Annotated in this window: 49 protein-coding genes (2 of these 49 cut by a window edge); 8 read left to right on the top strand and 41 right to left on the bottom strand. The window is 43.6% G+C overall.

The genetic code is table 11. From position 1 onward, the window contains the following. The 12 genes from CEF13_RS08700 to CEF13_RS08645 form a co-directional block, all read right to left on the bottom strand. Nucleotides 1-260, bottom strand: partial view of an alpha-L-arabinofuranosidase C-terminal domain-containing protein gene (locus tag CEF13_RS08700; RefSeq protein ID WP_102710322.1) — the beginning only. The gene continues 2,134 nt to the left of window position 1, outside the view; the window shows 260 of its 2,394 coding nt (coding positions 1-260); the start codon lies at nucleotides 258-260; its stop codon lies off the left edge, out of view. A gap of 25 nt (nucleotides 261-285) precedes the next feature. Then, nucleotides 286-1,164, bottom strand: coding sequence for a family 43 glycosylhydrolase (locus CEF13_RS08695; RefSeq protein ID WP_166742806.1), 879 nt, complete (start codon nucleotides 1,162-1,164; stop codon nucleotides 286-288). Continuing rightward, nucleotides 1,157-2,101, bottom strand: coding sequence for a glycoside hydrolase family 43 protein (locus tag CEF13_RS08690; protein WP_102710320.1), 945 nt, complete (start codon nucleotides 2,099-2,101; stop codon nucleotides 1,157-1,159). Before CEF13_RS08690 ends, CEF13_RS08695 begins: the two co-directional genes overlap by 8 nt. 18 nt (nucleotides 2,102-2,119) lie before the next feature. Continuing rightward, nucleotides 2,120-3,040 carry a carbohydrate ABC transporter permease gene (locus CEF13_RS08685; protein WP_102710319.1) on the bottom strand — a complete coding sequence of 307 codons (921 nt, stop codon included), beginning with the start codon at nucleotides 3,038-3,040 and terminating at the stop codon, nucleotides 2,120-2,122. A 12-nt stretch (nucleotides 3,041-3,052) separates the two neighbouring features. Further along, on the bottom strand, nucleotides 3,053-3,991 hold the full coding sequence (locus CEF13_RS08680) for an ABC transporter permease (RefSeq protein WP_243864520.1): 939 nt from the start codon (nucleotides 3,989-3,991) through the stop codon (nucleotides 3,053-3,055). An 80-nt stretch (nucleotides 3,992-4,071) separates the two neighbouring features. Next, nucleotides 4,072-5,742, bottom strand: a complete 1,671-nt coding sequence (locus tag CEF13_RS08675) for an extracellular solute-binding protein (RefSeq protein WP_102710317.1) — start codon at nucleotides 5,740-5,742, stop codon at nucleotides 4,072-4,074. 120 nt (nucleotides 5,743-5,862) lie between these two features. Beyond that, nucleotides 5,863-7,317 (bottom strand): response regulator transcription factor, encoded by a 1,455-nt coding sequence (locus tag CEF13_RS08670; protein ID WP_102710316.1) that lies wholly within the window; start codon nucleotides 7,315-7,317, stop codon nucleotides 5,863-5,865. After that, nucleotides 7,310-9,058, bottom strand: coding sequence for a sensor histidine kinase (locus tag CEF13_RS08665; protein WP_166742805.1), 1,749 nt, complete (start codon nucleotides 9,056-9,058; stop codon nucleotides 7,310-7,312). Before CEF13_RS08665 ends, CEF13_RS08670 begins: the two co-directional genes overlap by 8 nt. A gap of 221 nt (nucleotides 9,059-9,279) precedes the next feature. Beyond that, the gene (locus CEF13_RS08660; protein ID WP_102710314.1) at nucleotides 9,280-9,432 is read right to left on the bottom strand and encodes a FeoB-associated Cys-rich membrane protein; all 153 of its coding nucleotides are present in this window, start codon (nucleotides 9,430-9,432) and stop codon (nucleotides 9,280-9,282) included. 21 nt (nucleotides 9,433-9,453) lie between these two features. After that, nucleotides 9,454-11,463 carry a ferrous iron transport protein B gene (gene feoB / locus CEF13_RS08655; protein WP_424991964.1) on the bottom strand — a complete coding sequence of 670 codons (2,010 nt, stop codon included), beginning with the start codon at nucleotides 11,461-11,463 and terminating at the stop codon, nucleotides 9,454-9,456. Then, the gene (locus CEF13_RS08650; RefSeq protein WP_102710312.1) at nucleotides 11,460-11,687 is read right to left on the bottom strand and encodes a FeoA family protein; all 228 of its coding nucleotides are present in this window, start codon (nucleotides 11,685-11,687) and stop codon (nucleotides 11,460-11,462) included. Before CEF13_RS08650 ends, feoB begins: the two co-directional genes overlap by 4 nt. Nucleotides 11,688-11,831: 144 nt before the next feature. Continuing rightward, the gene (locus tag CEF13_RS08645) at nucleotides 11,832-12,764 is read right to left on the bottom strand and encodes an NADP-dependent oxidoreductase (protein WP_243864519.1); all 933 of its coding nucleotides are present in this window, start codon (nucleotides 12,762-12,764) and stop codon (nucleotides 11,832-11,834) included. Between the two features lie 200 nt (nucleotides 12,765-12,964). On the opposite strand from CEF13_RS08645, the gene CEF13_RS08640 reads away from it, so the two are divergent. Continuing rightward, nucleotides 12,965-13,438, top strand: coding sequence for a MarR family winged helix-turn-helix transcriptional regulator (locus CEF13_RS08640; RefSeq protein ID WP_102710311.1), 474 nt, complete (start codon nucleotides 12,965-12,967; stop codon nucleotides 13,436-13,438). A gap of 60 nt (nucleotides 13,439-13,498) precedes the next feature. Here CEF13_RS08640 and CEF13_RS08635 read toward each other — a convergent pair whose 3' ends face one another. The 10 genes from CEF13_RS08635 to CEF13_RS08590 all read right to left on the bottom strand — a co-directional run bounded on the left by CEF13_RS08635 (nucleotide 13,499) and on the right by CEF13_RS08590 (nucleotide 24,157). Beyond that, entirely contained in the window at nucleotides 13,499-15,325 is a 1,827-nt protein-coding gene (locus CEF13_RS08635) for an APC family permease (protein ID WP_102710310.1), read from the bottom strand. 199 nt (nucleotides 15,326-15,524) lie between these two features. Further along, nucleotides 15,525-16,145 carry a response regulator transcription factor gene (locus CEF13_RS08630; protein ID WP_341806306.1) on the bottom strand — a complete coding sequence of 207 codons (621 nt, stop codon included), beginning with the start codon at nucleotides 16,143-16,145 and terminating at the stop codon, nucleotides 15,525-15,527. Continuing rightward, entirely contained in the window at nucleotides 16,129-17,235 is a 1,107-nt protein-coding gene (locus tag CEF13_RS08625) for a sensor histidine kinase (protein ID WP_102710308.1), read from the bottom strand. The genes CEF13_RS08630 and CEF13_RS08625 overlap by 17 nt, the downstream gene beginning before the upstream one ends. 71 nt (nucleotides 17,236-17,306) lie before the next feature. Then, on the bottom strand, nucleotides 17,307-18,398 hold the full coding sequence (locus CEF13_RS08620; protein ID WP_166742804.1) for an ABC transporter permease: 1,092 nt from the start codon (nucleotides 18,396-18,398) through the stop codon (nucleotides 17,307-17,309). Then, nucleotides 18,392-19,489 carry an ABC transporter permease gene (locus CEF13_RS08615; RefSeq protein WP_102710306.1) on the bottom strand — a complete coding sequence of 366 codons (1,098 nt, stop codon included), beginning with the start codon at nucleotides 19,487-19,489 and terminating at the stop codon, nucleotides 18,392-18,394. Before CEF13_RS08615 ends, CEF13_RS08620 begins: the two co-directional genes overlap by 7 nt. 32 nt (nucleotides 19,490-19,521) lie before the next feature. After that, nucleotides 19,522-20,454 (bottom strand): ABC transporter ATP-binding protein, encoded by a 933-nt coding sequence (locus tag CEF13_RS08610; RefSeq protein WP_102710305.1) that lies wholly within the window; start codon nucleotides 20,452-20,454, stop codon nucleotides 19,522-19,524. 281 nt (nucleotides 20,455-20,735) lie between these two features. Further along, nucleotides 20,736-21,593: a formylglycine-generating enzyme family protein gene (locus tag CEF13_RS08605; protein WP_102710304.1), complete on the bottom strand. Its 858-nt coding sequence runs from the start codon at nucleotides 21,591-21,593 to the stop codon at nucleotides 20,736-20,738. Between the two features lie 187 nt (nucleotides 21,594-21,780). Beyond that, nucleotides 21,781-22,416 carry a glycoside hydrolase family 11 protein gene (locus CEF13_RS08600; RefSeq protein ID WP_102710303.1) on the bottom strand — a complete coding sequence of 212 codons (636 nt, stop codon included), beginning with the start codon at nucleotides 22,414-22,416 and terminating at the stop codon, nucleotides 21,781-21,783. 556 nt (nucleotides 22,417-22,972) lie between these two features. Then, complete coding sequence (locus CEF13_RS08595) at nucleotides 22,973-23,542, bottom strand: SF0329 family protein (RefSeq protein ID WP_102710302.1); 570 nt, start codon at nucleotides 23,540-23,542, stop codon at nucleotides 22,973-22,975. 54 nt (nucleotides 23,543-23,596) lie between these two features. Further along, a complete protein-coding gene (locus CEF13_RS08590; protein ID WP_102710301.1) occupies nucleotides 23,597-24,157 on the bottom strand; it encodes a TetR/AcrR family transcriptional regulator in 561 nt (186 codons plus the stop codon). Nucleotides 24,158-24,306: 149 nt separating this feature from the next. Between CEF13_RS08590 and CEF13_RS08585 the strand changes: the two genes are divergently transcribed. Continuing rightward, nucleotides 24,307-25,236 (top strand): DsbA family protein, encoded by a 930-nt coding sequence (locus tag CEF13_RS08585; RefSeq protein WP_102710300.1) that lies wholly within the window; start codon nucleotides 24,307-24,309, stop codon nucleotides 25,234-25,236. A gap of 19 nt (nucleotides 25,237-25,255) precedes the next feature. Beyond that, a complete protein-coding gene (locus tag CEF13_RS08580) occupies nucleotides 25,256-25,594 on the top strand; it encodes a monooxygenase (protein ID WP_102710299.1) in 339 nt (112 codons plus the stop codon). Between the two features lie 115 nt (nucleotides 25,595-25,709). On the opposite strand, the gene CEF13_RS08575 is transcribed toward CEF13_RS08580, so the two are convergent. Together CEF13_RS08575 and CEF13_RS08570 are read right to left on the bottom strand one after the other, a co-directional pair. Further along, a complete protein-coding gene (locus CEF13_RS08575) occupies nucleotides 25,710-26,171 on the bottom strand; it encodes a phage tail protein (RefSeq protein WP_102710298.1) in 462 nt (153 codons plus the stop codon). A 322-nt stretch (nucleotides 26,172-26,493) separates the two neighbouring features. Continuing rightward, nucleotides 26,494-29,988 (bottom strand): S-layer homology domain-containing protein, encoded by a 3,495-nt coding sequence (locus CEF13_RS08570; protein WP_170067040.1) that lies wholly within the window; start codon nucleotides 29,986-29,988, stop codon nucleotides 26,494-26,496. Between the two features lie 421 nt (nucleotides 29,989-30,409). Between CEF13_RS08570 and CEF13_RS28735 the strand changes: the two genes are divergently transcribed. Beyond that, nucleotides 30,410-30,808, top strand: a complete 399-nt coding sequence (locus CEF13_RS28735) for a hypothetical protein (protein WP_166742802.1) — start codon at nucleotides 30,410-30,412, stop codon at nucleotides 30,806-30,808. Between the two features lie 773 nt (nucleotides 30,809-31,581). Here CEF13_RS28735 and CEF13_RS08565 read toward each other — a convergent pair. From CEF13_RS08565 to CEF13_RS08510, 12 genes are all read right to left on the bottom strand, one after another. Beyond that, entirely contained in the window at nucleotides 31,582-32,775 is a 1,194-nt protein-coding gene (locus CEF13_RS08565; protein ID WP_102710296.1) for a winged helix-turn-helix domain-containing protein, read from the bottom strand. Next, entirely contained in the window at nucleotides 32,772-32,969 is a 198-nt protein-coding gene (locus CEF13_RS08560; protein ID WP_102710295.1) for a hypothetical protein, read from the bottom strand. The genes CEF13_RS08565 and CEF13_RS08560 overlap by 4 nt, the downstream gene beginning before the upstream one ends. A 300-nt stretch (nucleotides 32,970-33,269) precedes the next feature. After that, the gene (locus CEF13_RS08555; RefSeq protein WP_102710294.1) at nucleotides 33,270-34,271 is read right to left on the bottom strand and encodes a hypothetical protein; all 1,002 of its coding nucleotides are present in this window, start codon (nucleotides 34,269-34,271) and stop codon (nucleotides 33,270-33,272) included. A gap of 48 nt (nucleotides 34,272-34,319) precedes the next feature. Then, entirely contained in the window at nucleotides 34,320-35,168 is an 849-nt protein-coding gene (locus CEF13_RS08550; RefSeq protein WP_243864518.1) for an RNA polymerase sigma factor, read from the bottom strand. A gap of 93 nt (nucleotides 35,169-35,261) precedes the next feature. Beyond that, complete coding sequence (gene uvrA / locus CEF13_RS08545) at nucleotides 35,262-38,156, bottom strand: excinuclease ABC subunit UvrA (RefSeq protein ID WP_102710293.1); 2,895 nt, start codon at nucleotides 38,154-38,156, stop codon at nucleotides 35,262-35,264. Continuing rightward, the gene (locus CEF13_RS08540) at nucleotides 38,153-39,109 is read right to left on the bottom strand and encodes a nucleotidyltransferase domain-containing protein (protein ID WP_102710292.1); all 957 of its coding nucleotides are present in this window, start codon (nucleotides 39,107-39,109) and stop codon (nucleotides 38,153-38,155) included. Before CEF13_RS08540 ends, uvrA begins: the two co-directional genes overlap by 4 nt. Before the next feature lie 239 nt (nucleotides 39,110-39,348). Beyond that, a complete protein-coding gene (locus CEF13_RS08535) occupies nucleotides 39,349-40,167 on the bottom strand; it encodes an inositol monophosphatase family protein (RefSeq protein ID WP_102710291.1) in 819 nt (272 codons plus the stop codon). 52 nt (nucleotides 40,168-40,219) lie between these two features. After that, nucleotides 40,220-41,164 (bottom strand): ComEC/Rec2 family competence protein, encoded by a 945-nt coding sequence (locus CEF13_RS08530; RefSeq protein WP_102710290.1) that lies wholly within the window; start codon nucleotides 41,162-41,164, stop codon nucleotides 40,220-40,222. Nucleotides 41,165-41,185: 21 nt separating this feature from the next. Beyond that, nucleotides 41,186-42,283 carry an ABC transporter ATP-binding protein gene (locus tag CEF13_RS08525; protein ID WP_208414496.1) on the bottom strand — a complete coding sequence of 366 codons (1,098 nt, stop codon included), beginning with the start codon at nucleotides 42,281-42,283 and terminating at the stop codon, nucleotides 41,186-41,188. A 12-nt stretch (nucleotides 42,284-42,295) separates the two neighbouring features. Beyond that, complete coding sequence (locus tag CEF13_RS08520; RefSeq protein WP_146022689.1) at nucleotides 42,296-43,906, bottom strand: ABC transporter permease; 1,611 nt, start codon at nucleotides 43,904-43,906, stop codon at nucleotides 42,296-42,298. Between the two features lie 122 nt (nucleotides 43,907-44,028). After that, nucleotides 44,029-45,150 carry an ABC transporter substrate-binding protein gene (locus CEF13_RS08515; protein WP_166742801.1) on the bottom strand — a complete coding sequence of 374 codons (1,122 nt, stop codon included), beginning with the start codon at nucleotides 45,148-45,150 and terminating at the stop codon, nucleotides 44,029-44,031. A gap of 47 nt (nucleotides 45,151-45,197) precedes the next feature. After that, nucleotides 45,198-46,532: a hypothetical protein gene (locus CEF13_RS08510; protein ID WP_102710287.1), complete on the bottom strand. Its 1,335-nt coding sequence runs from the start codon at nucleotides 46,530-46,532 to the stop codon at nucleotides 45,198-45,200. A gap of 345 nt (nucleotides 46,533-46,877) precedes the next feature. On the opposite strand from CEF13_RS08510, the gene CEF13_RS08505 reads away from it, so the two are divergent. Both CEF13_RS08505 and CEF13_RS08500 read left to right on the top strand, forming a co-directional pair. Beyond that, on the top strand, nucleotides 46,878-47,585 hold the full coding sequence (locus CEF13_RS08505; protein WP_102710286.1) for a GntR family transcriptional regulator: 708 nt from the start codon (nucleotides 46,878-46,880) through the stop codon (nucleotides 47,583-47,585). A 216-nt stretch (nucleotides 47,586-47,801) separates the two neighbouring features. Further along, nucleotides 47,802-49,262 (top strand): MFS transporter, encoded by a 1,461-nt coding sequence (locus CEF13_RS08500; RefSeq protein ID WP_102710285.1) that lies wholly within the window; start codon nucleotides 47,802-47,804, stop codon nucleotides 49,260-49,262. Between the two features lie 1,364 nt (nucleotides 49,263-50,626). Here CEF13_RS08500 and CEF13_RS08495 read toward each other — a convergent pair. Further along, on the bottom strand, nucleotides 50,627-51,328 hold the full coding sequence (locus CEF13_RS08495) for a hypothetical protein (RefSeq protein WP_102710284.1): 702 nt from the start codon (nucleotides 51,326-51,328) through the stop codon (nucleotides 50,627-50,629). Between the two features lie 531 nt (nucleotides 51,329-51,859). Here CEF13_RS08495 and CEF13_RS08490 point away from each other — a divergent pair. Continuing rightward, nucleotides 51,860-52,474 (top strand): TetR/AcrR family transcriptional regulator, encoded by a 615-nt coding sequence (locus CEF13_RS08490; protein ID WP_102716284.1) that lies wholly within the window; start codon nucleotides 51,860-51,862, stop codon nucleotides 52,472-52,474. A 49-nt stretch (nucleotides 52,475-52,523) separates the two neighbouring features. Beyond that, on the top strand, nucleotides 52,524-54,860 hold the full coding sequence (locus CEF13_RS08485) for an MMPL family transporter (RefSeq protein ID WP_102710283.1): 2,337 nt from the start codon (nucleotides 52,524-52,526) through the stop codon (nucleotides 54,858-54,860). A 239-nt stretch (nucleotides 54,861-55,099) separates the two neighbouring features. Here CEF13_RS08485 and CEF13_RS08480 read toward each other — a convergent pair whose 3' ends face one another. The 4 genes from CEF13_RS08480 to CEF13_RS08465 form a co-directional block, all read right to left on the bottom strand. Beyond that, the gene (locus tag CEF13_RS08480) at nucleotides 55,100-55,840 is read right to left on the bottom strand and encodes an IclR family transcriptional regulator (RefSeq protein ID WP_102710282.1); all 741 of its coding nucleotides are present in this window, start codon (nucleotides 55,838-55,840) and stop codon (nucleotides 55,100-55,102) included. 52 nt (nucleotides 55,841-55,892) lie between these two features. Continuing rightward, nucleotides 55,893-56,531 (bottom strand): ABC transporter permease, encoded by a 639-nt coding sequence (locus tag CEF13_RS08475; RefSeq protein ID WP_102710281.1) that lies wholly within the window; start codon nucleotides 56,529-56,531, stop codon nucleotides 55,893-55,895. A 5-nt stretch (nucleotides 56,532-56,536) separates the two neighbouring features. Continuing rightward, the gene (locus tag CEF13_RS08470; protein WP_102710280.1) at nucleotides 56,537-57,496 is read right to left on the bottom strand and encodes an ABC transporter ATP-binding protein; all 960 of its coding nucleotides are present in this window, start codon (nucleotides 57,494-57,496) and stop codon (nucleotides 56,537-56,539) included. 67 nt (nucleotides 57,497-57,563) lie between these two features. After that, nucleotides 57,564-57,671 carry the 3' end of an ABC transporter substrate-binding protein gene (locus tag CEF13_RS08465; RefSeq protein ID WP_102710279.1) on the bottom strand. 798 nt of this gene lie beyond the right edge of the window, so 108 of the gene's 906 nt are visible here — the last part of the coding sequence; the start codon falls outside the window, past its right edge; it ends in the stop codon at nucleotides 57,564-57,566.

Raw genomic sequence — 57,671 nt, 5'->3', positions numbered from 1 at the left:
CGTTCATTCATAGGCAGCTTGTCTTCAATCGTCAATTCGCCTTTCCCTTGGCCGCGTTCGACTTTCTCCCAAGCCGTCAAAGCGTGAAAGTCAGGATGGTCGATCGGATCGAATTCGAAGGAACGGTTGCGAATAAGCTCCGCATAGAGTCCGCCATCAGCCGCATGATTCAAATCCTCGAAAAATATGCCGAATAAGTCTCCCAAAGCTGCGCCTCTACGCTGTGTATGAATTCTAAGTGTTCCATGGAATTCATTCATAATGCTTGTCTCCTCCTGCCTCTGCTTATTTCCAGCGATCAACGTCTACGATCGGTTTATTCTCAATAAACTCGATTCTACTGATGCATGTTTCTCGCAGCACCGTTGTTGCTGGATCGATCAGACGATGATAACAAAGGTACCAATCCCCTTGATATTCCGCCATTGATGCATGGCCCGTCCCAAAATACGTTTCTGAGGCTTGCGTCACGCGGTTATCCTCAGGCATTTGATACGGCCCGTAGATATGATTACTAGTTGCAAAACAAATCTGGTATCTCGGGTCGCGCGTATCGTAGTTGCTCCACGTAAGCAGGTAAGTCCCGTTGATTTTCTGCATATGCGGTCCTTCATTATAAACACTGGTATCGAATATGTTAGAATCTTTGCCCCTGTTTGCATATAACTGCTCGGATAACTGTAAGGGCTTCGATTTGAAGGAAACCATATCATCATTGAGTGGTGCGATCCAGCATTTCCCTTGTCCCCATAGGAGGTATGGCTGACCATCCTCGTCCACGAACAAGTCCGCGTCAATGCTTTGGCAATCATATTCATTCTTGGTGAGTAACGGCTTACCAAGCAGATCCTTGAACGGTCCAAGCGGTGAATCGGAGACGGCGACTCCGATTTGAGCCTCCGCAGAAAAGTACATATAATACTTATTCTTATATTTATTAACTCCCGGAGCCCAGGCACATGTTTTCGCCCAGCCGACATCGTTCAGATCCAATGCCAAATAAGACCCGTCCCAATTCACCAAATCTTTGCTGTGAAACACATGAAATTTCTCATACTGCCATCCTTGGCTGTCTTTCGTTGGATACAGATAATAATCGTCCCCGTCCTTCAACAAATATGGGTCCGCCCATTCACCGATTATTGTTGGGCTTTGCTTATTCATTTGCATCAACCTCTCCTCCATATCGTTCGAGCAACCTTTCATATTCGGAAATGGTAACTGGTATGACCGAGCCGTGTCGTGGGCATGGCGGCAAGTCATACTGCGCTGGCAATGACCAGACACCGGAACTCAGATCCGTCGTTTCAAGAGGAATATAACCCCGGAGACCATATTCATCGATAAATAAATACCACTTCTCTTCCGTATTTGATTTGAATATGATCGGCCCTTCGCCTCGGACCATAAACGGCTGCTCTACGGTGCTATTAATTAAAGTGTAGCTCGGATCCAAGAAGGAAACACCCGCTTCCTGCATGACGTTATGGCCTTTGTTGATCCGATAAATGGTCCCGCGATCCTCAATCATGGTCGTATCGATAACCGAATAACCATAATCCATGTAGACGGCGGGCTTGCTGAACGAAATAAAATCCTGCGTTTGGGCGTACATCATCCGATGGTAACTTGTCGTATCTCCACCCGTATTTTCGCCTTCAAGCATAGAAGCCCAGAATATGTTGTATACCCCTTCATCATGATCGTAAAAAACTTCGGGAGCCCAAGCACAACCCGCTCCTGCTGGCGCGACTTCTACCATCGCCTGGTCGGACCAATGAATGAGGTCCTCCGACCTCCAAACCATAATCGAGCGGCTGCCCGCCGAAACAGCTCGACTCCAATCGCCGCTGCCATGTATCTTCAGATCCGTCGCAATTAAATAAAACGAATCTCCATGCGGTGAACGAACCAAATAGGGGTCACGCACACCACACTCACCTAGCTGGGAAGTAAGAATCGGACGTCCGCCGTTCAGTTCATGCCAAGCGAGCGCGTCATTGCCTCGGCTTAGTGCCATATACACCTGCTCACCATCCTCAAAGCCTTCTCCTTTGAAATAGGCAAATAAATATCCAGCGTATTGTTCTTGATTGCTCATAATTTCTCCTGCCCCTCCTTATCCTTTCACTGACCCTACTAATACACCTTTAACAAAGAAACGCTGCGCAAAAGGATACATGATAATCATAGGAAGCGAAGCGATGACCATTGCCGCCAGCTCAATCGTCTGGGCTGTTACAGCTCCTTGTCCCTTCGTATTATTCAATAACGATGCCACCGCAAGATTAGAGCCCTGCAAGCTCATCATATTTTCAACAGCCCGATTGGATTGAATCAGCCTCAGAATCATATACTGCAGTGTCTGCAAATGGTTCGATTGCGTAAAGTAAAGGGTCGTACCGTAATCATTCCAGATATTGACTGCTGTAAATACGGCCAGTGCAGCAAGCACCGGCTTCGAGAGAGGAACGACGATCTGCAGAAAAATTCTAAATTCGCTTGCTCCATCCATCTTGGCCGACTCGAACAGCGCATCGGGAATCGCCTTATAGTTTGCATTGAAAATAATGACATTCCAGAAGCCGCCGAAGAGTGAAGGAAGAATATATACAAGATAATGGTCATACAATCCCAGCCAATTCATGAGCATAAAGGAAGGTATGATACCTCCGCTGAAATACATGCTGGCGAATCCGATTACGATATAGAACTTCTTTCCCTTCAGATATGAACGAGAAAAAGCATAGGCGAACATCGCTGTATACAGGATGGAAACCGAGGTTACGATTAACGTTCGCGAAGCCGTAATCCAGAGTGCTTTGAGCATGCCTGCATCCGAAAGCACAGCGTTCCAGCTGCCCCAAGTAAATTCCCTCGGCCAAAGAAATATCGGACCTCTTGCCAAATCCGCCCCGCTGTTCAATGAACCGATCAATGAAAACCAAAAAGGATATAATGTCACAATCATCAGAATGATCATGATCGAGAAGGTTGATAGATTAAATACGCGTTCTCCTAGGCTTTTCCCTCCAACCATGTAGACCTCTCCTCAGAACAAACCTGTTTTTGTTATTTTTTTCGATAGCGCATTTGCGCCGATTAGAAGCATTAGCGCAAATACCGTTTTTAACAGTCCGATCGCCGTTGCGGATGCAAACTGGAATTGAAGCAATCCTGTTTGATACACGAACGTATCGATTACTTGGCTTGTCGGCAAATTCAATGAATTTTGCAATACGTAAATTTGCGTAAAATTATTATTCAGCATGCCGCTTACGGCAAATATGATCAACACCATCAGTGTCGGCATTATTCCCGGAATAGTAATATTGATCATGCGCTTGAAGCGCCCAGCCCCGTCAATCGCTGCCGCTTCATATAGGCTTTGATCTACGCCGGCCATCGCTGCTAAATAAAGAATGGCGCCCCAGCCTATATCCTTCAGCAATCCTGTACCTATTGCGACTCCCCAAAAATATTTGGGATCAGCCAAAAACTGAATCGGCTTGTCGATGAGGTGAAATTCCAAAAGCAGAAAGTTAACAATTCCAGTCGAATTGAGCAGCGTTATAAATAACCCGCCAAAAATAACCCATGAAAGAAAATGCGGGAGATAAGTCACGGTCTGGACTAGCGATTTGAATTTGGGATGCTTGATTTCGTTTAACAATAAAGCGAACACTATTGTAATCGGAATGGCTACCAACGCCCCTAAGAGGTTGATTCCAAGTGTATTTCTAACCATTGGCCAAAACTGAAAATTTTGAAATACTCGAATAAAGTGTTGAAAATCATTCCACCCGCTTGTAAATATTCCTTGAACCCCCATAATAGGCTCATAGTTTTTAAAGGCAATCAATAAACCGAATAAAGGCGTGAAATCAAATAAAAAAATAAGAAGCACAGCGGGCCAGAGCATCACCTTAAGCTCAAACTGTGTTCTGAAATCATATCCGAGCCTGAATCCTTTTTGTTTTCTCGGCGCCATCATTTTTCCTCCATTCTTACACTGCCAGTGCCAAAGGCGTTCTAGACGCACTTTGGCACCTTTTTCATTCTAGGATGCGATTAGGAATTAATTCCCTTGACGCTGATACCGTATTCTTTGTTTTTATCTTGAACGTATTTGTTTCTTTCCTTGTCGAGATTTTCGATACCCAGCTTTTTCAATTGTACGATCATATCGTCATACAGTTTGCTGAACTCACCATCATTTTTGGCCATGATAATTTTCGCAATTTGTGCTTCCTTATACGTTTTGATTTGAAGCTCGTCATTAGCCAGATTGCTGCTAGCAGGGAATAAATCAGCCGGCAGGTTAAAGGAAGCGCTGTCGAAAATTTTAGTTTCCTGCGACTTTCCGTAAGCAGCCTGCACTCGGTTTGCCGTAACCGCTTCTAAATCCGTATCCTCAGTTGGGGCTTGCTGTATACTATACGAGAAAGTTGTATGATGAAATGGCCAAAATGCACTTAAACCAGTTGTCATATATTCAGCAGCATCCTTAAGCCCCTGCTCAGTCTTAATCAGATGGCCTTCGCCGTCGAAGTTGTAATGAATGCCTTCAAACCCGTAAATATGAAGCAGCATGCCTTCCTTGCTCGTCATAAAGCTGATCCATTTGGCAAGCTTTTCAGGCTGTTTGGTCGTCTTCGAAATAAAGGTCTTCATCCAGCCGCCACCAGCCCTTTTATCTTTGGCTAATACGGGAGTTGTTCCTGTTTCCGACAAGACCGGTCCCGAGGAAGTCCAATAATCGTTCAGTTGGAAAGATGTATTTGCGGTATTACCAATGAAAGTAAATACTCGGCCGGATGCGATATCCGCCTTTACCGCAGCATTATCGACCGTCATTTGTCCCGGTTCGAAATATTCCCCTTGCTGTGCTTTATAGAGGAATTGCAGCGCTTCTTTCGTTTCAGGAGCTAATAGTTTATCTCGGAAATTTCCATCCTTGTCAACTGGCATTGCGCCAAACGTATCTTGAAGGAATCCTAATGTAGGATCTTGAAATCCTTTTCCATCCACTAAAAGAGGGATGACAGGAGCCCCATCTACCGTCAAATCCTTCATCTTCTTGTATGCCTCGAGGAGCCCAGACTCAGATTTAATATCATCTATCGTCAGACCAGCCTCTTTCAACAGATTTCCGTTGACCAGAATGCCGTTATTAGATCCGTAATCAACAAGATCAATGTAAAATTGTCCCGATGGAGGATACACAGCTCTTGCATCTTCTGAGTTGATATGGCTAGGATATGCGTAGAATCCGCCATCCCGGCTAATAATGGTTTCTTTCACGTCAGCTGGGAAGTCTGTCAACAGATGTGAATCCGGATCATATTTCTTCAGAAACTCTTCCAAATCCCAAACCTTGCCTGCTTCTATCAGCTTCTTGATGAGCACGTCATTCGTAACGGTCACAACATCAGGAAAGTTATCGCCGGATACGAGCATTAGATTCAGCTTCGTGTCGCCGTCTTGAGCAGGAATATTAAACTCGAACGTTAACCCTGTTTTTTCCGTTATCGCGCCTTGCACCGTATTCGGATCCGTACTCCACGTAGCAGGCGGATTCCAGAAATCTACCGTTGAGAACCAAACAGCCTTTGACTGAGTTTGAGTTCCACTGTTTTCACCAGTAACTTTGTTAACGTTTTCAGTATTTCCGTTGGAACTGCAGCCCGCGAATAGCAACGAGAACACCAACAATACTAGCGCTGTGTATTTCCCTTTCATGATTGAAAAAAACCTCCCTTTATTGAAATCTATTTGTCTGAACTTCTACATCATATCTTTCCCGCTTGATCCGGCACATGTTCCCATTTTTTTATTTTGGTGTTTCGTTCGTAACAACCGCTAAAGCTTACGATACTTGCTCGGCGTAATTCCGAAATGTTTTTTGAATAGCTTATTGAAATGAAAATAATCCTTATAACCGACTCGCTGAACAATATCATGGACGGATAGCGATGGATCGTTTAATAAATCTTTGGCCATGCCTAATCGTTTGTTCATGATATAGTCCGAATACGTTGCTCCCGTCTCTTTCTTGATCAATGTACTCAAATATCCGATACTCATATTGAAATTTTTGGCAATCGAGCTCAGTAAAATATCCTCAGTATAGCGGCTATTTATATAATCAATAATTTTCTCCACTTGAACATTGTGGATCTGCACCTCTTCCTCGGTTAACAGCTCAAAAAAAGATTTAAGCCGATGGAAGAGCTGTTCAATCGTACTGAAGTACCGAATAATCTGCTCATAATGAAGATGCTCGATTTCGAGGCTCCGATTAGAATTCCCGTAATATTTGTAAATAGCAGAAACAATCTGGTTGTAAATCATTGAAATTTGATCGATATTTAAGCTCTGCTCCTTGCAATACTCGCAAATCAAATCCAGCATGCTTTCAATTTGCTCGCGAGCCTGTTCTTTAATGGATAGCTCCAAATGAATGATCTTCTTTCGTAACGCAGGAGAAAGCTCCTGCAGCTTATACGACATCACCTTATCTCCTTGATGAAAGGCTGTGCTGCACATTGCAATATCGGATTCCTGATAAAGCTTAGCAATTGGAGTCGAAAATAAGCCGATGCTGCTAATACCCGTGTGCTGCGCATCGGATAAATAATCCGTGATGTAATTCAAAAATTGCAAAGGAGACTTGCTTTCGTCGTAGCTTAATATGATCGATACTTTATGCAGCCCTGTACGGAGCCTAATAACATCTATGCCTTTCGTCCGAATCATCCCTTCTTTGAATAGCGGAGCTATCGGAGAGGAATATAAACTACATAGAAACCGAAAATGTGGATATTCCGACTCAATCCCTTTATTGGACAAGTAATTGCCGACTGTAATAGTGTTATCCGGTTCCAGCCATTCGAACAAATCGTCAAGCATGACTTCAAATTCATTAGCTGCTAGCTGCTTGTTTTGCAAATCATCCTTTAACCGCAATACCGTTTCCGTAAGCTTGTTCTTGTCAACCTGCTTTAATAAATAATCGTAAGCGCCAAGCCTCAATGCTTTTTGCGCGTATTCAAATTCAGCATATCCGCTAATAAGAATAACCTTGGAATCCAGCTGCTTTTCTTTCATTTTTTCCAATAATTGAATACCGTCCAACCCGGGCATCCTAATATCAGAAATGATGAGTTCTGGTTGTTTGTCGATGATAATCTCCAAAGCGGTAAGACCGTCATGCACTTCTCCGATTATTTGGAAGCCAAGGCTCTCCCAGTTAATTAAATTCGCAATGCCATAAGCTACCCATGGCTCGTCGTCAACAATCAGTACGTTATACATGCAAATCCTCCGTTTCCAACAGTTGTTTATCAGACGAGAAGGTGATGCTCACCGTTGTCCCCACATTCAATGTGCTGTCAATCGTCATTTCTGCCTGATCCCCATAAAAAAGCTTGATTCTGCGGTATATATTAGCAAGTCCGATGCCTTTGTCTCCGATGTTCGTCATGAAACCCGGAGCCTCGTATTGGTGCAGGCATGCTTGCAGTACGCTCAATCGATGCTCATCCATTCCGCATCCGTTGTCCATAATGGAAAACCGAATTTGATTATGACCAATTTTTCTAATTTGTACGGTAACCATTCCTGGTTCGATCTTCTTCTCTAAACCGTGGAAAACCGCGTTTTCCACGATCGGCTGCAGCAGCATTTTTAACGTTTTTTCCGAATATAACGATTCATCCGCTTGCACAGCAATCTGTATTTTTCCTCTAAACCGGAAATCGATAATAGTCGCATATTCCTTGAGATGGACGATTTCATCGTAGACGGACACTATGTTTTCGCCCTTTACTGAATATCGAAACATATTCGATAACGAGGCCGATATATCGGCAATGTCCTCTGCCTTATAGTAGAAGGCCATAGCGCGTATGCATTCCAATGTGTTATACAAGAAATGCGGATTGATTTGGTTGCGATAAGCCGAAATCTCCATTTGCTTTTTCACGATTTCAGTCTCGTACATTTGCTTTTGGGCAATTTGAACATCGCTGCCTAATCTATCAATCTCATCTAGCATTTTGTTCAGGTTATCAGCGAGCACCCCGATTTCATTATGGTAGACAACATTGAAACGGCTTCGGCCCCCGTTTTTCGTATAAGTCCGAATAAAATCCATTAAAGCCTTTATCGGTTTTAGAATGCGTCCGTAAAATATTAATAAAAATACACAAAAAATCGAAAAAATGATTACATAGGTGGCAACATTCAATCGCTTTATTATATCCAAATCCTGAAGGAGCTCGTTTTTGGGTATTACGCTAATAATCTTCCAACCGGTACAGGATAATGTAATTTCTTGCACAATATATCGCTTATCATCGCGCAAATTATCTGCATTAAATTTCTCTAAACCGCTTTCAATATCAGAGTTTGCTATCACCTTATCGTTGTGATCGACAAGCATTAATCTGGAATGCGGCGTTATCTTGGATTTTTTCAACATGCTGTCGAAGTTAGAGACGTCCATAATAAATAAGCACATGCCGCGGTAGTCTCTTAACAAATAGTTGTTTTGCAGATTGTATACCGGTACGGCAATCGTATAATAGGACCCGTTCATCTTGTCTGAGAATATGCCCGAATACTCTATTTCTGAAACTTGACGTTTCACGGTCGGTTCAATCGCTTTCCCTACACTTGCAACCATTTTGCCTTCTGTATCATAAATTCGTATGCCTCTCATATTTTCTTTCAACGCAAGCGTACTTGAGAATTGAGCAGCTATTTCTTGGTTCATAAGAATCCGCGATAAAATCTCATTCGTGCCCAAATAGGATTGAATCGTGGGACTGTAGAGGAGAGAATACGAAATTCCGTCCATATCCTTATAGAAGCTCTCCATTGTTTCTTCCACTTGAAGTAAAATTTTCGTTGTCGATTCTGTTACCTTTTTCTCAACTATGCTCTTTGCAATCGAATTGGAAACGATAAAGGAAATTAAAAGTATAATCAGCATAATGTACAGCAAATATAAAATTTGCTTTATCAGACTTATCTTTCGAATACGCTTTAACACTATGATCCCCCTTATGGAATAAGCCATATTTTGTATTGTTGTTGCTGATTGAATTAATGGATATATTAACTATCGCTCACCCGCATTAATTCAATTCTAATATTAAAAGCGAATAATCAAAATCACAACCCGAATTTTACACCAACAGCAAATTATTTACTTCTAATACACAAAAAAAAGCAACCCTAGTGAAAAAGGTCGCTTTAATTTATTTTATGCTGCTACTTGGCTGAAGGCGTTGAACAGCCAGTGGAACATGTTTCACTGAGAGAACATCCTGCACATTTCCCCATTTTGCTTCTGTTGACAAATCGGTAGAGGGTGAAAACAGCATAACCAAAAATGAGTGTACCAAGAATGATACTCACGAGCATATCGATTTCCTTCTTTCTAAATTAATGGAATCCCAGAAGGAGACCACCTTGATAAATAAGGATAGAAACAATATAGGCAATGATAAGAGCATAAATAACTGAAAACCATGTCCATTTTGCTGAATTTGTTTCTTTTTTAATGGCTGCTACAGTTGCTAGGCATGGAACATACAGCAGGATGAAAGCTAGAAAGCTATAGGCAGATAGCGGTGTGAAAAAGTCAACCATTACACCCTGTAAGGTGTGCATGTCAGGAGCAACGTAAATAATATTCATGGTTGAAACAACGACTTCTTTTGCAAGAAAACCAGTTAACAAAGCTGCCCCTGCTTGCCAGTTGCCAAATCCAATCGGATTAAATATCGGAGCCAAGGCGCCGCCAATTAATGCTAGGAAGCTCTCATCCATCGGAACTTTTAATCCGCTTGGTCCTGCATACGTCATTAACCAAATAACAACCGATCCTCCAAATATAAAGGTACCGGCTTTACGAACGAATCCTTTTCCTTTCTCCCATGTGCTTTGAAATAATGTTTTTAATTGCGGAATTCGATATGGCGGTAATTCGATAACAAAAAAAGAGCTGCTTTGTTTTAAAATGGTAGATGAAAAGATTTTCGCTAGTGTTAAAGCAAGAATAATACCTAATAAATAAAGAGATAGTACAATTAATGCTTGATTTTGTTTGAAAAATGCTCCGACAAATAAACTGTACACGGTCAGCCTTGCTGAACAAGACATAAGCGGCGTTAAAATAATCGTTAAGAGCCGTTCCTTCGGTTGTTCAATCGTTCTTGCCGCCATAATGCCGGGCACATTGCAGCCAAAGCCGATAATCATAGGAATGAATGCTTTTCCGTTTAGCCCGATGCTCTCCATAATTTTATCCATGACCATGGCAACACGTGCCATATAACCTGAATCCTCAATAAATGAAATCATAAAGAATAGGATAAATATTTGCGGTACAAAAACGATAACTCCTCCAACACCTGCAACAATGCCTTGTAAAATAAGGGCTTCAATAAATTCAGTTGCACCTGCTGCTGATAGTAAGCTATGAATGATGTCTGTTAGCGGCCCTGTAATCAAATAATCCAAACCGTCTGAGAGGGGTGTCCCGAGCCAATCAAACGTTAGTTTAAATATAAGATAAGTAAATAATAGAAAAATTGGAAGACCAAGCACTCTATTAGTCACTATATTATCGATTCGATCTGTCACAGTATAGGCAAGCTTCTTCGTATCCCTCATGCAGCCTTCTAATAGAGACTGAATATAACTGCCTCGAATGGTCCGAATATGATGTGCGATCGATTGTGACATTGTTTCCGATTTAATATTTCTTTCTGCTTGCTCCACACATTCATTCAGTGTAGGCTCAGATATATATTTCAAAAGCAGCTCGCGAACTAAACCGTTTCCTTCTAGGAGTTGAATCGCTAACCATCTGCTCGGTGGTAATTGTTGATCATCCGGAAGCAAAGAAATGAGTTGATGAATGGATTCCTCTAGAGCGCGGCCATAGTCGATTATAAGCGGTGCTTGCTGATTCACAGAAGAGGAGAGCTTGTTGGCTAAATCATCACAACCTGCTCCAGTACGTGCGACAATGGGGACCACCGTGCAACCAAGACGTTCGGCTAAGCACTGATCATCTATATGAATTCCCCTTGTTTTCGCGACATCTATCATATTCAACCCGATTGCAAGCGGTTTTCCATATTCTAAAAGCTGCAAAGTTAAGTACAGGTTACGCTCTAATTGGGAAGCATCGACAATGTTTAATATAAGGGATATATGATCATATAGAAGATAATGTGTTGCGACACCTTCATCCTTAGATAAGGGGTTCAGGGAATATACACCTGGTAAATCGACCAGATAGCCGCCGTTATTTTTTAAAGTTCCTACTTTTTTCTCAACCGTGACCCCTGTCCAGTTTCCAACATATTCATAGGAACCTGTCAGTCTGTTGAATAATGATGTTTTGCCTGTATTGGGGTTGCCTGCTAAAGCCACATTGTTCATATGCATTCAACCCCAATCATTCTTGCATCTCGGCGGCGAATTCCTATTAATTGACCTTTTGTTTCAATCGCTATCGGCCCGCCCAAAGGTAAAATATGCTTAATTCTAACGAGAGAGCCTTCCAAAATTCCAAGATCCAATAGCCGACGCTGAACAAGCTCATTCATCCGGTTCGTATTCGTAATGCGTACTTCTTCCCCTTGATGTATATCCGTTAAATACAATCCGTCCACTCCCGTTTAGGTGACAATGATTATCAATCACAGCAATTATATCAGGAATGATAATCATCTGTATACTATTTAAAAATGGACAATCAAGGAAGTTTTCCGCCCATACACCTTTCCTAACCAACAGCGTGCATTATTCTACATATCGGCAATATGAAGTACAATACGCCCCCGTCCATGTCCGCTTTGGCTATGTTCATGGGCTTGGCGAGCATCACTAAGAGTAAATGTCTTCTCGATAAACGTCTTTACAATCCCTTCATCAATTAATTTTGCAATATGGTCCAGGTCATGATTAGTAGCAAGACTTGATCTCATCACCCTTATGCCTAACTCCTGCGCCTTATTTAGCGGTGGCTGTCCCGCTATTGAAACCAAGCTTCCTCCTCGTCTAACGACCGACCAAGAACGTTCAAGCGTCTCGCCGCCAATCGTGTCCAGTACAAGATCGACATCTTGCACGGCTTGTTCGAACGAGGTAGTCGTATAATCAATCACAGTGTCCGCACCCAAGGAATGAATGAAATCAACATTCGAAGGTCCAGCAGTACCGATCACATACGCTCCCTTCCACTTAGCGAATTGGATAGCGAACAAACCGACACCTCCGGCAGCGCCGTGTACAAGTACACGATCACCAGCCTTCACAACGCCGTCAATTACAATAGCCCGCCATGCAGTTGTTGCACCTCCAGAAAGGGTTGCAGCCTCATCAAAGCTGATTGATAAGGGCTTATGTGCAATCGCTTCTGCAGGGGCTGTCGTATATTCTGCATAGGTTCCTTTCGTAGTTCTTCCGAATACAGCCTGCCCTTTCTGGAATTGTGTAACGCCTGATCCGACTTCCTCGACTACACCTGCCAGAGCCGTACCCGGAATATGGGGAAATTGCACCGGCATAGGGAACAATCCTTTGCGAATTTTCCAATCGACAGGAAGAACGCCAGCTGCATATACCTTAACTAGCACTTCACCTGCCTGAGGCTCTGGACGCGGAACCTGTTCAAGCTGAAGGACATCAGCTCCTCCGAATTGATGATAACGGATTGCCTGCATCATTTTGTTCATCATTATATATTTCTCCTCCTTAAGCTTCGATCAGGTAACTATGAAACACGTTAGTATAGCTCTTCTACCTTGAATGTTCTTTCCACAATTCAAAAATTAGAGTAAAATAGCATTATGATGTTTACACATATTGTGTATACACAATATTTAATTTGATGATATGAGTTTACTCAATAAATAATTGATCGTCAAGGAGGTTTCTTATGAGCACTTCAAAAAAAACAGGCCCAGAGTCATTCCCGCCAGCCGGCATTGTATTGGAAACATTAATCAGAACTACTCATAGGCTCCATCTTCAATTTGAAATGCATCTGAACAGTCTTGATATACCGGCTTATTTGACTGGACCACGACTACGATTTCTTGTAGCTATTTCAGAAGCAGGCAAAATTCGGATGAGTGAGCTTGCCACTAAATTAGGGATTAAGCCACGAACCGTTACCCAATTTGTTGATGCTTTGGAACAAGAAAATTTACTCGTTCGCATTCCTGATCCTGATGACAGGAGAGCTACGTTCTTGCAGCTTTCCGATATAGCTCCTCCTATTATTATTAAAGCCCGAGCAGCAATGAGCGAGTCGGCAGAGAATGTATTAACGTCTTTATCGGCAGAGAGGCGCGTCCAATTACTTAACATTCTGAATCAAATTTCTGTCGAAAAAGAAATAATCGAGTAAAGCAAGAACCACAGCTGCTTGCAGCTGTGGTTCTACATGTCCTTTCACTCCCGAATTCGTTCATTTCTTTAAGTGGTACGGTACCGTAGTTACGATCACATTTTTACGATGCAGCAAATATGCACGAATTAGAAAGCTGGACTGGTTATGCAGAATGTTGTGCCAGCCTTTCTTTGGAATGAATTGCGGGATAATAACCGTGACCTGATAATTCGATTCACTCGCCTTGCGTTGAACGGTATCAATAAATTTGGATAGCGGCTGAATGATGCTTCTGTAATGAGAATGTAGAGATACCAGCCTAACCTCAGGGTGCCACTTGCTCCATTTTTCCACAAATGCCGTTTCATCCTCTTTCTCAAAGGAAACGTAAACGGCAATTACCTGGTGAGGAGAAAGAGAGTTTGCATAATTTAATGACCTTTCAACCACATGAGTAATACCAGCCACAGGAAGAATAATTACATTACCCTCAATCTTCACAACTGACTCACTGGTTGCAAGCCCTAATTGGTCGCCTACTGCCTCGTAGTGCTTTCTGATTCGATGAAAGAGAAAAATGATTAAAGGCAAGAAAATTAACACTGACCATACTTGTGGGAACTTCGTTAAAAAGAACATCATGGAGACGATAAAGCTGATCAAGGCACCTGTAGTGTTAATAATAAGCTTGGAAACCCATCCTTTCGGTTTTTCGCGAATCCATTTCACCACCATCCCCGTTTGAGACAGCGTAAATGGAATAAACACACCGATCGCATAAAGCGGAATGAGATGTTCCGTCTGCCCTTCAAAAGCAATAATTAAAATGATCGATAATAGTCCAAGCATCATGATTCCGTTCGAATATCCTAATCGGTCTCCTCGAATCATGAACATTCTTGGAATAAATTTATCTTTGGCGAGATTAACGGCGAGTAAAGGGAATGCAGAATACCCTGTGTTAGCAGCAAGAATTAATATTAAACTCGTTGTTCCTTGAATGAAGAAATACATCAAATTCCTGCCAAAGGTATGTTCCGCTATTTGGGAGACCACCGTAACTTCCGCTCTGGGAGCAATTCCATAATAAAAAGCTAGAAATACAATGCCGCTAAATAACAAAGCCAATAAAGAGCCCATCGCTACTAATGTTTTGGCGGCGTTATTCGGAGCAGGCTTTTTAAAGTTCGGAATGGCATTCGAGATGGCTTCAACTCCTGTCAAAGCAGAACTGCCGGAGGCAAACGCTTTTAGAAGTAGAAACAAACTAATCCCAGCTACTGGTGCACCGATTGGCGCATGTAAATTTGTTGGAACATGACCGGATGCAATGTTGTATAAACCTGCTCCAATCAATATGAACAATGCTACAACAAACAAATAAACGGGATAGGCTAAAATGGAAGCAGACTCCGTTACCCCTCTTAGGTTCAATATAGTTATAAAAATCACAAATGCAATTGCAATGGGCACCGTATGCGCATGTAAACTTGGAAAAGCAGACGTTAAGGCATCTGTACCCGCAGACACGCTAACTGCTACCGTTAAAATGTAGTCGACCAGCAAGGAGCCGCCAGCGATTAGACCTGGATATTGACCGAGATTTTCCTTTGACACGACGTAAGCTCCGCCGCCATGAGGGTACGAAAAAATAATTTGCCTATAAGATGCTATAAGCGCTAATAATAAAATCAATACTCCAACAGCGATAGGTATGGAATACCAAAACGCTGCGGCACTCACTGTAAATAAGACGATCAAAATCTGCTCAGGACCATACGCTACGGATGATAAGGCATCAGAAGAAAGAATGGCAAGTGCTTTCGTTTTGTTCAGTTTCTGCTCGCCTAACTCAGTTGATTTCAACGGTCGTCCGATTAGATATCTTTTTAAATAATAAAACACGATTTCGTTTCACCACCACATTTTATTTTTAATTTATCCTATTTACGAAATAATACCCTTGGTAACATGCCAGTACTCCATATGTACGCAATAAAACCGTTCTCATGCGAAAATTTCTGTTTCTCTACTCCGTCAGCAAGATCACAACAAAAAAGACGAAGTGCCACAATGGGCGATCTTCGTCTTTTTGTTCAAACCCCTAACAATTGTTCTTCAAATAAAATATCGCAAGTTGCGTGCGATCTCGTAATTGCAGCTTTTCAAGCAATGCCGTAATATAATTTCGCGTCGTTCCTTCACTTAAGAACAGCTGCTGTGCAATTTCTTTATTCGATAAACCCTCGGCAACAAGCGCTAGTATATCTAACTCTCGCTGAGTCAGTTCGTATGCAGCTAATCCATTTTTCTTGCGGTGCTGCATCATGGATGAAATCGATCCAGCCACTTCTTTTTCAAATACAATATTGCCTTTTCCTACTGCCCTAAGGCTTTCAATAATACTATCCGAGGATTGGTTCTTGAGGATATAGCCTTCAGCGCCGCTTTGAACGGCTTCTTTAATGTATTCATCATCTTTAAAAGTTGTTAAAATAACAATTTTGATGTTGGGTGCTGCCGCCTTAATCTTTTGGGTACCTAACACACCATCCATTATGGGCATGCGGATATCCATTAACACTAAATCAGGCTGCAATCGCATACATTGCTCATAAGCTTCCTGCCCATTTGAGGCGGTAGCCACTACTGTAAAATCCTCCTCCAGCTCCAACAGCACTTTCAGTCCATCACGGATCAAAGCATCATCATCCACGATAAGCACGTTCAAATATTTTCCCTCCCTCTGCGGTTCGAGGAATCATACAAACTATCCGAAAACCATCTTCTCCAGAAATAGAAATGCTGCCTCCCGCATGTTGAATGCGTTCCTTCATTCCGCTAATGCCTAACCCTTCTCGTATATGCAAGCACCCAAGACCATTATCTTGAATAGCTAACCTTGTAAAAGAATCGTTCATATCAACGGCAATATCGATTTTTGTAGCTTGTGAATATTTCGAAGCATTCGTTAACGCCTCTTTGATCGTTGAGCTTAAAATGACAAATTGATCTGAAGGTAATGCATGAACATTGCTTGAACAATGAAAGGACACGTTTGCATATTGAAAATAGTCGATAATTTGCTGCAAATATCCGATCCCTTGCTGTTCATTAGGCTTAATATTATGAACCGTATTTCGCAGCATCGTAACAGCATCGCTTAACCCGTCAATTGATTTTTGGAGCATTGCCTTCGATTGGCTTTCATTGACATCGCTCAGTTTATAAGCTGCTTGCAAATAAATTAAGTTTCCAGCAATGCTATGACCAATCGTATCGTGAATCTCACGAGCGATTCGATTCCGCTCCTTCATTTCTGCAATTTTGGCAATCTCATGAGTGGAGTTCAGCAGCTTCGCCTTCACTTGTTCAAGTTCGTAGCGAAGCCGCCTTTCATTATCTAATACAGTCGTAAAGTTGACTTCCGTTCTTTTACGCAGCTGCAACACATAAGCAAAGCCTATACAAATTGCAATTAATAGCCCGTATGTGTTCAGCGAACGAACATCTTGACTCCAAAAAAGGAAAGGAGCTGCTATCAGAATAACACCTCCATAGAACTTCCGATATACAAAATCCATGGCGCTTCCAGCTAGCAAAACAGTGAACGGCTCCGCTGCAAAACATCCTGCAATCGCTAAGCCCCAAATCCCGATATCCGTCCAAATCGAATCTATGAATCTTTCTTTAACAATCAGAGCCGAAATATAAAGTAAAATTAATCCGACCTGCACAGGTGAAACATGCTCTTGCTGTTCGATCAGACTAACGATCACAAAAGTCATTAAGCAGCACTTCACGATGATCTTCATCTCTATATTCAACCCCGCTCTTCACATTTCCACCAGTATACCAGATAAAGGGTTCTGTTGTATGGGCAAATTTATGCCGGTAGATTGGTTTTCTTCAATGCTCCAATGAGGAAAAAGATGCATGCAAATAATACTAACATCGCCATTTGAGGAACTAGCTGAGTGAGAGAGTCACCTTGTAATAAATGGTCTACTCCATCCATAAGCCAAGATAATGGAACAAATTGAGCAATTTTTTGCAGCATATCAGGAATGAAGTCTCTGGGAAAATAAGCTGAACCAATCAAAGACATCGGTTGAATGATGAGCAGACCAAAAATACCGACCTGCACCACATTTTTTGAAATGGAGCTTAGAAAAATACTAAATGAGACGCAAACCAGTGAAAATACCGCAAACAAACTATAGATGGACAACCAGGAAGCCCCTAAATATATACCAAAGCCTTTCATAACAAGTAAAAAGAGTCCTATTTGAACTAAACACACGAGTAATGAACTGCCCATGTGCTGAAGCATGTAGCTCTTTATGCGTATGGGAGCAGCTAACGTCCGCTGCATCGTACCCCGATCTCGATTTGAGATCATCGTGAACGAAAATGTAAACGACGTATACAATAAGGCAACAGCCATCATGCCCAGCACGGTATGAGAGGTATGCAGCCCATGTGAAGCAGAAGCATGCTGCTCTATTTGAAGACTTGCTTGTTGCAAATCGTCCAAACTCGCCTGGAATACACTGCTGTCTCCACCAGCAGCCTTCCCTAGCCGATCCAATTGTTGAATAAGATCCGTAATATACGTGCGCACAGGCAAAGATCGATTCGATTCTTGGATGGATATTGCCTCTGCTTGCATAGCGTTGCTTGTTAATAAGGCGTCAGAAAATCCAGCAGGCAGCGTGACCGCATAATCGATCTTGTAATCCATTAACGCTTGTTCCACATCCTTGTCAGCGATCGGAATGACGTTGAACTTGGATTGAATATCTTTCACCATCCACTGCGTAAGTACCGTTTGGTCCTTATCCAATAACACGACCTTGATCCCTGGATTGGATTGAACCGTACCCATAAACATAAAAGCAATAGGAAATAATAATACGAAAACAAGCTGCATTTTATTGTTCCAAATTCGTTGTAGATTGTTGTGAAATACTACCATGCCCATTCTCTCCTTCCCACTAGCAAGCTCAATGCTATCATCAGCGCTGCCATTATCACCAAGATTATGATTTCATAAGAGGATGTAGCAAATGATGAGCCTCTGTAGACGGCATCGAATATCGCTTCCTGAGCATAATGGTTTGGCGAAAATAAGCTGATCTTTTCTAATGTTGGGCCAACCTCTCGAGCGAAACCACCCGAGCTTAAAGAAAAGAAAATAGCTCCGAACATGACAAAAATCGATGATACCCCCGTATTACGTGTTAAATAAGCAATACATAGACCGAAACCAATCGCAATGACAATATACAATAAGATAGACGCGAGTATCACCCACCAGCTGCCATTCCAATTCGCACCGTACACAAATTTTGTGAATAATACAATGAAAAGCGCAAATATAAACAAAACGGTAACATTCCCTATCATCTTGCCCATCACATACTCCCAGTTAGTAATTGGAGCTGTTGCCGAACGTTCACTAGTGCGATTGAGCGAATCACGAATGACCGAGAGAACTGCTAGGATGGTTCCAAAAAACAAACATTGAAACAGCATGGTCACCGAATAGTAATCGATCCCTCTAGGTACTTTCCCTTCCGTTACTATGATCTGGTCCTTAACATAGGCTTTTGACAAATTCATTTCGTGTACAGCGTTCTCATTCACAGTGTCACTCGTTATTTCCCCGACCTTCTGTGCCTGCAGCATGCTTGATATGATTGGATAAATCATTGATTTCTCATTGCTGCTAATGACCTGAACCTTACCGTTCTCATAAATAACTAACGAATCTACGATTCCTTGATCGATGTCTCGAACAGCCTCATCCATGGATGGATATGCCTGAACCTCGGCTACCTCCTGCAATGAATTGGAATGCAGCAACGTTTCTAAAGCAGGAATCGGTGTTTCAAACCAATAGCCAACTTTGATGCTATTCATTTGCTTGGGTGCCATTTGACTGCTATCCAGCGCTTGACCGAGTATGAAGATGATGAGTACAGGAAACAACGTTAATGCAATCACCATTTTGTAATCTCGAATATGACGTTTACATGTGAACAGAGCAATTTGTACAATATTCATTACGATCCCCCTCACTTCGAACCAATTGGTATTCAATCGCGAAGCCTTCTCCCAGTTAATGTTAAGAATACATCCTCTAACGTGGACTTCTCCACATACAGTGAACCAATCTCCGTTTCTAAACGGGACATGCAATCGATAATTTTACTGACGTTTTTATACTCTTTTTGCGATGTAACGGTTAGTTTTCCGCCATTCAGTTCACACTGGCGTACCCCTGGAATCTGACGAATATTGTCCACGAGCGTATAATGACGATTGGAGCATTCAATTAAAATCTTTTCTTCCGTAGCAACGAGTGCTTTTAATTCTTCCTTCGTTCCTTGCGCAATTACCCTGCCATGATCCATGATGACGATCGAAGAGCACAGCTCCTCAATCTCCTCCATGTAGTGAGAGGTATAAATAATGGTTGAGCCTCGACGGTTCAATTCACGAATAGATTCCATAATATGATTGCGTGAATGCGGATCAATACCTACCGTAGGTTCATCCATAATGATGAGCTTTGGATGATGTGCAATGGCACAGGCGATATTTAATCTCCGTTTCATCCCACCGGAAAAATGCTTAGGGAGTGACTTCGCCTTATCGAGCAACCCTGTAAATGCTAGAGCTTCTTCCACACGTTCCTTCAATAAACTTCCACGCAAGCCATAGAGCCGAGCAAAATATTGTACATTGTCATAAGCAGGCATATCTTCAAAAATTGCAATTTCCTGAGGTACAATACCGATTTGTCGTTTAATGTCCATTTCATGCAATGCAAAAGGCTTTCCGAACATTTGAATATCTCCTGCTTCGTAACCCGTTAATCCGGTTAACACACGAATCGTGGTAGTCTTTCCTGCACCATTAGGTCCCAGCAAGCCCAAAATACTACCCTCTTGAATCGATAATTGAAGATGATCGATGACTAACACATCTTTATAACGTTTAATCAAGTTCTTCACTTCTACAATCATGTTATTTCCTCTTTTCTTGTTCATTCTTTGTTGACCTAATCATACTTTTTATCCTCGCTTAGCTGTAGTGATCAGAAGAATGATCTAATATGACAAATGTCATGTAGAGGGATGCACAAAAACACCCCCATCTTAAACATCTCGGAAACAACAATATGTTGTTTAGACGTCTAAAATATGGGGGCGTTTCATTTTAGGTCGTATTCAATAAAAATGATTATCATAACCTGCTTGCCTAGCAGTAGATTTTTTCGATTATGTTTAGTTTGGCTTGTTCCCGTTTACTCGCTGCGACTCACACGAAAACCTTGATCAGGGCCAATGCCATTCGCCTCGAACTTGCCCCGAAAAGATAATTCGTTGTTGCTGACGCCGCCGATCCAACCGCCGCCCTTCACAATCCGGTAAGAACCGCTATTACTATCCAAGTCTCCGTACCAGTCCCAGCACCATTCCCTTACATTTCCTGACATATCATAAAGTCCTAATTCGTTGGATTTCTTTAAACCGATCGTTTTTGTTTTATTATGGTTGTTTTCTATGATAGGCCAATTCCATTCTCCAGATAAGTATTTATCTCCAGCATTTTGCCAATACCATGCTACTTCATCAGCATTATTGCTTCCGCTGTATATGAAATTTTTGCTCATCTGACCTCCGCCTGCAGCATATTCCCACTCCGCTTCAGTCGGCAATCGGTAACCATTGGCTTCCGTATTGATTGTTACGGTCCATTTTATATTATCGTTATCACTGTTATTATTCGGATCTTTTTTAGTTTTATCTATATTGTAATACAGATTTAAGCCCTCTTTTGTACTTCTTTTATTACAATACTCAACAACGTCATACCAGCTTACCATTTCAACAGGCAAATTATCGTCTTTGAATTGTGAGGGATTACTTCCCATTACCTCGATCCACTCTTTTTGAGTTACCTCATATTTGCCGATATAAAAGTTTGATATGGTTACACTTTTTCCATAGTAATTGGACTTTGTATTCATTAAAGTCCCGCCTTTGACTAATACAAACTTATCATTCTTCTTAGGCTTTTCATTGTTTTCCGGCGTTTCTTGCGAACAAGCGCTGACAATAGCTATTATGGCTATTAAAAGGAAAATCAATAGCTTTCTCATTGATATATCTCCTTTAAATGGATAAGAAAAGTCATATTCCAGTTGATGTCGGAAATTTATTGATGAAATATATAAGGCCGCCGGCTGTGAGACCGGCAGGCCTTAGCAATTTCATAGATTAGAAGCTTTTCTTAATTTGCTGGAAACGGTCAAGCGCCCGTCTGTTTCCCCGGCTGCAGGCCACCTGCTACCACACCGTTACGTTAGAGCTGCCACTGCTTTGATAACCCTCTGTCGCTAACACCTGGTAAGACCAACTGCTTCCCAGATTCATTCCTTTACTCTTCCATGCGTTAACGTGGTTGCTAAAAGTGATAGCGACATTGCTTCCGGTCGCTCTCTTCGACTGACGGACACTCCAGAACTGGGTGAACGTTGCAGTGCCGTCAATAGAAGGTGCATTGGTTCGCGTAGTCGTATATATGTCATATGTGCCCCCATCACTGGTCACGGTGCCTTTAAAAGTTCCAGTAGGTCTATAAGTACCCCAGCTGTCAACGACGTAGTATTCAATGAGTGAGTTTCTCGTCCACCCATAGAGAGTCAAATACCCATTGCCAGACGGCGCCCAGACGCCGGCATTGTAGTTGATTGTGCGAGATGCTGATCCGGTATTCCAACCTTTACCTATAACAAAATTTCCGCTGTTTGTCCATGTAACACTGTAATTGCCGCCAGAACCATTCGTAGCTTTTACTGTCCCACCGCCATCGGTCCAATTTTGCCAATAGTCTGTCGCTGCATTTGAGGTTGCTGCAAACAAGCTAAAACTCAATGAAGCTGCAACAAGTACCGTTAAGATCCTCTTATTAAATTTAAACATAATCTACCTCCCAAAATATTTTTATTTGTCGCTACTTACCTGCATACTACTTGTCTGTTGTGACTCGTTGCAGTGCGTAACTTATACTGTGTCATATTCCGTGAATTACGACTGTCACCTCCTAGCCGAGAGAAATGGTTTTCAAATATAATCACAAGACAATTTCTGCCTTGTACTAGTAAATTATAGTAAGTAAGCGCATACATTACAACTTAACAAATTAAAGATGTACCCCTATATTCTTTACTAACCTTTAGACATACTCCAAATTATTTGGGTTTTAACTGGCACTTCCCTAACCTTGATATCCCCACCTAGGAAAAGCATTTCGTAGGGTATGGTTTGACATTGGTGAGATTATCGAGAAGCGCTTGCTGGAAATATTCGGGAATCGTTTTTTGTAATTAAAGGAGATTATTAAAGTAAGCAAAAACATCATTTACTTATGATACGGTTCACCGTAATTACTAATAAAAGTCAGTATTCTGTGCCACTTGCAAGAATACTGACTTTTTAGTACCATTCACGCGATTGGAGGTGTATGAGTTATTTATTTTCATAACGTACTTAGCCGTAGTTCATAAAAATACTGCACAATTGGATGCTTTAACTTCATCTTCTCGGTCATGTTCATAATTCGCTTTTTGCCAACTCGTCTGTCCACCAAAGCTAAAATATTCAATAAAATATCATTGCTCTCTATGCTTTCCTCTATAGAACTGGATAAAAACTTATTAGCTACAACGACAAAATTTGATTTACTTAATGATGACTGTACTGACAGAAGCTCCTTTGCATATGCTGATATTTTTCTGCTCCTTGCAATTACTTGTAGACGTTCCTCCGGGACGATCCCCTTGGTATCTTTTCTGACCGCTTCAATTTCTTCATTATTGATGGGTATTTGGATATCTGAATCATTCTTAATTTCCAGTTCCGTCTGATACCATCTGATTAATGTAGTTGTATCACTCATATTGAGTACGTTCTTTTTATCTACCGATATATAACAAAGTCCAGCTTTATCAGGCAAATAACGGTAACCGGTTGCACGGTATTCGACCCTTCCATATAACGCAGGACTGAGAAAACTCTCCAGTTGCTGCTTCATTTTGCTCCAGGACATGTCATCCTCCTATGTTCTATATGATTAGTTCCTATTCTTATCTTTTCGATCCCCTTAAATTCTATCGATTCCTGTCAGTATATAAGGAATTGCTAATTTAATAAATTGTTCTGGCGGTATTTTCTTACTGTCTCTTCTCCATTCCACAGAAGCTCCATAAATTCCCCAACTTAATAGGACAGCAGTAATTTTTAGAGCCTCATCCTTTTCAGTTTTATGTTGCTTTAACAACATTTTGTGAAAAATAACTTCGAGCTGTTCCCTGATAATACGGGCAATGGTATCTTCATAACCTCTATGGCAACGATAGGATAATGACTTTTGAAAATCTGTTACAGCTTTGAAGATACTAACGAAGGTTTCTTCATTTAGTTCGTCATTTTGGTAAAAATCAAAATTCAAATTAACTAACAATACTTCTGATAGTACCTTTTCTAATAAATCATATATATCTTCAAAATGATAATAAAAAGTTGCACGATTAATCATCGCTTCTGTAGTTATATCCTTAATGGTAATATCCTTAAATTCCTTCTTCGCTGAAAGTTCAATGAAAGAATCCATAATTGATTTGCGAGTACGTAGAACTCGAGGGTCCGTCTTTGATTCCTTCATGTTGTTAACCTCCCACTTTTTAAACAAGTTCTTAATTATGTTGTATAAACGACAAATCCACACATTTATTGGTGTTGATGAGTTTTATTATGATTTAAAATTCAATTGCAGGCAAATAAATATGTATTAAGTGAAATGAGGAAAATATAATGACGAACAATAATAATATGGTTTGTGATTTAAAAACAGGTGTATGCGGAGTATCTGGAGAGGAGGAAATGGAAGTTATTGATTTTAATCGATCCCAAAAAATAGTTAATCTTTATTATGTGACCGATCCTATTTGTTCTCATTGCTGGGCACTTGAACCTGTTCTTCGTCGTTTTGTAGAGCAGTATGGAAACTATTTTAACTTTCATACGGTTATGGGTGGTTTGCTTGAAAAATGGCATGACGGACCAATCGATCCTGCAAACGGAATTAATAAACCAGCTGATGTTGCTGTTCACTGGAGAGAAGTTGGTGAATATTCAAGAATGCCAATTGATGGAACTGTAATGATTAATAATCCAGTTCAATCATCCTACCCGCCCTCTCGTGTATTTAAGGTAATTCAAAAAAATCATGATGATGCAACAGCAGCAGAATATTTGCGCCGTTCAAGAGAAGCACTGTTCGCATTTAATCAAAATATTTCCGATAAATCCGTTATGATTGAAATCGTAAATAAACTCAGCCTTGATGGAGAAGCTGTTATAAATGAAGCTGAACAACAGGTCGGTCATCAATTGTTGAATGAAGATTTTGATCTAGCTAGAAGCTTGGGTGTCCGAGGCTTTCCGACCATTATTATGACCAATGAGGAAAATAAAGGCGTAAAAATTGTTGGCAGCCGTCCGTTGGAATACTATGTTAACGGTTTGAAAAAAGTTCTAAATCTCGAAGAATTAAAACCCAAGCCACTCCCTTCCCTTTCTAGCTTTCTTGAAAAAGAAAAACTTCTTTTCTCCAAAGAAATTGAAGTAATGTATGATGTTGAACAATCAGAGGTTAAATCTTTTATTGAACAAGAGCTTTCAACAGATCGTTATCAAGTGAACGAAATATTAGGAGAATTGTATTTTACGACTACTAAATAAGCGAAGGAGAGTGACCATCATGGCGTACGTATTACAAGTGGATTTTAAAATGAATGGACCGTTCGGAGATGAAATGGCCGAGGCGTTTACTGATTTAGCAAAAAGCATCAACGAAGAAGATGGCTTCATATGGAAAATCTGGACAGAATGTTCCGAAAAAAATGAAGCCGGCGGAATTTATTTGTTCGAAACAAAAGAAACGGCTGAAAAATATAACGTTATGCACACAAGCAGATTAGCTGGCTTTGGCATAACAAATATCAATGCAAAAATTTTTTCCATCAATTCCAAGCTTACTGAAATCAATAAAGGACCTGAAACGTATATTGCAACGAGAACTCTTCACGCTCGAACGTGAGATGAAGCCGGGAGTAGCCAATCTAATATAAAAGCCCAAGCGTACAATACGTTTGGGCTTTTACTGGCGGGTAAATGCGGCTCTTAAAATGTTAATTCCTAGCTAGCTCTCTACTTTAATATTGTCCTTTAATTACGAAATACGAGCCCCGAATTGTTCCAGCTAGTTTTGACTTTTGCCTAGCAAATTTAAATTTCTCTTCTAGCTCCTTTGGTACTTCCATTCCCTCAGAAAGCTTAAAACCAACGGCCCGCTTCTTAGGGTCATCAACCGTATACATGACATTGACCGAAAGACCATCCTCATAAAAGACGTAGGTAAATTGGATGTTTTCCACTTGAAAACGCGATGTTTCTAAAGGTTTTGCCACAAACTCGATATCACGTTCCTTCAAAATTCGGTTCACATAATGAAGACTTTCCTGACTTTCGCTAGCAGGTACAACCGTAAATTCATGCTTGTATTTGTTCATAAAGTAACGGGCTTCATTAGCACGTAAACCAGCAAGCGCTTCTGCTACAGGCGAAGACTCTAAACCAACCGTAGATACATTTTTAAAATCAACAGTATAGGACATTTTCATTCCTCCTAAAAGTTTTGCGAGCGTTACATCTTAGAACCTTCGTCTAGCAAAACTCGCATCGGAAGCATTTACTTTTCTCAATATTTCCTAACAACATCAATTGACATTTCACCAATAACTAAGCCAAACTTCATATTTATCCTTTTACCTACCAATATTATACCAGAAACGATTCTAAAGAAAACTTTCACTGGCGGAATTGATGCGAAACGAGTTAATGTGTGAAACTTATACTTTCTTATCAACTCAAGTAGAGGGCCCTGCAGACTATATAGTCTGCAGGGCCCTCTACTTGTTTCAGTAGTGCAATTAGATATTACAGAGACTTCATTAACAATTGATACAGGATGACTGCCGCTTGAGCGCGAGTAGCCGTTCCCTTAGGATCGAAATTGTCGTTGCCGACGCCATTGATGATGCCAGCTTTATGCATAGCTGTCACCGCTTCATTAGCGTAGCTTGCAATGTCTTGCGCGTCATTGAAGGCTGCCGCCCCTTGCTCATCTTTCAGTGTAATTCCTGCTTTCTGAATAGCGCGGTATGTCATTGCAGCCATCTCTTGACGAGTAATTTTATTGCTGACACCAAACGAGCCATCAGTCAGGCCGGACACGATACCAAGCTGCTGAGCTGAAGCAACCGACTTGTAATACCATTCACCTTGCTTGATATCCGAGAAGGTGCTTGTTGCGTTCACTTGGGTTAGGTCAAGCGTAAGCATTAACATTTGGATGAACTCGGCTCTCGTTACCGAATTGCTAGGTGTGAACGAATCCTTCGTCACACCGCTTACTATGCCGCGTGCAGCCAGTCCATCAATACTGTCGCTCGCCCATACGATTGCTTTCGTATCGTTGAATTTAACCGAATTGGCGATGGCAGCATATTTGCTAAAGTGCTTCGCGTTGAATTCTACCTTGCCAGTATCCTTGTTATAACGGCCATTCTTGATGATTTCAAGATTGCCATCGTCCGCCAAGTAGTAGATCACGATTTGATCTGGGCTCTCGCCAGGCTTCAGCGTGTAAGGTACCCCAACTTTCACCTGTTGACCTTGACCAAAATCAGTAATCTTCTGACCGCCAACACTTAGGTTGAAGTCATAAACCGTGTTCGAACCTACTAATGCGCGTGCAGCTTCGGACAGCGTGCTGTTGTCCACTGTAGCTACGCTCAATTCAACATTGGCATTGCCTGCGGCACCATCGATTAATGCTACAGGCAACTGTACAGACGCGAGTCCGAAAGAAATCTCAATATGTTTAATGCCTGCTTCTTTGACGACATTCACTTGATCTGTCGGTATAGAGACTGTAACCTGCTTGGCATTCTCGACACCAGTAACTACTAGCTTCATGGTTCCAGCCTTCGCTTCGGACAGCGCCTTTTTCACATGTTCGGCTTTAACCGGAGCTTTTGCATTACCGCTTGAATCCACTTCTGCCTTTAATTCATCAGATCCAGTAGGTGGAGATGTTGGCGGAGTAACCGGGCCGGTGTTCACACTATTCGTTGTTGCTTGCGCTGCAGCGGATAGTACGGATTCGCCAGCATCGTTGACAGCTGCGACCTTGTAGTAATAAGTAGTTGATGCCGACAAATCACTGTTCTGGAACTTGGTTTCGGTAATCAACTGCGTATTGACTTTGCTGTAACTGCCGTCAGCAGAATCGGAACGATAAACGTTGTATCCCGTTGCGTTCTCCGAAGCTGTCCAACTAATCTCAATATCGCTGCTGCTTTCCGCTTTCGCAGAGACATTAGTTGGTGCATCAGGTGTAGTTTGCATGAGGGTGAACGAATGGTGTATGGGAGCCGCGATCATATTGCCAGCGGCGTCTCTCAGACGCATGATGTATATGTTGCAAGCTTCGCTTTTATTTTTGGTGACATTGTTGAATGTCACTTCGACTGATTTGTTGTCCTCTGCCCACTTGAGCGTGAAGTCGTCGGAGAAATCAAAGCCGATGCCGAAATCGCCCTTGTACATAGGCTCGTCGAATGTAATCTCCAGCGTATCGCCGGCAGTCAGAACAACCATGTCGTTCAAACTGAAAGCGATTTCAGCACTAAAGTTGGTCGTTGTCACTGGGAGCAAGGGACGGGTTCCAACATCCGTCAGGTTGTTGGGATACGGCGGCCAGTTCGGCTGAGGACCGATCTTCTGTACCGCTGCCGATGCGTTCCAACTGACAGTTTCCTGATTGTTCGCCAGCTTAGACTTGTCAATGGAAATCTCAAACGTGCTGCCGGGCATAGCCTCCATCTGCAGCTTTTTCAGCGTTACTACATTGAAAGCATTATTCAATATGCGGTTATTCTCATTAGGGTTGGTCGTTACGCCGTAATTGAGAATCCAGGCCTGTTCCGTGTCCTCCTGGAAGGATTGAGTCAGCCTGTTGCCGTCCGCGTAGACTTCTACCAGATCCTTATTGATCTTGCTGGTAAAGCCATACATTACGGCCGCGCCGTTATCATTTCTAGCGGTGCCGTGGCGCAGTGCGGTTGCTAAGTCGATGCCTTGGAAGTATACAGTCTTGCTGTCCTTAGCAGTACCAACGGTCGTAATTTCGTAACGCCCGATCTTGACTTGCTCATCCGTCAGGTTAAACACCGCTGTGCCGTTGACAACATCGGCAGTCCATGTGGACTCAGTCGGCTTGTTATTCGCATCCAGAATCGTTAGTTTAACCTTCGTATCGTCAGAGTGGACCTTGATTGTCGCGGGAGTGCCTTCGGAGACAATCTCGTTTTCGGTCCATAGCGTGTACTTGCCCGGGCGAGACCAACGGATGTAGGAACTGTCGACGTCGTAGGGAGAAATCATCATGTCAGAGATTTTGTCGTAAGTGCCTATTCCATAGCTCGGCGGGTTGCTATTCGGGTAAAGATCCCTGACTTCCAGCGGCTTACCGCTGAATTCCTTGTCCATTATGGCAATCATGAACGGAACGTCTCTATCCTGGATTGCGTGGGCGCCATCGCGCACACGAACGGCAATGTTATCACTGTCCAGGAACTCGTAGACTTCCTTTGCGGCACTCATCGCCATTACGGAAGCCGGCGGAGTCGTCCAGTCGAAGTTGTTATCTGCGGTAAACGCGATGAGCGGTCTTGGTGCCATCAGAGCTTCAACGGCATGCGCATCGAACGGCAAATAATCCATATCCGTCTGGCGGTGAAATCCAGCCGCTGTTCCAAGGCCCATCCAGAATGATTCGCCGGAGTACTGGATGCTGTTGAGGCCTTTCTGGTTCCTGCGATAGATGCGGTCTAGCGGTGAGTTGTAATAGAACAGTTTGCCTTCGGCATTGTAACGGAAGCTCGATACACCGGACTGTCCGCTGTCTACGGGTGCCGCCGCGCCGACACGGTCGTCCATGGCTGCCGCCATCAGAGCATATTTACCGTTTATGGATACGCCTGTTGTAATGGACTTATACGGGTTGATATTCCATTGATTTATACCGTCTATAGCTTTGGCGCCGCTAATCTCCATTGCGTCAATGATACGGGAGACAGTCCACGCCGCCGTCATTATCGATCCAGTGTTGAAATCATACTCGTAGGGGTTAAATGGGTAGAGGTTATAGTAGTTTCCGGTTCTGCTTCCGCCCCAGTTAGAGACACTGATCACGGCATAGCCGTTTTCGGTCGCCTTTGCCGTCTGGCCGAAACCAAAGGCGATGATGACCGGCCAGCCGCCTTCAGGCGCAGTACCCGAAGGAACGGTGATGCTGCCAAGGCTTGCTTTCACGGTTCTGTCGTTGTCATTTATGGTGACATTGATTTGGTTAGTCTCGGTATTCACCGTGATGGCGCTCTTGGGTGTCGGGTACTTTCTGCCATAGTAGTAGTACTGAATCTCGTCTTTGAGTTCTCCCCTGCGCTCCAACCAATCAGCATTGGTTTCTACTCGGCCATTTGTGCCGGCGTCGGGATCCAGGAACGTAAACAGGTCGTTCAACCCCGGCGACTTGGGCAATTTAGTGATATCCTGCGGAAAAATACTGCGGGGCGGTGTGGGTTGCAGAGCTGTCTTATCGACCTTTGCGTTGATGATCACATTCTTCTTATTGGTTTCTATTCCTATATTATCGATCTGGACACCGAGCGTACCGGTTCTGGTAATGTTGATGAGCGCAAGCTCGTATACAGTGTCGCTTACCTTCGTCAAAGAGCCCTTCTCCGCCGAGGAGGCTGCGTAGTTTGATACCGCGGAGGGGGTGCCGTTGCTGAGAATGATGTCATCCGCCAACAGATTTGATACGGCTGTGTTGAAGGTCAGCCTTATGGCGGTGCTGTTGCTCAAGAACGCTGTGCCACCAATGTTTGCCACGTTAAAGGTGATCGGGATCCTGTGGATGTCAACGATCTTTTCCGCGTCATCCACACCGTCCTTAGCAATCTTGAGATTGACGGTGCCTTCTATGGTAACCCCGCTGATCCCAAGGTTGTATTGGGTGTCGTTCGATCCGTCCACCACGGTCAATGTTCCTTTTGTCGCATTGGCGGTACCGGCTGAGATGGTGATGTCGCTCTCCACTAATCCCGGTACCGGTTCTTCAAAGACCAGTGTAATTAAATTTGAAGTAGTCTTCTTCGCCTCGCCGTTCGCCATAGCGGTATAATTAGTATCTATGATTTCATTATTATTAGGTATGTCCTCGTCAGCGAACACAAAATTCATATCAAATAAGGTAAGTGACATCATTGCAACTAGGAACATTGAAATAAAACGATTAGAAGATCTCATGCTTTTAGTCTCCTTCAATTTTCAACTTTTTTTCCTCGATAAATCTTACCTCCATTTGCAATAAACCTGCTCAGCCGTTTAAATTGTAGTGGTGGTAACGAGACCCGTTATTTTTGTAGTCGGCCTTGTTCGATTTACTCGGTATCGATCACCTCCTTTTATATCCTACCGCTAAAGCGATTTGGTACTGGTCCATGGCCAGCATTCAGAAAAATTGACAACCTCGCATGACAAAATGAAGATATTATGTGAAATTATGAGAGGTTGTGTAATTTAATACTATCCCACTGCATTTGATAGGGTCAAGAATTATGTGTAAATGAAGTAATAGGCTAGATTTTGAGAAAGAGGAAACGATTTGGATAGATACTATGACCGCTTCCTAACTAGTCATTTAAATTAAAATAGGGAAGCAATGAATATCGCTTCCCCATTTCCCCGAGCTATGCTCTTCACTTACTCAAAACCCTTATAGATCAAGGAACAAACATACTCCAATGCGTGGAGTGCCTAGCGTTGCACCATTTCCCAAAAATAAAACCGCCAAACGGTCGGCATAGCCTTACATAGATTCCATCAAGCGAGCAGTTCGAGAATTTCTGACGTATCCGCACCTCGTCGGCAAATGGTACCAGGGAACTGGAAATATCAGTTCAAAGACTCTGTCGAAATCGTCTTGCATCCGTTGAATAATGCAAAATTTTGGAAACAATTGTCTAAGGCTGTTCGCAATTGCTTTGTTGGCTTTATGCCGCACTCGTACCAAATGTTTTTAACAACAAGTGTCCCGGCTTTTCGCTCCGCAATTACCTCAGCTCGTCCAATGAGGCTTTCTCCGTATAATAGAGGCAGCACATAATAGCCGAACTTCCGTTTGATTGCAGGCGTATAAATCTCCCAAGTGTAATCGAATCCAAACAATTCGTTGATCAGTTTTCTATCCCATATGAAATTATCTAGCGGGGCAATCAGCTCGCAGCGAAATTTCGGCGTCGGATTTTGCAGGACGACTTCAACAAGCGGCAAATCCTCCGCGCGGCAGTACAGTGTATCCTTCATTTGTTCCACGGCAACAGCAACAATGCGAGCTTCTTGCAACAGTTGGCGGAACACCTCGTTGCGCTGCTCCGCTCTCAATCCCCATATATTCAGCCAGGCATCGGATGCGCGATTCCATAAAAGGCCAACAGCGCCGATTCGACGCAGTACCCGCCACTTATGATGCTCAAGCTCGCCCTTCAACGGCTCCGGCGCATTCAGCAGATTTGGCTGTATGTACTTCCCGGCGATATCGTAATATTTACGCGTTCCTTTTTTGTGATGAATAATCAACTCGCCTGTCGAGTACATCTGCTCCAGCACCGACCGGGATGAATTGTTACCGCTGCTCCAGTGGATGACCGATTGCCAATTGAAATTTCCATCCAATTTTAGATCCTTCGAACTTAGCACACCGTGATTTTGGATGTGAGCCAGCACTTGATCTGCCAACGCTTCCATTTCGGGATAGCGCTTGGCATGTTGCCTTGCAGCCTGCCTGTACCGCTCAAAGTACGGCCAGTCCTCGACAGGGATAATAGCCAGATTCTTGTCGGGATAATCAACCAGGAATCTATCTTTATACAGCAACTCGTCGAGCATGTTCTTGGTAAATCCTCTAATTCGAGACTGCAGCACTAGTTCGGCGTTTTTTCCGCAAACATCGATGGGATCGTATTGAATACAACCAACCTGCCTCACAAAATCCAATACTCCCTGCTTTCCGGTAAATTGATATTTGCCCAACAGCCCGTGCTTCAATAACAGAAACTGTCGTGCCTGGCGGTTCGTCAATTGGATCATGTACCCATCAGCTCCTTACCGAAACAAACGGAAGCCACTTGCACATGATAATGGAGGGCGAGGTTGATTATCGCAATAAAGTTACTGTTAGCTTCTTGCCATAATGGTCGTATCCATTGGGGAGCTTCATCAGCAAACCCCTTTCCTAATTTTCCAATAACCGAACTTTGCTCTTTTTCAACAATTCCAACCACGCCTCTTCCCCCTAACCTTTGGAAAATACACACACAATAAATAAAAAAAGCGAACCCATGTTCCCATATAATTTTACCATTGTCCTGAGCATAAAAACAAGGGCTATTGAAATGCTGCCGTGTCCTAAGTGTACGCAATCATTATATCAATCTAATTGAGCGAATCTGTCACATCTCATCTATTATTTAAGATCATCAATATTAGACACTCCACATGTACGGAGTACTGTGACAATTTCACCTAATTCCAGTCCATCTCTTTTTCGAAATCCATCTTGAAATATAACTTGATTCGTCCATTCAATTAATCCACTTCTCAGACCAATAGGCTTTCATAAAATCAAGGAGGCGTTCCAAAACTTCAATCCCTTGCCCTTCAGTCTCTTTCGCTGCTCGCAGCAGTTCTACTGCACGGACGGCTGTAGCTGGATCATCTGGCTGACCGCCTTGCGGGAAAGGGAACATCTCCCTTATTCCGATCAAAGCAGCTGCCGTTTTCTCATAATGCGCTGCCGCTTTGGCTGCCAAGCTACGTACGGTTCGTTCAACAACATTTTCTCCGCTCCAATGGATCACTAGCTCACGCAAAAACTGCGCCGCATATTCACGCGCATCACTGACTACCGCAATATTATAAGCATTGCCGAATGGGTCGACAGCACGCCGCTCCAAACAGGCGATCCATGCATCATAACCAGCAAGGCCGATCATATATTTACCTTGAAAAATATGCTGCCATTCTCTTCCTCTCGTATGATCAACGATCATATCGAGCGCCATGCGAAGTACTTCATACTTGGAATGCGGGAGACTTTCATTGATCGTCGTTACCCAGAGCATGTTCCGATTCTCCACGAAGTCCGTATACGAGATAGTTCCCTCCTTGGAAACATCCTTAGCATGAAATACTTGTTTCTCATCATCGTACCCGTAAATAAGCCCAAATTCCGGTATGAAAAGGTCAAAAGAGATGGCTGGTATTCCCTTATCGATGGACTGCTGAATCAATGCCATCACCTTCTCCACTTTTTCCGGTGTAAAGGGCTTTTCCGTATCGGACAAATTACTAATAAATCCTAGATTGCATAAATTGCGTCTGATCAGGTAACCGCCAGGGAACATAGTTGGTCCAGCGACATCAATTTGTTCGGGGTCGATGTTCATTCGGAAAGCATGCCCCGTTATCCCCATGACATCCACCAATGAGTAATGCTTTTTGTCCGTATAGTCGAGTGCGCCGTGAATTGCAGCGGCGGCAGTCGTCCACGTCTTGGTCCAGTCCTTGCTTTTCATTTCGTTCATAGCTGACCTCCGTATTAGAAATAGGTTCGAGGGAAGGCTGGTTACCCACTACATTTGCGGAGCACGCAAAATATTAACTCGTTTCAAGCCAATCTCTGCACGATGCTGTACATAAATGGAGATCGTAACGCGAATTCGTTCCTTTTGTACTTTTGCTCGAGATCGGGACAGGAGGTTATATACGTTCGCAGTCGTCGTTTCGAACAATTCAGCGATTTCTGCCGGGGACAACTCTCCGAAGAAATGCGCTTCGAAAATTTGCCTCTCCCGTCTACTCAAACAGTGCAGCAACGAGTGAAGATTTTCCATCAATTCACGGCGAAGAAGATTTCTCATAGGATCACTGCTTTGTTTAGCCTCTTCATCAGCAGAATGGGATAATCTGAACAGGATGCGGTCGATATCTCCCCAGTCCATCGATTGACTGTCTTCTCTGAAACGATCCACTGTCGCAGCACTTGCGGAACTGAAACCAGTAAATGGCTGTTCTTTGCCGTATTGCCCGCCCCGACGAAGATTCATATACGCTTGATTGCGAATGATCCGCTGCAGCCACGGAAGAAACCGACTCGTGTCCACTAAGGTGCCGAGATGTAGAAATGCTCGAATGAGTGCATCCTGAACAATATCTTCCGCCAGATGTGCATCGCGCGTAATCTTGTTCGCCCAGCCATAAGCTTGTGCACGATGCGTACGGACAAGCTCGCTGAATGCTTCTTGGTCCCCGCTGCGAGCTCGTTCTACGAGCTCTCGATCTGCCTTGTTTGGATCGGCCGCCTTGAGACGGGTCATCTGTTCGATTTGATTTCCGCCATGAATAATGGGCGAGCCCTTGGACTCAATATGCTGCTCCGAACCAACACAATCAACTTTGTTTGCTCCAAGTTCTCTGCCCAATCGTTCCCCTCCTTGCCCTCTAATGATCCGATGCCATTCAAAGCGGAAATCTATCATCGATAATCATTTATCCCAAAATCATTGTCTCATCATCTAATGTATTTCCTCTAACAGCATTAAAGCTTGAGTAAGAAACTTCCCTGTAAGCGAGCCTTCCGTTCTGGCTACCTGCTCAGGTGTGCCGGTTGCGACGATCATGCCGCCATTTCGTCCACCATCGGGACCCATATCGATTACATAGTCAGCCACCTTGATCAAATCCAGATGGTGCTCGATTACAAGAACCGAATGTCCAGCGTCTACAAGCTGCTGCAGGCAATCAATAAGCTTCTGAATATCGCTAAGGTGTAAGCCGGTGGTCGGTTCATCCAATACGTACAGGTTGTGGCTGCCCCGCTTCATCTTGCTAAGCTCATAAGCAAGCTTGATCCGCTGCGCTTCTCCGCCAGACAACGTCGTTGAGGATTGACCGAGCCTTAGGTAACCTAGCCCAAGTTGATTGAGTACGTTCAGCTTATGCTGGATATAAGCCTGCCCCTCAAAATATTCCACCGCTTCTTCAATGCTCATGTCAAGCACATCCGCGATGCTCTTGCCATTCAGCTTAACATCCAGCACTTCTTCATTAAATCTAGCCCCTTTGCAAGCAGGGCATAAGGTTTCTACATCCGGCATAAACTGCAGCTGCGTGACGACAATTCCCTCTCCTTGGCAATTCTCGCAGCGTCCGCCATTTTTCTGATTGAAGCTGAAATCATGTTTGCTCAGTTGACTGCCTATAGCCCCAGCTTCTGCCGCAAACAACTCGCGAATCCGATCAAAAAAACCGACATAGGTCGCAGGGTTGGAACGAGAGCTTCTCCCAATAGGGGACTGATCAATGGTAATAATGCCCGTCAGCGACTCATGGCCAGTGAGTGAATCATGCTCGCCAGGCACAATTCTTGCATCGTTGAAAATGGAAAATAGTTGTTTGCACATCACCTCATTGATGAGAGTACTCTTGCCTGATCCAGACACGCCGGTTATGCAGACCAATATACCAAGCGGAATATCAACATTAACACTTTGCAAATTATTCGCTCTTGCACCGCGGATAGATATAGCAAGTCCAGTTGGAGAACGGCGCCCGGAGGGAATCTCGATCGTCCGTGCACCGGAAATGAAAGCTCCTGTTACCGACTCCGAAGAAGCAGCAAGCTGCTCCGCTGTGCCTTCCGCGATAATGTGTCCGCCATTCCGCCCTGGTCCCGGACCAATTTCGATTATATGATCCGCGCTGCGTATCGTGTCCATGTCATGTTCTACGACGATGATCGTATTGCCTAAATCTCGAAGTTTCTTTAGTGTATTCATAATACGAGAACTGTCTCTCGCATGAAGGCCGATGCTTGGCTCATCCAGCACATACAGCATCCCCATAAGACCTGAGCTGATCTGCGTAGACAATCGGATTCGCTGCGCTTCCCCGCCTGATATGGTATCCGAACGTCGCCCCAAACTGAGATAATCAAGCCCGATGTCTAGAAGCAGCAGCAGACGTGACATGATTTCCTTCGTAATTTGTTTGCCGATATGCCCCTTCGGCTCTGCAAATTCCAGATTGCTCAAAAAGTGCTGCAGCTCGCTAAGCGACATAATGCTCATCTCATGTATATCCGCACCGCCAACTCGAACGCAGAATCGCTGAGGCTTCATTTTTTTGCCTTCGCAATCTGGACATGTATGCTCAATCATCACTCTTTTATAAAACTCAGTTTCGCCCGAGCTTCCTTGCCGTTTCAAATAAAGCTTGTACCACCAATTGATGATGTGTACGAAGCCTCCGAAGTTCATCAGTTTCCCTTCATGCCTGAATTGTGATTTGCTTGCTCCCGCGTCAGGTATAAAAGGAAATTTCTCATTTTTTGTGCCATAATACAGCATTTGAAGTACCGAATCGGGCAAATCCTTCAAAGGAGTATCCAGATCGAATCCATAATGCTTCGCCATACTTTTCACAAGCGACCATATCCAAGTGCCCTTGCTGGAAGTGTTCAGCAGCTTGGGCTCAATAGCGCCTTTGATTATGCTTTTATTGCTATCTTTTACAAGGAAGCGAGCCTCAGCCCGCATGAATGTTCCGATGCCTCCGCAAGTTCTGCACGCGCTGCCTGAGTCATTAAATGAAAAGTATTGAGGCTGAGGCTCCCCCATCGTAAGATGATGCTCCGGACAAGCAAAGCTTTCATAAAACTGCTTTGAATCGTAATTTACACCTTCAGGAAACGAAACAAGTTCAAAACGTATGAATCCTTCACCGACTAGATTTAAGCTGTTTTCAATCGTTTTTGTGAGCACCTTGTAGATGTCCGGCTTGACGATCACCTTATCCACCACGATCTCCATACGATACTCCGCTTCCTCTTCAAGCTCGACTAGATCGCTAAGATTAGTCCTTACACCATCAATCAATATTGTCCTGAAGCCTTTCGAGCGGATTTCGTCGAATGTCGTTTCATAGGTTTCCCCGTAGATCTTGTAAATAGGAGCAAGCACCTCGAGCTCGGTTCCCTCAGGGAGCTGCTGTATGTGCTCGATCATTTGCGACGGTGTACGAATGGGAACAGGGTGATCGCAAAATGGACAGCTTGCTTCGCCTACTGATGCAAACAGCAATCGCAAGAAATCATAAGTATCCGTCATCGTTCCGACTGTCGAGCGCGGATTAATAATGCCCTTCTTTTGCTCAATCGCAATGACCGGAGAAAGCCCGAAAACAAAGTCTACCTCTGGCTTCTTCACCTGATTCATCCGACTCTTGGCATAGGTCGATAAGGAATCGAGAAACCGCCGCTGCCCTTCACCATAAATAACATCAAATGCAAGTGAAGATTTCCCTGATCCGCTTACGCCGGTAATGACTGTCAGCTTGTCACGCGGGATATTTACATCAATATTTTGCAAATTGTTTTGCCTTGCTCCACGAACCTCAATATACTTTTTCATCCGTTCATCCATTCCTCCATATCTTCATTCTCGTAAGCATACGCAGGTTCCAACAGAGCGACCTTGCTCTTGGGTGTTGCTTTTGTTTCCGCTTCCAATTTAACAATCAAGCCTTGCTCAGCAAGCCAGTCGCAAGCTACAGCCATCGAACCCGTATCTATAGGAATTAACACGCCAAATTTAATCACAAGCTCGGTCACCGTACGAGTGTCTGCTTCTTCTTTTAAATAGCTGAGAATAGCTCGGAATAACGATTCTGCCCTTTGATTCAAAAATTGGTTAATGAGCTTCAAGGCTTCCTCAACCTTCTTCTTATGTACTTCACCAGCTACTAGTTCTGTATATATCGCGTGAAAAACGTCGGGGTTGTACTGGATTGCCTGCTGAACAACCTCACGCATAGGGATATCTCCATGCATCACCACTTCAATTTGTGCAAGCACATCAACCATTTTGATAATCCAAGTGGCACTGTAAATCGAATCGTCTTTGATATAAAGCCATTTTTCTGCCTTGGCGAGTAAGGACAACGAGTGGCTGCCCAACATAACAAGCTGCAGCTCGCGGTCTCTTTCACCCACATGGCGAATTTGCTCCACATAATCTGTGATCGAAGCATCCTTAGTGAACAGCAGCGTACTTCGAGTCAGAATGGAGTGATTGATTGAGCTTTGCATCGAACGTTCCAACCACCGCTTGAATTCGTTGCGTGTCTGAATACTCGTATTAATCGGGATATCATTTTCCACAAAGCATGTATAGCCGGTACTCAGCTTCTGATCGTGTACAATCAGCTTAAGATCGATATCTGATTTCTCCCACACCTGATCATAAGACATACTGCCCATAAGAATGGCAGCAATGACCTGATCATCGCTTTTCAACTTCTCTACAAACGTTTCGAGAGCCTCGCGAAAGAGAGCCGTTATATTGTTTGATCGGTTCGGTTCCATACTGTATCACTCCTTCATTTACTCCACCGTTGGTACCCTCTAAATAACAGATGCCATTCACTACGAAAATCTATCATTGTTGTAAATAATTCCTTTTTTATGGTTAAATAATACCATCTCTCCCTATCAAAAAATAGACAAATTCAATAGATCATGTTCCTAAATTTTCCCACTATAAAAAAACAAAAAAACGCTCGGAAATCCCAAGCGTTTGAATATTGCAGTTTCACTTGCCGTTCTCACTTCAAAACAGATAATAATGAATGGTGAATGAATGAATTGGAGGCAACTAGTGTATCATTGCTCAATTCAAAGTCTTCTCCGGCATGGTTTGTTATAGTTCCGCCCGCTTCTTGCACGATAACCAAGCCAGCGGCGACGTCCCAAGGATAGAGCCCATCATGCCAGAATCCAGTCAATCCTCCTGATGCCACTAAACATAAATCAAGACTAGCAGAGCCAAGAATGCGCACATCTCTGGCTACACCCGTTATTCTTGCTATCTGTTCCACTACGTTCGAGTTCGCTTTCCATTCCTTCGCCGGGAATCCCGTGCCCAGCAGAGCTTGGCTCAAATCTTGCTCCTGGCCGACATGAATCGGAATTCCGTTCAAAAAAGCACCGCGCTGTTTCCTGCCAAAGTAGAGATCATCCGTTACCGGATTATATACGACACCGCATAGCGGCACTCCATCCTTCACAATGCCAATAGAAATCGCAAAATGAGCCATTTTATGAATAAAGTTCGTAGTCCCATCGATAGGATCAATAATCCACCCGTAGCCTTTAGGCGGGTGCACTAATAGAAGGTGGGCGTCTTCTTTTCCACCATCGGTTTCTTCCGATAGTATCCAGTGATCCGGATAATCAGCAATTATTCGATTACGAAGCAGATCTTCACTTTGCATATCTACAACTGTTACAAGATCAGATTGATTCTCCTTTTCATGGATCTGGAGAGGCTGTATCATGAGTTCCAATATCAATGCGCCTGCTTCTTTCACATATCGAATCGCATCCTGCATGATCGCATCTTCTAATTCTAGCTGTTTGTTCATTATTTCACTACTCCTATCACAACTAGATTAAGATGAATTTATTAATTCGTAGTTAAAATCCTATTTGAACCTTTAAAGCTCCATAATTGATTTCGAGCTGCTCCCCCATAGCTAGATTGCCCGTCACATATAAGGAAGCGTCTGTATGGGAAAGAAGCTCTTCCCAATCATTCAGCAAAGCAGAAGAACGCGACATACTTATCGGTATTATGCAATGCTTGGGTTGTATCCAGGATAATATGCGAGCATTGAAACCATCCTGAAGCCCATGATGAGAAACCTTCAGGATTGAGCTTCTAATGTCAATTCGCTCTGCCAAGCGTTCCCATCCAGGCTCCAATAGATCACCGCCAAAGAGAACATTCGAATCAGGCTCCTGCATGATGCTAAGCCGGTAAACAGAACTATCATGATTAGATAACTCAAAAAATTGAACGATATTATCAAGAATATAGTCATCCTCATAGCACGCCGAATTAGTGCCCGCTTCAAATAAAACATCATAAGCCGGCAGAGGATCTCCTTTCCATGGGTACAAATGCGTTAAGGTAACCCCTTCCTCTGACCAAACAATACAATCCTCGTTTGATCCATAGGCGCTCCGCCATATGATTTCAGTCCCTTGTTCGCTTAAAACTTGAACTAGCTCCAAATAGGAAGCCAGCATAGCGAATACTCTTCTTGTGAAATCATCCCCTCGTTCATAAACCAGCTGCTCTGGAGGAAGGATAAACGGTTCATATGGGAGAACAGCTTTGGTTACTGATTTCATTGTTGCAATGTCCAAAAGCCCGTTAACATGATCCTCGTGAATATGAGTAAGAATCATCCAATCCAATCGATCAATCTTATTTCGGTTCATCCAGGATAAGGGATGATCCTGATCAGGTGAGGATGCACCGTCTCCCCCATCTATTAAACAAACACTTCCAGAAGGAAGCTGTATGAAGTGAGCGTCTCCCCAACCTACATTTAGAAACTGAACTTTTGCGCTCATCGTATTTCATCACCTTCATGGTTAGTTTCGTTGTTCTTGCCTTTCCTTAGGCAGCAGATGAATTTTTTGCTTATCTACAGACAGATGTACGATGCCCTCCAAATATCCACTCACACTTGGGCTGGAGTCATCCACAATCCACTGCAGTGGCGAGCCATCGATCCAATAACGAATCATTCGTCCTTGGAAGCTGCTTCTTTGAATACTTCCACTCCAAACGTTTTCTCCCTCATTTGGCGCTTCGCATATTGAAATGCATTCTGGTCTGATGACCAGGGTCACTCTATCCCCTGACTGAAACGGATATTCGCTTCTATTCACCCTTAGAACAGAGGTGCCGCATTTAATAATCAAATCATTTCCTTCAATTGCTGCAACTTCGCCCTCGACAAAATTAGCTGTCCCTACAAAATCGGCTACAAATTCATTATTCGGCTTGAAGTAAATGTCCCACGGTGTCCCGACTTGCTCGATACGACCCTTGTTGAAAACGGCAATTCGATCTGAGATGGCCAAAGCTTCATCCTGATCATGTGTCACGAATATAGCTGTAATTCCCAATCGCTGCTGCAGCTCTCTAAGCTCATTTCTTACTTCGACTCTCATTTTGGCATCCAGATTGCTCAGCGGCTCATCCATTAATAGAATCTTCTGTCCCATTATAAGAGCTCTGGCAAAAGCAACTCGCTGCTGCTGACCGCCGCTTAGTGCTCTAGGCAGACGATCCTGCATCCCTTGAAGTCCGAACATATTCAGCATCGCATCCACTTTCTCCCTCGCTTCTTGACGAGGAAGCTTCATGAGCTTTAAGCCATATGATACATTCTCATATACGGTCATATGCGGGAAGAGCGCATATTCCTGGAATACTAGCGGCGTATTGCGCTTGAATGCGGGAAGCCCATTCGCTTTCTTCCCTTGAATATAAATATCACCAGCATCCGGTTCATAAAAGCCCGCAATCAGCCGCATCAGCGTCGTTTTGCCACAGCCGCTTGGTCCCAGCAGCGTAGTAAAGCTGCCAGCCGGAATATCAAGAGACACTTGGCTAATTGCCTCGAAATCTCCAAACCGTTTCGACATATTTGAAATTTGAATCATCAGTTCCTCTGTCTTCATATAATCCTCCACTTAAAGTTCTATCGACCTGCCTTGTTTCTTTAGGAACAGCTGAGCGCTTACCAATACAATGAAAGCAATTGAGATTAGTACAATGGTAAAGGCTGATGCACTTCCCCATTCTCCATTCTGCACAAGCCCTAGAATTGACACCGTACCTACGGAAGTTTTCGCTGAGTAAATAAAGATGATGACGCTTAAGCAAGTGACTGACCGCAGGAAGGATACGACAATACCGGAAATAAACGCTCCTCTCAATAACGGGAGCAGCACCTTCCTGAAGGTCATCATGTTACTTGCTCCAAGATTAAACGAGGCTTCCTCCAGCGCTCCGCTGATCTGCTGAAGTCCAGCAAGACATGCACTATAGCAGGTTGGTAAATTCCATACCATGAGCGCTAGTATCATGAGCAGAGAAGTACCCGCAAGATGAAGCGGCTGTCCATTAAAGGCCATCGCAAAGCCAAGACCTAGGAATACGCCCGGAACAGCCCCTGGCAATATGGCTAAGAAATCAAGCAAACGATTAACGCCTACACGTTTTCTTTGCACGATAAAAGCGAGTGGCAGAGCCAAAACACCCGCAGCCAGCGAAGCAATCAATGCAAATTTGATGCTGTTAATTATTTCACGGCCCTTTGCCGCAACATACGTCAAATTATCGAGAGTGAATGACCAATCGTACCCCCAGGTTTTTGTAAAAGCACCATATACCAAAACGCCATATACCGCCAGAACAAAAACCGTTACGAACATACACAATCCAAACAATGTCCATTTCACTGCAGGCGGCAGAGGGAAATGCTCCAGCGAGGTTTCTTTGCCTGTGACCGTAACGTATGATCTTTTGCCAACCCAGACTCTATTCCATACAAACAAACCCAGTGCAGGAAGCAGAATAGCAGTTGACAGCACGGAAGCCGATTTCAAATCAAACATGCCTGACATCTGCATATAAGCTTCTGTTGGCAGTGTATTGAAATTTCCGCCTATCACGATGGGGTTGCCAAAATCAGCTAAAACACTCATCGCAGCAATTAGCACCCCGCCTGCTAGACCAGGCCTGCAGAGCGGCAGTAAGACGTTCTTAAATACTTGCCAATGGGTTGCTCCAAGATTGTAAGCTGCATACTCCAAATTCGTTGAGGTAGATTTCATCACCCCATATAGGACTGCGTAAGCGTATGGAAAAAATGTAACGGTCTGAACCAGCCATAAGCCGTGCCAGCCGTAGATATCAAAATTAACGTGAAGCACATATTTCGTAATCATTCCCTGTCTGCCAAAGAGAAGGATATACGATAACGCAACAATAAATGGCGGTGAAACAATCGGCAGAATCGTTATAAATCGGAATAGTCCCTTAAATGGAACCTTCAGTCTTGTAATTGTATAAGCAAATATAAATGCAATAACCGCGCATGAAATGCTGGAAATCACCATCATGAACAAGCTGTTCAATGCTGCATGATACCATCTGCTATACGTAAATAACTTCAGATAATCCTCGAATTGAGAGAAGCTGATTACTTTAATAATAGGCCATACAACAAAATAGCTTGTAATAAGTAAAATCATAATAATAGCTGCAGCTAAAATAGGATCATTTTTTAATTTCTTCATTTCCGCCCAGGTGTCTTTGATAGCAGCTGAGAACAAAACCTTCCACACCTTTCAGTTAAAAGTGTATACACTCCTCCTGCTTGCGCATGGCCGCAGGAGGAGTGTATTCGTTTATTTAATCCTTATTTCTTATCGATCATTTCAGTGAATTTCGCTACAACGTCTGCTTTCATGTCCGCAGCCTTTGTTCTGTCATAATCAACAAGTTTGACATCTTCAATCTTAATCATGCCTTCTGGAGCTGCTACATCATTTCTTACGGAGTAACGGTTAGATAGCTGTGTATTCATTTCTCCAACTGGCTTAGTCAACAGCCAATCTACAAATTTCTTAGCATTTTCTGCATTCGCTCCGCCTTTTACTATACTTACGCCGCCAATTTCAAAAGCGGTTTGCTCTGGAACAATGACTTTAATCGGATAGCCTGACTTAGCGGATTTTACGATATCATGCGCCCATGACATGCCAGCAATGAATTCACCTGTAGCTGTGAGGTTGATTCCGTCTCCTGCTGCTTTTGTATAGTGATGGACGTTTTTATTCAATTTAGCTAAATAATCCCAGCCTTTTTCTTCACCCAGGCGGAATAATTGGTCTGCAACAAAGATGTAACCGCCGCCTGCTGTTGCTGGGTTGGATGTTACAAATTGACCTTTATAAGCAGGATCAAGCAAGTCGTCCCAAGTAGCCGGCTCTGTAATCCCTTTAGGCGCCAGCTCTTTTTGGAATCTTTCTGTATTCAGAACAATACCAAGCACACCCATATACCATCCCTGCCAATAGCCTTTGGGATCATTGAAGCGATCTTCGATTTCTTGAGCATTAGGAGATGTGTAAGCTTCAAGCAATCCTTGATCAGCAAGTATTTCATGAAATTCTACCGAGCCCCCTACAAAAATATCTGCTTGCGGTGAATCCTTCTCGGCTTGAATTCTCGTGCTAGTTTCTCCAGCATTACCTACACGCAAATAGTCAAGCTCAATCCCAGTATCTTCTTTAAATTTCTTCTGTATTTGGACGATATCATCTTCATTCAAAGCCGCGTAAACAACCAATTTCTTCGATTCAGATGCTGGTGCTGGTTTTTCAGCTTCCACCACTGGTGCATTAGTTGGTGCATTTGCCGGCTTGTTTGTAGATTCTTGATTATTTTTAGCTGCTCCACATCCTGATAAAATACTCGTTAACATGAACGTTGCTAATAATGCCGTACCCCATAGCTTTACTCTCGGTTTCTTAAACATTTCCATCCTCCTAATTTTTATAGGCTATGCCCGTCTCTATTATTCGATTATTTCGCTGATACGATAGCTGATATGATCGCTTGTCCATTACTTGTTACCGCATTATTCCAAGTCACCGTGTTTCCCGGAATGACAACGGCTGATACATAACCCATGTCATCGTCTCCAGATGTTCCATCTGAATCATAGGCATGAATTTCCACATTCGTATTGGATGGCTTTGCAACATAAATTGTGTTGTAGCTTTCAGAGAAGTTAGGTCCGAATTCCGCATCATTCGCACCGAAGGCGATATTGAAATTTTGGAATTTGGGAGCATCATTTTTTTTCCAGAACCTCGCGTCCGTCTGACCTTGCCCATTCACGTAAGCTTTAATATAAATATCGCTTTTTCCACCAAATGGATCACGATCCTCTAGGCTTTGCATATTTAATAAAGTAATCTTATGCGAATAATACGGATTAGAGACATACGTATGCGAGAATTGACCAAGACCATTCAGATGTACATCTACCTGATGAGCTGGATCTGACCAGTTCATCCCCTGAAGGGCAGGGCCATCATCACTATCATCCCAGCCCCAAGGAGCTTTTGCTGAGTTAGGGGTATGATTATCGCCTGCGAATGTACCAAATGAGGAGAAAATATTAGGATCAGTTCTTTTGCTCCAAAGATCGCCCCATTCAATTAAATCGTATCCATAATGGTTCGTGTAGCTTCCGGAAGTGTTCGTTGGGAACTCTGCTGTACCCGTATAATCGTATACAATCCCGTCTCCGCCAGGAGCGCTTGATCCGTCATAGGCTTTGACACCATGCCCGCCGCTAGGACTCTGTCCATTTGCCTGGCAGAATACTTTAGGATGGCTTCCATTGAATAGTACACCGCCGTCCACATCGTCTGAGCCTGAAGTTATACTGCGATCATTCGTATAGTCATACCACTGGTTATGCGCCATCGTTTCCATTAACTGGAAAGACCCGTATGTAGATCCATCTTTTCTGATGACTAAGAATAGGCCTTCGAGATCATTCTCATGCGCATCAAGAGGTCTTGTATAGGCATCATCTCTAGCGTGGAAGAGATCATACTCGATGAAATAATGGGTAAGCGTTTCTGACACCTTATAGTAGACATAAGCATTTTGATTGAAATTATTGAGATTATCCCAGTTATTCCGAGCAAGATAGTCACCGTCATAGTTGAAATTGGTAATAAAATCTGCCCTAACATTTAGATCAGCATTCACATCCTGATAGATCTGAGGTGCCCAGTAAGCAGCCAATTCCGAATTGCTTGCTGCATGAGTTGCTGCGGCACCGCCGAAGAAAGGAACGACCAATGCACATGCAGTCACAATACTTAAAACAATTTTCTTCATAAACTAATTTTCCCCTCCGTTAAATGAAATGAATTTCAATTGAAGATAGGTATAAGCTTACGAACTAAAAATTTTGCGGCTCAAGCATTACAGAATCATTGCAGCCTCATTCTAGAACCCCTCCATTCACCGTCATATGCAAATCTATGCTGTCTGACATCTAAAATTATAGGGAAAATATCTTAGTAGTGTCAATCAATCCAATGTTAAATAATTGTATAGATGAATTGAGCAATATGGGCTGGATAGTTGATCAAAAAAACAAAAATATGATACAATCATGTTGTCAGACAGCATTAGGCCAAAGAAATAATATAATCAACTTACAGAGAGGAAAAGCGCAATTTGGAGAAGAAACTGCTTTACCTCAAAGTCAAAGAGGAAATTGAAAGAAGCATTAACGAAGGGGAACTACAGCCCGGAGACAGACTTCCTTCCGAGCCTGAACTAGCAAAGAAATATGAAGTGAGTCGTCCTACTCTTCGGGAAGCGCTCAAGATGCTTCAGCGCGAAAAGATTCTTATAAGCAGGAACGGAGTCGGAACCTACGTTAACAACCGATCAGATTTCATTATCAATCCACTCAGCAAGCTTCAAAGTGTGGGGCAAATGATTAAAAACAGGGGCTATACCGAAAGCGAGCTCGACATCAAGATATATACGCGTGAACCGGAGGAAGATTGGAAAACACAACTGCAAATCGATGAACCCGTTGTCGTATTGGAGCGTTCTAGAACTGCGAATGGCGACAAAGTGGCATTTTATTATAATATTTTCCCGCAGAGTCTAGTCACAGGACATTTCGCAGGGGAATTTTCGGGGGCAATATTTGATTTTCTAAAAAACAAGATGGGGATTAATATTTCCTATGCTATTACTGAAATCTGTGCATTAAATAGCTCCAAAGTGTTGGACCAGAATGCTATCGACGTGCTTGGCAATGAAATTATTTTATTAAAACAGCTCCACTACGACGATAACGATAAACCCATTTTTTATTCACTAGATTATTTGAAGAATAGCGTCTTCAAATTATTTATTAAGCGCGAATAAACAAACATTCGCATTAGTAGATAATTAGCCGCTATTCTTTGCTGTGCACAAAAAAACACGTCCCAATTTAGCCTCCCCACTCTTACCCAACCACATTTCGTACCATCGAACGCTTGACACGCTAAATCCATCCATTCTATTCCGTCCTATTTCACACCGCTAATATAATGTTAGAATAGAAGTATCAGTTCAAAATATACATGAGGAGCATAACAAGTGAGGATACACCCAATTAACATTTTACGTATAACTGGTCTTTTAGATGGTATTTCATTATTGGTATTACTAATTATTGCAATGCCCTTGAAATATATTTGGGGGATAGACAAAGCCGTAACGATTGTAGGAAGTATACATGGGGGAATTTTCAGTTTATATGCACTAGCCATCATTTATGCTGCACTTCGCGTGAAGTGGAACCTGCTATGGCCTGCTGCTGCACTAATAGCAGCTTTTATACCATTTGGTAATTTTGTATTGGACTTTAGACTAAAAAAGGCACAAGCCAAATATGGTATAAAGCCTTTTAACTATGCGATGCTCGTTTACAGTATCGTGTTCTTTTCTTTTTTTGATTTATTCTCACAGCTGCCGGTTATGAGTACTTTCGCAACTTCCATCGGTGCCAGCTCATTTATTGTAGGCTTTGTCATCGGACTATATTCGTTAGCCAATACATTTGGCAATATTTTATCTGGTATTATGACGGATAAGATTGGCCCTTTCAAAATACTAATGGCCGGTTTGCTTTTATCAAGCAGCGCACTGCTGCTTTATCAATTTGTAGATCAGCCCTTATTATTGATAATCGTTCGAATCATACATGGTTTTGTCGCCGGATTGATCGTTCCAGCTGCATTCACATTCTCTGCGAATACGACCTTAAATGATCAGCAAGGGAAGAAAGTAGCCTTCACCGGTACATTTGTGGGACTGGCTGCCATTATAGGCCCTGCTTTCAGCGGAATTATGGCAAGCAAAACATCCGTGCCATTCGTCTTTAATTGTGTAGCTGTATTGGGTTTTTCACTATCTATCCTATCCGCTATTTTTCTCAGCAAGTACAAGCTGTCGAAGAAAGAGAAGGACGATGCGATCGTGCAACCATCAGGCTCCCTCTTCAATGCAGGTGTAATAAAAGCTTATTGCGGAGCCTTTTTCTTAATGTTCTCACAAGGTGTAATTGCTTATTTACTGCCCTTGCATGTACAAACACTAGGATATGATTCGAAATTGAGCGGCACACTAATGAGCACTTTTGGAATTATTGCGGTTCTCATATTTGTGCTTCCTACTAACCGTATTTTCGATCGAGTAGCCCCATCCATTACGATGGCACTAGGAATTGGCTTAATGGGTGTAAGTCAGCTGCTTATTAGCCAATCATCAACTACATTAACTCTCTACATCGTCTTAGGCCTATATGGAGTTGGCTTTGCCTTCTTGTTTCCATCTATTAATACGATGCTCATTAAAGCTGCTCCGGCCGAGCTGCGTGGGAAAGCTTACGGTTACTTCTATGCCTTCTTCTCTCTAGGAGTAGTTGTTGGCTCTTCCTTGTTAGGCTGGCTGCCATTTACTATAACCGGGGGATTTCTTTTCACTGGAGTCATCCTGCTGCTCTTTGCTGCTTTCGTCACATTCAGCAAGCAAAGAAAATATGTTTTGGATCACTAATAAAGTGCGTATTTGCCTGATTTGCTCCACATGATGCATTTCTGCATTACATTCGCCGCACTCGCGCCGCTTTGTGCTCAATGTGATGCATTTCTACATCACATTCGCCGCACTCGCACCGCTTTGTGCTCCATATGATGCATTTCTGCATCACATTCGCCGCACTCGCGCCACTTCTCGCTACATGTGATGCATTTCTGCATCACATTCGCCGCACTCGCGCCACTTCTCGCTGCATGTGATGCATTTCTACATCACATTCGCCGCACTCGCATCGCTTTGTGCTCCATATGATGCATTTCTGCATTACATTCGCCGCACTCGCGCCGCTTCGCGCTCCATGTGATGCATTTCTACATCACATTCGCCGCACTCGCGCCGCTTTGTGCTCCATGTGATGCATTTCTGCATCACATTCGCCGCACTCGCGCCACTTCTCGCTACATATGATGCATTTCTACATCACATTCGCCTCACACGCGCCGCTTTGTGCTCCATGTGATGCATTTCTGCATCACATTCGCCGCACTCGCGCCGCTTTTTGCTACATGTGATGCATTTCTGCATCACATTCGCCGCACTCGCGCCACTTCTCGCTACATGTGATGCATTTCTGCATCACATTCGCCGCACTCGCGCCACTTCTCGCTACATGTGATGCATTTCTGCATCACATTCGCCGCACTCGCGCCACTTCTCGCTACATGTGATGCATTTCTGCATCACATTCGCCGCACTCGCGCCGCTTCTCGCTACATGTGATGCATTTCTGCATCACATTCGCCGCACTCGCGCCACTTCTCGCTACATGTGATGCATTTCTGCATCACATTCGCCGCACTCGCGCCACTTCTCGCTCCATGTGATGCATTTCTACATCACATTCGCCGCACTCGCGCCACTTCTCGCTACATGTGATGCATTTCTACATCACATTCGCCGCACTCGCGCCACTTCTCGCTACATGTGATGCAATTTCTGCATCTCTTTCGCCCCAATCGCGCCGCTTACCGAGTAAAAGTGGGCAAGCGGCTAATTCGCATGATCTAGCTCTCATATCTCCATCGTCGGCACCTTTTATGATTTTATGTCACTACTGAATATCCAATTAAAGCCGCGCGGTATTCTTCCTATAAATAGCAAAAACACACTGGCAATGTAGTCTGGTATAATAAATGAACTCAAGTAACCCTTTATTTCCGTCTGTCGATCTCGGATTACCGTAGAAAATCAAATCGTCAGGATGCAGCAGGAAAGCCGAGAAATCGACCTCTATGTCGAGGCCTACCTTCCAGCCCATTCCGACAACAATATCGCCCATGGCAGAATTATTGAAGTTCCTACTCTACTCAAATCGAATACGATCATTGGACAATTCTAGGACTTAATTGTTCATAAATTTGCACGGCTTCCTTCCGCGAAGCTGCAGGTGCAGAAATGATCAAGTCCATTGTTGATTTTGAATTCGTATTTTTATCCAAAGGTTCAAAAACCAGAATGGATAATGTGTTGAAATTTTCAGACATCATCATTACACCTAATGGTTCATGAACTGGCACTCCTTGCTTATTAGTATAGTACATTAAAACATCGCTGCTAGATTGATCATATTTATAAAACGTAATATCAAATAATTGATGTGTTTTCGTATACTCAAAATTATCAACTACAATGGAACCAACAAACTTAGGGTTAGTAAAAAACCTTTTGTACAATTTACCTTTTACGATAATAGTTGTATTTTCTACATAAGCAGGATCACTTGTCCGATATTGAATCGCTGTGAATTCTTTATTCATTGTGTGGGGGATTCCTGATAGCGCTATCACAATTCCGAAGAGCAATGCTATTCCTATCAATAAACTAATGGCTATTAGAATCGGTCTAAGAAAGCCATAGATCTTTTCCCGAATTTTTTGAGCTGCCAAAAACTTATGGTATGCCGCTTCTTTCTCTTCCATTGTTTCACTATCAAATTTTGAAAAGTTCGGATTAACTTCATGCTGTTGCAAACTATTATTGCTTTCCGTAAGATGAGTACTCTTGCTTGCTTCTTTTATTTCCATCACATCATCTCCCAATATTTGCTACATCATATCATCATTCGCTTGGTAAGTGTCAATAGTTTTTATCCAATCACTCCTAAAAGTAACATCATAAAAAAGACCATCGAGAATCTTCTCGACAGTCTTCCTCTTGCATGCTAATTCAATTTAGCAATATAAGATCACACTCATCTCCTCAATAACCAAGAAACTGCTCCTCACTGAATGGCCATTCACCTATATATTGTCATAACCTTGTAATTGGTTCACTCGTTTCATTCTGCTCTTCATATAACCATACGAAAAACCACGCCAAGATGGACGTGGTTGGTAGTTCAGACAGAATAAATGATCTCGTGAATATGGATGACAAGTACCAGCACTATCCCTATTTTTTCAACTCTCGGCTAAGCCATGCTCCTCAACGCCACAAATTCGTAACATATTGCCCATTGTGCATATTTGCCCATTGGGCAATAATATAGACACGGAATTATATTTGAAAAAGCTGCCAGTCTATCTGAAACGAGGTGAACGCTTAAGCGTTACATGATGAACAAACAAAACCTACGCGATATCAAAAGAGAAGCAACCGCGAATGCGCTTGCCGATGCGGCGTTCGCTCTTGCTCTGGAAAAGGGGATGGACGGCTTCGTCGTTGAGGATGTTGTACAGCGCGCCGGTTACTCCAGAAGAACTTTCGCGAACCATTACTCCTGCAAGGAAGAAGCGGTAGCGTCGGCAGCTGTCATTTTTAAAGGCGCCGAAGAAGTCAAGGATTGGATCGAAGGCTTAAACGAGGACATTTCCCCTCCAGACATCCTGTATCATTTGATGAAGATGCAGCTTACTGGCGAGCATATCGGAAAATTGCGACAGCTTGTATTGCTTTCGAAGCAGTACCCGTCGCTTGAGCCATTCATCCTTAGCGGACTGCGCCGTTTGCAAATATCTGCCCAGGAGACATTGAACGAGTTATCCCTTGGACGTTATCCCAATGGGTACACACACCTACTCGCCGGCGCCGTTTATGGGGCCGTGCTGCCCATACTTGACGGCAGCCTGAACGTACTGCTTCCAGGCCAATCAGTTGACGAAAGCCCAGAGGCCGTTACTTTCGATCACTATTTAGACACCATGTTCGATTACTTGCGAAACGGATTCTAGTTCATAAGACTTCACGTTATTTCAACATGCAAAGGAGAAGCATAAACGTATGTCAACATTCCTGTACAGATTGGGTAAGTCAGCCTATACCAGGCCATGGTATTTCATTATCAGTTGGATCGCGATCCTCGGAGTTGTCCTCGCCATACTTGGGGTCAACGGAATACATGTCAGTTCCGATATGAAAATTGAGGGCACGGAGTCGCAGAAGGTGTTAGACCAGTTATCGGCAGAGCTGCCGGAAGCTTCGGGCGGACAAGCCAGCATCGTGTTTACCGCACCAAAGGGTGAACGCCTGGACACGCCGGAGCGCTTGAGCTCCATTAGCAATGCCGTTAATGAAGTATACAACCTTGACTATGTTATTAATGCCGCCAAATTGGCCGCGGAAGCCAATGCTTCGACTGCAGGCAGCATGCAAGGGAATGAAACGGCACAAGGGAACGAAACAGCGCAAGCACCCACTGGTGAAATACCTCCTTTCGGCCCTTTGATGGTGAACGGAGTTCCGGTTCCCGGCGTGATGCTTGCATCTGACGGAAGCGTCGCCCTGTTCCAATTTCAATTCACCGTTCAGCAAATGTCGCTTCCCGAGTCGGTCCCCGATTCCGTTATCAATGCTGTAATGACCGTACAGAAAACGGGTATTACCGCACTACCTAGCGACTCGCTTTCGACCAAGCCTTCAATCGGTTCGACTGAAGCAATTGGTATTGCCGTCGCCGCTGTTGTACTTTTCATGACACTCGGTTCAGTTGTTGCTGCAGGCTTGCCGCTTCTGACTGCTCTAATGGGAGTAGGCATAAGCGTAGGAGGGGCATATGCCTTCTCGAAATTCATCCATATGACCGATCTCACGCCTGTTCTGGCGCTTATGGTCGGGCTTGCCGTCGGAATCGACTACTCGCTGTTCATCGTGAACCGTCAGCGCCGCATGATTCTCGATCAGGGACTAACCGCTCAGGAAGCCGCGAGCAGAGCTGTAGGCACCGCCGGGAGCGCCGTGTTTTTCGCTGGCTTGACCGTTATCATTGCTTTATGCGGCATGCTTGTGATTGGTATTGGCTTTTTGTCCGCGATGGCGCTTGTTGCCGCTTTGGCCGTCCTCGTCAACGTTCTGGTTGCCCTAACCCTGTTGCCGGCTCTGCTCGGTCTGCTAGGTGAACGCATCTGCTCGGCAAAAGCGCGCACGAAGATCAGCCCAACAAATAAATTGTCTAATGGATTCGCATACCGCTGGGTAACGAGCGTATCGAAGGGCCGTTGGCTGATTATTGTTGGCGTTATTGTCATACTTGGCGCAGCTGCGCTCCCGGTCGCAAAAATGGAAATGGGCATTCCTTCGGGTGCTACGGCGAACTTGGATACTGCATCAAGACAGAGCTACGACGCCATTTCAAACGGATTCGGAGAAGGCTTCAATGGGCCACTGCTCCTAGTCGCCAAGCCAAAAGGTGCATCGGACAAAATGACACCTGAAACGCTGTTTGGTCTGGTTCAGGAACTGGGTCAGCATGAGAACGTTTCGCTCGTGACACCTATGGGCGTAAACAGAACCGGAGATATGGCGATTATTAGTCTCATCCCAAAAACGGGTCCGACAGATGCAGAGACCAAAAACCTCGTGCGTGAGATTCGGGCTTCCGATTCGAACATGGCGCAAACGTATGATGTCACAATTGGCGTTACTGGATTTACTGCGATTAACATCGATATGTCGTCAAAGCTGGCTGAGGTGTTCCCGCTCTACGTCGGCATTATCGTCATCCTCTCGCTGATTATTCTGCTGCTCGTATTTCGCTCAATCATCGTTCCGCTAAAAGCTACAGTCGGTTTTCTTCTCAGTGTGCTTGCCACGTTCGGGATCACTACGGCCGTGTACCAATGGGGATGGCTTCACTCCCTCTTCGGCTTCGATACTGGCGGTCCGCTGCTCAGCTTTATGCCGATTATGGTTACCGGCATTCTTTACGGACTGGCGATGGATTATCAGGTTTTCCTTGTCAGCTCTATGCGTGAATCTTACGTCCATGGCCATCATGGAACAGAGAGTGTCATTCTCGGATACAATCAGGCCAGCCGCGTTGTTGTTGCCGCAGCCGTAATTATGGTGTCCGTCTTCGCCGGCTTTATTTTCGCTCATGATATCATGATCAAACAGATCGGTTTCGCACTGGCGATCGGCATCCTTATTGATGCCTTCATAGTCCGCATGGCACTCGTCCCAGCAGTCATGGCTGTATTCGGAGATAAAGCTTGGTGGTTGCCGAAATGGTTAGACCGCATGCTGCCAAACCTTGATGTCGAAGGCGATAAGCTGCTTGCAGAGTTAAAAAAACAGGAAAGTACCGTCGAAACCATGACTAACCCTCGAAAGGCATACTGATTCCAATCGGTCATAATCCTGTAAATAGATAATAATGAGTGACTTATTATGCTGCGACTGCTTACCTGTACTCCACAGGAGAGCGGTCGCTTATTTTTTCTGGAGGCGAAGGTAATATAGAATTCAATTGATGCTGAAAGCTCTTCCCAGTTCTAGTCCACCTCATTTACACGCCAAAAAAAGCGGATCGATTAATTACGTTCCGCTTCACTGCTACATATGCATTTTAACTGAATGTGTTATGCTAGGGCACCCAGCTTGCATGAAATTTGTGACGCAGCAGCCTTCACATGTTCGATATAGACAGGAATCTCCTTCTCACTAAGCCGATGAATAGGTCCCGTTGCCGATAAGCTTGCCACGATTCGCTGCTGCGGATCAAGAATGGGGGCCGCAATTGCAAATGCATCCGTATCCACCTCGCCGAGTGTATAGCAATAACCTGCTTTCCTTATGCTCACCAGCTGTTCCAATAGCAAAGGCTTAGTAGCTTCTTCCACAAAGAGCTTGCACATTTCTTCAATGACCTTGTCATTCTCAAATGCCAGAAGCGTCTTCCCCGAAGCACCTGAATTAAGCGGCAATACTCTGCCGTTTTCAATTTGAAATCTAATTAATCTTGGACTTGTTACATTTTCAATGCAAATGGCTTTGGAACCTGAACGGACGAATAGCACCGACGTTTCATTCGTGAGAGCGGTAAGCTCCTCCATAACAGGTCTTGCGATAACAAGAAGCTCTTTCTCAATTTGCTGAGATAAGCTTCTAGCTAAATCAAATATCCGAAGACCTAATCCAATTTGGCTTCTGCCTTTGCGCTCTACAAAGCCGTTCTTAATGAGCGTTTGAATAAAACGATATGCCGTGCTGTCCGGGATGCCTACCTTCTCCGCGATCTCGCTTACCGTTAGCGTAGAACCTGATTCAGCGAGTACGAATAATATATCGATAGCACGTCCCAACGTTTGAGTACCATTCATCATTACACCTCAAAGTAAAGCAATCATAATCACATTCTCGTGAACCAGTATATCACACTCTTTGCTCCCCGCGTGCTCTTCGAAGCGTTGACTTTTCAACACGCAGCAAAATAATATTAGTCGATAATGCGAGCGACGATACAAGCAGCGTGCCCCACACCATCTTCGGAATGGAGTTCTGATACAAGCCCTCGAACAAAATCCCGCCTAGCCCGCCAGCATTAATCCAAGCTGCTATCGTCGCAATGCCTATCACAGATACTGATGCAATTCTCACCCCGCCAATAATAACTGGCAGCGCAAGCGGAAGCTCGATGCGAACGAATTGCCTCCACGCGCTAAAGCCCATGCCTTTGGCAGCCTCAATAATAGAAGGATCAATCGCTTGAAACCCTGAAATCACGTTGCGTACGAGAATAAGCTGACTGTACACAACCAAAGCAATAATGGCTGGCTTGCTCCCAAGTCCTACGAGCGGAATTAGCAAGGCGAACATGCCTAAGCTTGGAATAGCATAAATAATGCCTAATACAGACAAGACAGGAACCGAGACCCGCCGATGTCCGGATAACCAGTAGCCAAGCGGCAGTGCAATAAGCAGTGCAATAAATAGCGATACAAACGTAAGAAAAATATGCTCTAGCAAAGAAGTTAATAGAAAGTCATAATGGCGTGAAAGATAGTCCAGCATCAGCGTCACCTGCCATTCTGCAGCTTTAACTGCTGGAGCGTTAGCCTGCCAATTAGCTCTTGCTTGTCATTCTCAACGACTACATAAGGAGCATTTTGCTGCAAAAGCGTTTGAAGCACGGATTTCAGGCTCTCACTGGCTTTAACTCGCGGAATGTCATCAGCGACAGCCTCATCTGTCAAGGCAATCATCCGTTCCTCTGCACGAATAAGGTGGAGCTGTTGGAATAAGTCATCCGCTTGGATTAAGCGCGAGACAAATGAGTTGCTCGGATTCGACATAATAGCAAGTGGAGTATCATACTGCTGAATTGTGCCTTCATTCATCACGATCATACGGTCTCCCAGCTTCATTGCCTCTTCCACGTCATGCGTAACAAACAAAACGGTTTTGCCAAGCTCACGTTGGATTTGCTTAAAATCATCCTGCAGCTTCGTACGCGTAATCGCATCAATTGCACCAAACGGCTCATCCATTAGCAATATGGCTGGATCTCCTGCCATCGCTCTTGCTATGCCGACGCGCTGCTGCTGCCCACCTGACAGCTGACGCGGATACAGCTTTTTATAATTTTCCGGAAGGTGAACGAGATCCATTAAATAATCGATTCTCTCTGCCGTTTTCTTACGCTCCCAGCCCAGTATGTCTGGCACGGTTGCAATATTTTGTTCGATGGTCAAATGCGGAAACAGTCCCACCTGCTGAATGACATAGCCGATGCTCTGCCGCAGCTCTGTTACAGGCATGCTTCGAATATCTTTGCCAAAAATCGAAATTGTCCCTGCTGTTGGCTCGATAATTCGATTCACCATTTTTAGCAGGGTCGTTTTTCCACAGCCCGATGCGCCTAAAATCGTCACAAAGGAGCCTTGCGGGATATTAAGACTTGTTTCATTTACCGACGGCTTCCCAGCCTTTGGAAATGTTTTGGACACCTGCTTGAAAATGATTGCCTCGTTGCTCATCACTTATCAACTCCTGTAGGAAGGGGGCTTCCCCATCATGGAGAAACCCCGCTGCTTCAATTATAAATTACTTCTTCACTAGGCCTTGCTCTTGCAAAAACGCTTTAGCAACATCGGCATATTCTTTCTTGTCAATATCAACCTGCGCGTTCAGCTTTTGTACCGTTTCATTATC

It is taken from the genome of Paenibacillus castaneae (genome assembly GCF_002884445.1).
GTDB classification, from domain to species: Bacteria; Bacillota; Bacilli; order Paenibacillales; family Paenibacillaceae; genus Pristimantibacillus; species Pristimantibacillus castaneae.
The sequence above is the reverse complement of the archived record's forward strand: the minus strand, read 5'-3'. Positions and strand labels throughout refer to the sequence as shown.

What these genes read in the sequence shown, in the direction of transcription:
- CEF13_RS08695 (WP_166742806.1), bottom strand. Translation starts at nt 1,164, where the DNA reads ATGAATAAGCAAAGCCCAACAATAATCGGTGAATGGGCGGACCCATAT.
- CEF13_RS08690 (WP_102710320.1), bottom strand. Translation starts at nt 2,101, where the DNA reads ATGAGCAATCAAGAACAATACGCTGGATATTTATTTGCCTATTTCAAA.
- CEF13_RS08685 (WP_102710319.1), bottom strand. Translation starts at nt 3,040, where the DNA reads ATGGTTGGAGGGAAAAGCCTAGGAGAACGCGTATTTAATCTATCAACC.
- CEF13_RS08680 (WP_243864520.1), bottom strand. Translation starts at nt 3,991, where the DNA reads ATGGCGCCGAGAAAACAAAAAGGATTCAGGCTCGGATATGATTTCAGA.
- CEF13_RS08675 (WP_102710317.1), bottom strand. Translation starts at nt 5,742, where the DNA reads ATGAAAGGGAAATACACAGCGCTAGTATTGTTGGTGTTCTCGTTGCTA.
- CEF13_RS08670 (WP_102710316.1), bottom strand. Translation starts at nt 7,317, where the DNA reads ATGTATAACGTACTGATTGTTGACGACGAGCCATGGGTAGCTTATGGC.
- CEF13_RS08660 (WP_102710314.1), bottom strand. Translation starts at nt 9,432, where the DNA reads ATGCTCGTGAGTATCATTCTTGGTACACTCATTTTTGGTTATGCTGTT.
- feoB (WP_424991964.1), bottom strand. Translation starts at nt 11,463, where the DNA reads ATGAACAATGTGGCTTTAGCAGGCAACCCCAATACAGGCAAAACATCA.
- CEF13_RS08645 (WP_243864519.1), bottom strand. Translation starts at nt 12,764, where the DNA reads ATGATGAACAAAATGATGCAGGCAATCCGTTATCATCAATTCGGAGGA.
- CEF13_RS08640 (WP_102710311.1), top strand. Translation starts at nt 12,965, where the DNA reads ATGAGCACTTCAAAAAAAACAGGCCCAGAGTCATTCCCGCCAGCCGGC.
- CEF13_RS08625 (WP_102710308.1), bottom strand. Translation starts at nt 17,235, where the DNA reads ATGAAGATCATCGTGAAGTGCTGCTTAATGACTTTTGTGATCGTTAGT.
- CEF13_RS08620 (WP_166742804.1), bottom strand. Translation starts at nt 18,398, where the DNA reads ATGGTAGTATTTCACAACAATCTACAACGAATTTGGAACAATAAAATG.
- CEF13_RS08615 (WP_102710306.1), bottom strand. Translation starts at nt 19,489, where the DNA reads ATGAATATTGTACAAATTGCTCTGTTCACATGTAAACGTCATATTCGA.
- CEF13_RS08610 (WP_102710305.1), bottom strand. Translation starts at nt 20,454, where the DNA reads ATGATTGTAGAAGTGAAGAACTTGATTAAACGTTATAAAGATGTGTTA.
- CEF13_RS08605 (WP_102710304.1), bottom strand. Translation starts at nt 21,593, where the DNA reads ATGAGAAAGCTATTGATTTTCCTTTTAATAGCCATAATAGCTATTGTC.
- CEF13_RS08600 (WP_102710303.1), bottom strand. Translation starts at nt 22,416, where the DNA reads ATGTTTAAATTTAATAAGAGGATCTTAACGGTACTTGTTGCAGCTTCA.
- CEF13_RS08595 (WP_102710302.1), bottom strand. Translation starts at nt 23,542, where the DNA reads ATGTCCTGGAGCAAAATGAAGCAGCAACTGGAGAGTTTTCTCAGTCCT.
- CEF13_RS08590 (WP_102710301.1), bottom strand. Translation starts at nt 24,157, where the DNA reads ATGAAGGAATCAAAGACGGACCCTCGAGTTCTACGTACTCGCAAATCA.
- CEF13_RS08585 (WP_102710300.1), top strand. Translation starts at nt 24,307, where the DNA reads ATGACGAACAATAATAATATGGTTTGTGATTTAAAAACAGGTGTATGC.
- CEF13_RS08580 (WP_102710299.1), top strand. Translation starts at nt 25,256, where the DNA reads ATGGCGTACGTATTACAAGTGGATTTTAAAATGAATGGACCGTTCGGA.
- CEF13_RS08575 (WP_102710298.1), bottom strand. Translation starts at nt 26,171, where the DNA reads ATGTCCTATACTGTTGATTTTAAAAATGTATCTACGGTTGGTTTAGAG.
- CEF13_RS08565 (WP_102710296.1), bottom strand. Translation starts at nt 32,775, where the DNA reads ATGATCCAATTGACGAACCGCCAGGCACGACAGTTTCTGTTATTGAAG.
- CEF13_RS08555 (WP_102710294.1), bottom strand. Translation starts at nt 34,271, where the DNA reads ATGAACGAAATGAAAAGCAAGGACTGGACCAAGACGTGGACGACTGCC.
- uvrA (WP_102710293.1), bottom strand. Translation starts at nt 38,156, where the DNA reads ATGAAAAAGTATATTGAGGTTCGTGGAGCAAGGCAAAACAATTTGCAA.
- CEF13_RS08540 (WP_102710292.1), bottom strand. Translation starts at nt 39,109, where the DNA reads ATGGAACCGAACCGATCAAACAATATAACGGCTCTCTTTCGCGAGGCT.
- CEF13_RS08535 (WP_102710291.1), bottom strand. Translation starts at nt 40,167, where the DNA reads ATGAACAAACAGCTAGAATTAGAAGATGCGATCATGCAGGATGCGATT.
- CEF13_RS08530 (WP_102710290.1), bottom strand. Translation starts at nt 41,164, where the DNA reads ATGAGCGCAAAAGTTCAGTTTCTAAATGTAGGTTGGGGAGACGCTCAC.
- CEF13_RS08525 (WP_208414496.1), bottom strand. Translation starts at nt 42,283, where the DNA reads ATGAAGACAGAGGAACTGATGATTCAAATTTCAAATATGTCGAAACGG.
- CEF13_RS08520 (WP_146022689.1), bottom strand. Translation starts at nt 43,906, where the DNA reads ATGAAGAAATTAAAAAATGATCCTATTTTAGCTGCAGCTATTATTATG.
- CEF13_RS08515 (WP_166742801.1), bottom strand. Translation starts at nt 45,150, where the DNA reads ATGTTTAAGAAACCGAGAGTAAAGCTATGGGGTACGGCATTATTAGCA.
- CEF13_RS08510 (WP_102710287.1), bottom strand. Translation starts at nt 46,532, where the DNA reads ATGAAGAAAATTGTTTTAAGTATTGTGACTGCATGTGCATTGGTCGTT.
- CEF13_RS08495 (WP_102710284.1), bottom strand. Translation starts at nt 51,328, where the DNA reads ATGGAAATAAAAGAAGCAAGCAAGAGTACTCATCTTACGGAAAGCAAT.
- CEF13_RS08490 (WP_102716284.1), top strand. Translation starts at nt 51,860, where the DNA reads ATGAACAAACAAAACCTACGCGATATCAAAAGAGAAGCAACCGCGAAT.
- CEF13_RS08485 (WP_102710283.1), top strand. Translation starts at nt 52,524, where the DNA reads ATGTCAACATTCCTGTACAGATTGGGTAAGTCAGCCTATACCAGGCCA.
- CEF13_RS08480 (WP_102710282.1), bottom strand. Translation starts at nt 55,840, where the DNA reads ATGAATGGTACTCAAACGTTGGGACGTGCTATCGATATATTATTCGTA.
- CEF13_RS08475 (WP_102710281.1), bottom strand. Translation starts at nt 56,531, where the DNA reads ATGCTGGACTATCTTTCACGCCATTATGACTTTCTATTAACTTCTTTG.
- CEF13_RS08470 (WP_102710280.1), bottom strand. Translation starts at nt 57,496, where the DNA reads ATGAGCAACGAGGCAATCATTTTCAAGCAGGTGTCCAAAACATTTCCA.